Source organism: Terrihabitans rhizophilus (assembly GCF_033898525.1).
Lineage (GTDB): Bacteria > Pseudomonadota > Alphaproteobacteria > Rhizobiales > Methylopilaceae > Flaviflagellibacter > Flaviflagellibacter rhizophilus.
Map to the genome: position 1 here is coordinate 1 of NZ_JAXAFJ010000011.1, position 54,726 is coordinate 54,726.

57 protein-coding genes and 1 pseudogene (1 of these 58 only partly in view) are annotated in these 54,726 nt (G+C 65.6%); 40 read left to right on the plus strand and 18 right to left on the minus strand.

Annotated elements, in window-relative coordinates; translation table 11 throughout:
• Positions 1-47: 47 nt before the first annotated feature.
• Positions 48-602 (plus strand): 16S rRNA (guanine(966)-N(2))-methyltransferase RsmD, encoded by a 555-nt coding sequence (gene rsmD, locus SCD90_RS14605; protein WP_319845441.1) that lies wholly within the window; start codon positions 48-50, stop codon positions 600-602.
• Positions 603-618: 16 nt separating this feature from the next.
• Here rsmD and SCD90_RS14610 read toward each other — a convergent pair whose 3' ends face one another.
• Positions 619-1,155, minus strand: coding sequence for an invasion associated locus B family protein (locus SCD90_RS14610; RefSeq protein WP_319845442.1), 537 nt, complete (start codon positions 1,153-1,155; stop codon positions 619-621).
• Between the two features lie 263 nt (positions 1,156-1,418).
• On the opposite strand from SCD90_RS14610, the gene coxB reads away from it, so the two are divergent.
• The 11 genes from coxB to SCD90_RS14665 all read left to right on the plus strand — a co-directional run bounded on the left by coxB (position 1,419) and on the right by SCD90_RS14665 (position 13,837).
• Positions 1,419-2,354 (plus strand): cytochrome c oxidase subunit II, encoded by a 936-nt coding sequence (gene coxB, locus SCD90_RS14615; RefSeq protein ID WP_425265702.1) that lies wholly within the window; start codon positions 1,419-1,421, stop codon positions 2,352-2,354.
• Positions 2,355-2,375: 21 nt separating this feature from the next.
• Positions 2,376-3,983 (plus strand): cytochrome c oxidase subunit I, encoded by a 1,608-nt coding sequence (gene ctaD, locus SCD90_RS14620; RefSeq protein WP_319845443.1) that lies wholly within the window; start codon positions 2,376-2,378, stop codon positions 3,981-3,983.
• Positions 3,984-4,061: 78 nt separating this feature from the next.
• On the plus strand, positions 4,062-4,997 hold the full coding sequence (locus SCD90_RS14625; protein WP_319845444.1) for a heme o synthase: 936 nt from the start codon (positions 4,062-4,064) through the stop codon (positions 4,995-4,997).
• Positions 4,997-5,158 (plus strand): hypothetical protein, encoded by a 162-nt coding sequence (locus SCD90_RS14630; RefSeq protein ID WP_319845445.1) that lies wholly within the window; start codon positions 4,997-4,999, stop codon positions 5,156-5,158. The genes SCD90_RS14625 and SCD90_RS14630 overlap by 1 nt, the downstream gene beginning before the upstream one ends.
• A 1-nt stretch (position 5,159) precedes the next feature.
• On the plus strand, positions 5,160-5,756 hold the full coding sequence (locus SCD90_RS14635) for a cytochrome c oxidase assembly protein (protein ID WP_319845446.1): 597 nt from the start codon (positions 5,160-5,162) through the stop codon (positions 5,754-5,756).
• A gap of 51 nt (positions 5,757-5,807) precedes the next feature.
• Positions 5,808-6,647: a cytochrome c oxidase subunit 3 gene (locus SCD90_RS14640; protein ID WP_319845447.1), complete on the plus strand. Its 840-nt coding sequence runs from the start codon at positions 5,808-5,810 to the stop codon at positions 6,645-6,647.
• 60 nt (positions 6,648-6,707) lie between these two features.
• A complete protein-coding gene (locus tag SCD90_RS14645) occupies positions 6,708-7,466 on the plus strand; it encodes an SURF1 family protein (RefSeq protein WP_319845448.1) in 759 nt (252 codons plus the stop codon).
• A gap of 61 nt (positions 7,467-7,527) precedes the next feature.
• Entirely contained in the window at positions 7,528-8,946 is a 1,419-nt protein-coding gene (gene thrC, locus SCD90_RS14650; protein ID WP_319845449.1) for a threonine synthase, read from the plus strand.
• Positions 8,943-10,217, plus strand: a complete 1,275-nt coding sequence (locus tag SCD90_RS14655) for a M16 family metallopeptidase (RefSeq protein WP_319845450.1) — start codon at positions 8,943-8,945, stop codon at positions 10,215-10,217. Before thrC ends, SCD90_RS14655 begins: the two co-directional genes overlap by 4 nt.
• 8 nt (positions 10,218-10,225) lie before the next feature.
• Positions 10,226-10,813 (plus strand): GNAT family N-acetyltransferase, encoded by a 588-nt coding sequence (locus SCD90_RS14660; RefSeq protein WP_319845451.1) that lies wholly within the window; start codon positions 10,226-10,228, stop codon positions 10,811-10,813.
• Between the two features lie 123 nt (positions 10,814-10,936).
• Entirely contained in the window at positions 10,937-13,837 is a 2,901-nt protein-coding gene (locus tag SCD90_RS14665) for a sensor domain-containing phosphodiesterase (RefSeq protein ID WP_319845533.1), read from the plus strand.
• A gap of 37 nt (positions 13,838-13,874) precedes the next feature.
• Here the strand turns inward: SCD90_RS14665 and SCD90_RS14670 are convergent, their stop codons facing one another.
• Positions 13,875-14,486 (minus strand): YqgE/AlgH family protein, encoded by a 612-nt coding sequence (locus tag SCD90_RS14670; RefSeq protein WP_319845452.1) that lies wholly within the window; start codon positions 14,484-14,486, stop codon positions 13,875-13,877.
• Positions 14,487-14,634: 148 nt separating this feature from the next.
• Here SCD90_RS14670 and SCD90_RS14675 point away from each other — a divergent pair, with 148 nt between their 5' ends.
• Together SCD90_RS14675 and SCD90_RS14680 are read left to right on the plus strand one after the other, a co-directional pair.
• Complete coding sequence (locus SCD90_RS14675; protein ID WP_319845453.1) at positions 14,635-15,435, plus strand: protein-disulfide reductase DsbD domain-containing protein; 801 nt, start codon at positions 14,635-14,637, stop codon at positions 15,433-15,435.
• Positions 15,436-15,493: 58 nt separating this feature from the next.
• The gene (locus tag SCD90_RS14680) at positions 15,494-15,979 is read left to right on the plus strand and encodes a peroxiredoxin (protein WP_319845454.1); all 486 of its coding nucleotides are present in this window, start codon (positions 15,494-15,496) and stop codon (positions 15,977-15,979) included.
• 34 nt (positions 15,980-16,013) lie between these two features.
• Here SCD90_RS14680 and rnhA read toward each other — a convergent pair whose 3' ends face one another.
• The 3 genes from rnhA to ispH all read right to left on the minus strand — a co-directional run bounded on the left by rnhA (position 16,014) and on the right by ispH (position 18,524).
• On the minus strand, positions 16,014-16,466 hold the full coding sequence (gene rnhA / locus SCD90_RS14685; RefSeq protein WP_319845455.1) for a ribonuclease HI: 453 nt from the start codon (positions 16,464-16,466) through the stop codon (positions 16,014-16,016).
• Positions 16,463-17,428 (minus strand): homoserine kinase, encoded by a 966-nt coding sequence (locus SCD90_RS14690; RefSeq protein ID WP_319845456.1) that lies wholly within the window; start codon positions 17,426-17,428, stop codon positions 16,463-16,465. The genes rnhA and SCD90_RS14690 overlap by 4 nt, the downstream gene beginning before the upstream one ends.
• Before the next feature lie 133 nt (positions 17,429-17,561).
• Positions 17,562-18,524: a 4-hydroxy-3-methylbut-2-enyl diphosphate reductase gene (gene ispH / locus SCD90_RS14695; RefSeq protein ID WP_319845457.1), complete on the minus strand. Its 963-nt coding sequence runs from the start codon at positions 18,522-18,524 to the stop codon at positions 17,562-17,564.
• A gap of 114 nt (positions 18,525-18,638) precedes the next feature.
• On the opposite strand from ispH, the gene SCD90_RS14700 reads away from it, so the two are divergent.
• The 3 genes from SCD90_RS14700 to SCD90_RS14710 all read left to right on the plus strand — a co-directional run bounded on the left by SCD90_RS14700 (position 18,639) and on the right by SCD90_RS14710 (position 21,468).
• Complete coding sequence (locus SCD90_RS14700; protein WP_319845458.1) at positions 18,639-19,241, plus strand: hypothetical protein; 603 nt, start codon at positions 18,639-18,641, stop codon at positions 19,239-19,241.
• A gap of 140 nt (positions 19,242-19,381) precedes the next feature.
• The gene (locus SCD90_RS14705) at positions 19,382-20,470 is read left to right on the plus strand and encodes a site-specific DNA-methyltransferase (RefSeq protein ID WP_319845534.1); all 1,089 of its coding nucleotides are present in this window, start codon (positions 19,382-19,384) and stop codon (positions 20,468-20,470) included.
• Between the two features lie 101 nt (positions 20,471-20,571).
• The gene (locus tag SCD90_RS14710; RefSeq protein WP_319845459.1) at positions 20,572-21,468 is read left to right on the plus strand and encodes a cation diffusion facilitator family transporter; all 897 of its coding nucleotides are present in this window, start codon (positions 20,572-20,574) and stop codon (positions 21,466-21,468) included.
• Here the strand turns inward: SCD90_RS14710 and mutY are convergent.
• On the minus strand, positions 21,465-22,526 hold the full coding sequence (gene mutY, locus SCD90_RS14715) for an A/G-specific adenine glycosylase (RefSeq protein ID WP_319845460.1): 1,062 nt from the start codon (positions 22,524-22,526) through the stop codon (positions 21,465-21,467). The genes SCD90_RS14710 and mutY overlap by 4 nt on opposite strands.
• Positions 22,527-22,586: 60 nt before the next feature.
• On the opposite strand from mutY, the gene SCD90_RS14720 reads away from it, so the two are divergent.
• From SCD90_RS14720 to SCD90_RS14755, 8 genes are all read left to right on the plus strand, one after another.
• Positions 22,587-23,105: a DUF721 domain-containing protein gene (locus SCD90_RS14720; RefSeq protein WP_319845461.1), complete on the plus strand. Its 519-nt coding sequence runs from the start codon at positions 22,587-22,589 to the stop codon at positions 23,103-23,105.
• An 80-nt stretch (positions 23,106-23,185) separates the two neighbouring features.
• Entirely contained in the window at positions 23,186-23,920 is a 735-nt protein-coding gene (locus SCD90_RS14725; protein WP_319845462.1) for a DsbA family protein, read from the plus strand.
• Positions 23,921-23,964: 44 nt separating this feature from the next.
• Positions 23,965-27,381 (plus strand): chromosome segregation protein SMC, encoded by a 3,417-nt coding sequence (smc, locus tag SCD90_RS14730; RefSeq protein WP_319845463.1) that lies wholly within the window; start codon positions 23,965-23,967, stop codon positions 27,379-27,381.
• Positions 27,382-27,530: 149 nt separating this feature from the next.
• A complete protein-coding gene (locus tag SCD90_RS14735) occupies positions 27,531-27,899 on the plus strand; it encodes an AtpZ/AtpI family protein (protein ID WP_319845464.1) in 369 nt (122 codons plus the stop codon).
• Between the two features lie 14 nt (positions 27,900-27,913).
• On the plus strand, positions 27,914-28,648 hold the full coding sequence (locus SCD90_RS14740; protein WP_319845465.1) for a F0F1 ATP synthase subunit A: 735 nt from the start codon (positions 27,914-27,916) through the stop codon (positions 28,646-28,648).
• Between the two features lie 50 nt (positions 28,649-28,698).
• Positions 28,699-28,926: a F0F1 ATP synthase subunit C gene (locus SCD90_RS14745; protein WP_319845466.1), complete on the plus strand. Its 228-nt coding sequence runs from the start codon at positions 28,699-28,701 to the stop codon at positions 28,924-28,926.
• 62 nt (positions 28,927-28,988) lie between these two features.
• Positions 28,989-29,585 carry a F0F1 ATP synthase subunit B family protein gene (locus SCD90_RS14750; RefSeq protein WP_319845467.1) on the plus strand — a complete coding sequence of 199 codons (597 nt, stop codon included), beginning with the start codon at positions 28,989-28,991 and terminating at the stop codon, positions 29,583-29,585.
• Between the two features lie 5 nt (positions 29,586-29,590).
• Positions 29,591-30,073 carry a F0F1 ATP synthase subunit B family protein gene (locus SCD90_RS14755; protein ID WP_319845468.1) on the plus strand — a complete coding sequence of 161 codons (483 nt, stop codon included), beginning with the start codon at positions 29,591-29,593 and terminating at the stop codon, positions 30,071-30,073.
• Between the two features lie 197 nt (positions 30,074-30,270).
• Here the strand turns inward: SCD90_RS14755 and SCD90_RS14760 are convergent, their stop codons facing one another.
• The 3 genes from SCD90_RS14760 to SCD90_RS14770 form a co-directional block, all read right to left on the minus strand.
• Positions 30,271-30,975 carry a ribonuclease HII gene (locus SCD90_RS14760; RefSeq protein WP_319845469.1) on the minus strand — a complete coding sequence of 235 codons (705 nt, stop codon included), beginning with the start codon at positions 30,973-30,975 and terminating at the stop codon, positions 30,271-30,273.
• A gap of 38 nt (positions 30,976-31,013) precedes the next feature.
• The gene (locus SCD90_RS14765) at positions 31,014-31,448 is read right to left on the minus strand and encodes a VOC family protein (RefSeq protein WP_319845470.1); all 435 of its coding nucleotides are present in this window, start codon (positions 31,446-31,448) and stop codon (positions 31,014-31,016) included.
• Between the two features lie 101 nt (positions 31,449-31,549).
• Complete coding sequence (locus tag SCD90_RS14770) at positions 31,550-32,689, minus strand: PA0069 family radical SAM protein (RefSeq protein ID WP_425265703.1); 1,140 nt, start codon at positions 32,687-32,689, stop codon at positions 31,550-31,552.
• Between the two features lie 101 nt (positions 32,690-32,790).
• Between SCD90_RS14770 and SCD90_RS14775 the strand changes: the two genes are divergently transcribed.
• Positions 32,791-33,462: a glycosyltransferase family protein gene (locus tag SCD90_RS14775; protein ID WP_319845471.1), complete on the plus strand. Its 672-nt coding sequence runs from the start codon at positions 32,791-32,793 to the stop codon at positions 33,460-33,462.
• Here SCD90_RS14775 and moaB read toward each other — a convergent pair.
• Complete coding sequence (gene moaB / locus SCD90_RS14780) at positions 33,459-33,995, minus strand: molybdenum cofactor biosynthesis protein B (RefSeq protein ID WP_425265704.1); 537 nt, start codon at positions 33,993-33,995, stop codon at positions 33,459-33,461. The two genes, SCD90_RS14775 and moaB, sit on opposite strands and share 4 nt — an antisense overlap.
• 80 nt (positions 33,996-34,075) lie before the next feature.
• On the opposite strand from moaB, the gene SCD90_RS14785 reads away from it, so the two are divergent.
• On the plus strand, positions 34,076-35,146 hold the full coding sequence (locus SCD90_RS14785) for a hypothetical protein (protein ID WP_319845472.1): 1,071 nt from the start codon (positions 34,076-34,078) through the stop codon (positions 35,144-35,146).
• A 3-nt stretch (positions 35,147-35,149) separates the two neighbouring features.
• Here the strand turns inward: SCD90_RS14785 and ypfJ are convergent, their stop codons facing one another.
• Positions 35,150-36,016: a KPN_02809 family neutral zinc metallopeptidase gene (gene ypfJ, locus SCD90_RS14790; RefSeq protein ID WP_319845473.1), complete on the minus strand. Its 867-nt coding sequence runs from the start codon at positions 36,014-36,016 to the stop codon at positions 35,150-35,152.
• 217 nt (positions 36,017-36,233) lie between these two features.
• Here ypfJ and SCD90_RS14795 point away from each other — a divergent pair, with 217 nt between their 5' ends.
• Positions 36,234-37,610, plus strand: a complete 1,377-nt coding sequence (locus SCD90_RS14795) for a tetratricopeptide repeat protein (RefSeq protein ID WP_319845474.1) — start codon at positions 36,234-36,236, stop codon at positions 37,608-37,610.
• Here the strand turns inward: SCD90_RS14795 and SCD90_RS14800 are convergent.
• Complete coding sequence (locus tag SCD90_RS14800; RefSeq protein ID WP_319845475.1) at positions 37,599-38,432, minus strand: uracil-DNA glycosylase; 834 nt, start codon at positions 38,430-38,432, stop codon at positions 37,599-37,601. The two genes, SCD90_RS14795 and SCD90_RS14800, sit on opposite strands and share 12 nt — an antisense overlap.
• A 198-nt stretch (positions 38,433-38,630) precedes the next feature.
• On the opposite strand from SCD90_RS14800, the gene SCD90_RS14805 reads away from it, so the two are divergent.
• Together SCD90_RS14805 and SCD90_RS14810 are read left to right on the plus strand one after the other, a co-directional pair.
• Complete coding sequence (locus SCD90_RS14805; protein WP_319845476.1) at positions 38,631-40,466, plus strand: tetratricopeptide repeat protein; 1,836 nt, start codon at positions 38,631-38,633, stop codon at positions 40,464-40,466.
• A 23-nt stretch (positions 40,467-40,489) separates the two neighbouring features.
• Positions 40,490-41,368 (plus strand): 4-(cytidine 5'-diphospho)-2-C-methyl-D-erythritol kinase, encoded by an 879-nt coding sequence (locus SCD90_RS14810; protein ID WP_319845477.1) that lies wholly within the window; start codon positions 40,490-40,492, stop codon positions 41,366-41,368.
• A 9-nt stretch (positions 41,369-41,377) separates the two neighbouring features.
• On the opposite strand, the gene SCD90_RS14815 is transcribed toward SCD90_RS14810, so the two are convergent.
• Positions 41,378-42,394, minus strand: a complete 1,017-nt coding sequence (locus SCD90_RS14815; protein ID WP_319845478.1) for a polyprenyl synthetase family protein — start codon at positions 42,392-42,394, stop codon at positions 41,378-41,380.
• A gap of 102 nt (positions 42,395-42,496) precedes the next feature.
• Here SCD90_RS14815 and SCD90_RS14820 point away from each other — a divergent pair, with 102 nt between their 5' ends.
• Positions 42,497-42,721 (plus strand): putative signal transducing protein, encoded by a 225-nt coding sequence (locus SCD90_RS14820; RefSeq protein WP_319845479.1) that lies wholly within the window; start codon positions 42,497-42,499, stop codon positions 42,719-42,721.
• Positions 42,718-43,464 (plus strand): tRNA1(Val) (adenine(37)-N6)-methyltransferase, encoded by a 747-nt coding sequence (locus SCD90_RS14825; RefSeq protein ID WP_319845480.1) that lies wholly within the window; start codon positions 42,718-42,720, stop codon positions 43,462-43,464. Before SCD90_RS14820 ends, SCD90_RS14825 begins: the two co-directional genes overlap by 4 nt.
• 34 nt (positions 43,465-43,498) lie before the next feature.
• On the opposite strand, the gene SCD90_RS14830 is transcribed toward SCD90_RS14825, so the two are convergent.
• Positions 43,499-43,792, minus strand: a complete 294-nt coding sequence (locus SCD90_RS14830) for a hypothetical protein (RefSeq protein ID WP_319845481.1) — start codon at positions 43,790-43,792, stop codon at positions 43,499-43,501.
• Between the two features lie 168 nt (positions 43,793-43,960).
• Between SCD90_RS14830 and SCD90_RS14835 the strand changes: the two genes are divergently transcribed.
• Both SCD90_RS14835 and SCD90_RS14840 read left to right on the plus strand, forming a co-directional pair.
• Entirely contained in the window at positions 43,961-44,140 is a 180-nt protein-coding gene (locus tag SCD90_RS14835; protein ID WP_319845482.1) for a hypothetical protein, read from the plus strand.
• Between the two features lie 68 nt (positions 44,141-44,208).
• Positions 44,209-45,138, plus strand: a complete 930-nt coding sequence (locus SCD90_RS14840; protein WP_319845483.1) for a glycine--tRNA ligase subunit alpha — start codon at positions 44,209-44,211, stop codon at positions 45,136-45,138.
• Here the strand turns inward: SCD90_RS14840 and SCD90_RS14845 are convergent.
• Positions 45,135-46,382, minus strand: a complete 1,248-nt coding sequence (locus SCD90_RS14845) for a putative bifunctional diguanylate cyclase/phosphodiesterase (RefSeq protein WP_319845537.1) — start codon at positions 46,380-46,382, stop codon at positions 45,135-45,137. The genes SCD90_RS14840 and SCD90_RS14845 overlap by 4 nt on opposite strands.
• Between SCD90_RS14845 and SCD90_RS14850 the strand changes: the two genes are divergently transcribed.
• The 6 genes and pseudogenes from SCD90_RS14850 to SCD90_RS14875 all read left to right on the plus strand — a co-directional run bounded on the left by SCD90_RS14850 (position 46,278) and on the right by SCD90_RS14875 (position 52,593).
• Positions 46,278-46,760, plus strand: a complete 483-nt coding sequence (locus SCD90_RS14850; RefSeq protein WP_319845541.1) for a hypothetical protein — start codon at positions 46,278-46,280, stop codon at positions 46,758-46,760. The two genes, SCD90_RS14845 and SCD90_RS14850, sit on opposite strands and share 105 nt — an antisense overlap.
• A gap of 186 nt (positions 46,761-46,946) precedes the next feature.
• On the plus strand, positions 46,947-48,977 hold the full coding sequence (gene glyS, locus SCD90_RS14855) for a glycine--tRNA ligase subunit beta (protein ID WP_319845484.1): 2,031 nt from the start codon (positions 46,947-46,949) through the stop codon (positions 48,975-48,977).
• Positions 48,978-49,156: 179 nt separating this feature from the next.
• Positions 49,157-49,297 (plus strand): DUF3096 domain-containing protein, encoded by a 141-nt coding sequence (locus SCD90_RS14860; protein WP_319845485.1) that lies wholly within the window; start codon positions 49,157-49,159, stop codon positions 49,295-49,297.
• A 55-nt stretch (positions 49,298-49,352) separates the two neighbouring features.
• Positions 49,353-49,700 (plus strand): hypothetical protein, encoded by a 348-nt coding sequence (locus tag SCD90_RS14865; protein WP_319845486.1) that lies wholly within the window; start codon positions 49,353-49,355, stop codon positions 49,698-49,700.
• 212 nt (positions 49,701-49,912) lie between these two features.
• Positions 49,913-51,514: pseudogene (locus SCD90_RS14870) on the plus strand (putative PEP-binding protein); the annotation flags it as partial.
• A gap of 83 nt (positions 51,515-51,597) precedes the next feature.
• On the plus strand, positions 51,598-52,593 hold the full coding sequence (locus SCD90_RS14875) for a cell wall hydrolase (RefSeq protein ID WP_319845487.1): 996 nt from the start codon (positions 51,598-51,600) through the stop codon (positions 52,591-52,593).
• Here SCD90_RS14875 and SCD90_RS14880 read toward each other — a convergent pair.
• From SCD90_RS14880 to SCD90_RS14890, 3 genes are all read right to left on the minus strand, one after another.
• Positions 52,590-53,474, minus strand: a complete 885-nt coding sequence (locus SCD90_RS14880; protein WP_319845488.1) for a LysR family transcriptional regulator — start codon at positions 53,472-53,474, stop codon at positions 52,590-52,592. The genes SCD90_RS14875 and SCD90_RS14880 overlap by 4 nt on opposite strands.
• A gap of 82 nt (positions 53,475-53,556) precedes the next feature.
• The gene (locus tag SCD90_RS14885; RefSeq protein WP_319845489.1) at positions 53,557-54,510 is read right to left on the minus strand and encodes an NUDIX hydrolase; all 954 of its coding nucleotides are present in this window, start codon (positions 54,508-54,510) and stop codon (positions 53,557-53,559) included.
• Positions 54,511-54,531: 21 nt separating this feature from the next.
• On the minus strand, positions 54,532-54,726 hold the 3' portion of the coding sequence (locus SCD90_RS14890) for an HD family hydrolase (RefSeq protein ID WP_319845490.1). The gene runs 405 nt beyond the window's last position; the window shows 195 of its 600 coding nt (coding positions 406-600); the start codon falls outside the window, past its right edge — the gene reads right to left on this strand; it ends in the stop codon at positions 54,532-54,534.

Sequence of the window (54,726 nt, forward strand, 5' to 3'; positions counted from 1 at the left end):
GCCCGCCCGCTGGTGGACGCCCGCCGCGCTCCAGGGGCTGACCCGCAATGCGCGTGGTTGCCGGCCGGTTGCGCGGCCGCGCGCTGCTGACGCCGAAGACGCAGGCGATCCGTCCGACATCGGACCGGCTGCGCGAGGCGCTCTTCAACGTGTTGTCCCATGCCTATGACGATCCGGTGCACGGTGCCCGGGTGCTGGACCTGTTCGCGGGGACAGGCGCGCTCGGCATAGAGGCGCTGTCGCGCGGGGCGGCCTATGTGCAGTTCGTGGATGAAGGCGTGGAAGCGCGCGGTCTTCTTCGCGGCAATGTCGAGGCCATGGGCATCGCCGGCGTGTCGCGCATCTTCCGGCGCGATGCCACGAAGCTTGGGCCGGCGCATCCGAACCTGCCGTTCCAGCTGGTCTTCGCAGACCCGCCCTATGGCAAGGGGCTCGGCGAGAGAGCCTTGGCCTCTGCGCGGGAAGGTGGCTGGCTCGCGCCGTCGGCGCTCGTGGTCCTGGAGGAAGCGACCGAGGCGGAGATCGTCTTGCCGGCCGGTTTCGATGAACTCGAGACCCGCACCTATGGCGAATCAAGGCTCATCTTCCTGCGGGCGGCCTGACCTTGGTGCGCCAGACCTATTTCAGCGTGTCGTAGCCGGGGCCGAAACCATTCAGCGAGACCGGCACGCCTATCCCTTCTTCCGGGGTCTGGAAGATAATGAACACGGCCGTCGTGCCGGTCCGCAGCTTGCCGATCAAGGCATCGTCCAGTACCACCTCGGCCACGCACCCGTCGGGCAGGCAGCGGACGAAGCCGGCGCGGCCGATCTCGGCATCGTCGATCCGCAGGCCGAGCCCTGCGGGCAGCAGCACGCCGAGAGGGGCGAGCACACGCAGCAGGCGGCTTTTGTTGTCCGCCGTCTTCAGCACGATGATGGAGAGCCCCACATTCGGGCGGTCCTCGGCCGTCACGCTCTGTACGAGGGCGCACTGCTCCGCCTGCGCACCCGGCGGCGTGTCGCAGCGCAGCTGCCAGTCGCCATGCGAAGCCCGAACCGTACCCTGCGCCACGACCGGTGTTGCCGCGAGCGACGCGGCGAGACCGCCGGCCAGCGCCAGTCGGACGAACCCGTTCCACAGCGGGCGGGCAGGAAGGGACAGCTTGGACAGCATCGAGGATCCAGTCGTGGGGAAGGGGTCTGCGTTGCGGGAATTTGGCCTAACACGCACTCGTGACGAGTCAAGGCCGGCAGCTAGGGTGTGGCAGCACCGTGGCGGGCTCGTGGCGATTGTTTCGCGCCCTTATGCCGCATACACTGGAACTAGCCCAAAGTTGCGGCTTCTCCGCCTTTGTGTTTGAACGGCAGCCTCCACCTTCGGCAGCCGTCCGGACGGTGGGTATCATAGATTTCGCCTCTGAGAGGTGCGTTCCGGACATGAATTCTGGCTTCGCCTCGCGTTTCACCGCAGCAATGCTGGTGACGCTCGCCGCATCCCCGGCTCTTGCCGGCACGGGACAACCCTCCCCCTGGCAGATAAACATGCAGGGCGCGGTGACGCCCATTGCCGAGCAGATGCACGGCTTCAACGACTTCATCAACGCGATCATGGTGGTGGTCGTGCTGTTCGTGCTGGCGCTGCTCATCGTGTGCGCCGTCCGGTTCAACGAGAAGAGCAATCCCACTCCCTCGCGTACCACGCACAACACCCTCATCGAGGTGGTGTGGACCGTCGCCCCGGTGCTGATCCTCGTGATCATCGCGGTGCCGTCGTTCCGCCTGCTGTTCGCGCAGTACGACATGCCCGTCGCGGACCTGACCATCAAGGCCACCGGGAAGCAGTGGTACTGGACCTATGACTATCAGGTCGCCGGCACGCCAGAGGGCGCGCAGGCCGCCACGGGCCAGCCCGCGGATGCGGCCCAGGCCGCGGTCGCCAAGGCGACGGAGCCGGAGGCCGGCGGCGTCGATTTCGCGTTCGATTCGGTGATGGTCGCGGAAAAGGACCTCAAGGAGGGCCAGCCCCGCCTTCTGGCCGTCGATAACGAGGTCGTGGTGCCCGTGGGCAAGGTGGTGCGCGTGCAGGTCACCGCCGCCGACGTCATCCACTCCTTCGCGGTGCCGTCCTTCGGCATCAAGGTCGACGGCGTCCCCGGGCGACTGAACGAGACCTGGTTCCGCGCCGATCGCGAAGGCGTCTATTACGGTCAGTGCTCGGAACTGTGCGGCCGCGACCATGCCTTCATGCCGATCACGGTGCGGGTTGTGAACGACGCCGAGTACCAGGCGTGGCTGGGAACGGCTCGCCAGAAATTTGCGATGAACCCGATGCCTCAGACGGTCGCCGCCGCGACCCTGACGGCCAGCCGCTGACCGGGCGGAGAGGAAACGATCATGGCGAACAGCACGGCTGTCGGTCACGAGCATGAGGCGCACGGTGCCCCGACCGGATGGCGCCGTTGGGTCTACTCGACCAACAACAAGGACATCGGGATCATGTACCTCATCTTCGCGATCTTCGCGGGGATGGTGGGTGGCCTTCTCTCGGTCGGCATCCGTGCCGAGCTGCAGAGCCCGGGCATGCAGATCTTCGGCGACCCCCACATGTTCAACGTCTTCGTGGCGGCGCATGCGCTGATCATGATCTTCTTCATGGTGATGCCGGCCCTCATGGGCGGCTTCGCCAACTATTTCGTGCCGCTGATGATCGGCGCGCCGGACACGGCGTTCCCGCGCATCAACAACATCGCCTTCTGGCTGCTGATCCCGTCCTTCATCCTGCTCGTGATGTCCATGTTCGTGCCCGGCCCCGCCGGCGCCAACGGAGCGGGCACGGGTTGGACGATCTACCCGCCGCTCTCGACCTCCGGCCATCCCGGTCCGGCGATGGATTTCGCGATCCTGTCGCTGCACATCGCGGGTGCGTCCTCGATCCTGGGCGCGATTAACCTGATCACGACCATCTTCAACATGCGCGCTCCCGGCATGACGCTGCACAAGATGCCGCTCTTCGCCTGGGCCGTGCTCGTGACCTCGTTCCTGCTGCTGCTCTCGCTTCCGGTTCTCGCCGGCGCGATCACCATGCTCCTGACGGACCGCAATTTCGGCACCACCTTCTTCGCCCCCGTCGGCGGCGGTGACCCGATCCTGTTCCAGCACCTGTTCTGGTTCTTCGGGCATCCCGAGGTGTACATCCTGATCCTGCCGGCCTTCGGCATCATCAGCCACATCATCGCAACCTTCTCGCGCAAGCCCGTCTTCGGCTATCTCGGCATGGCCTATGCCATGGTCGCGATCGGCGTGGTCGGCTTCGTGGTGTGGGCGCATCACATGTTCGTCTCGGGCATCTCTGTCCGTACGCAGGCCTATTTCGTGTTCGCGACGATGGTCATCGCGGTGCCGACGGGCGTGAAGATCTTCTCCTGGATCGCGACGATGTGGGGTGGATCGATTTCGTTCCGCACGCCGATGTACTGGGCGATGGGCTTCATCTTCCTGTTCACGGTTGGCGGCGTCACGGGCGTCGTGCTCTCGAACGCGGGCATCGACCGCTACCTTCACGACACCTATTACGTGGTGGCCCATTTCCACTACGTGTTGTCGCTCGGCGCCGTGTTCGCCATCTTCGCGGGCTGGTACTACTGGTTCCCGAAGATGTTCGGCTACATGTACTCCGAGAAGATCGCCAAGCTGCACTTCTGGATGACCTTCGTAGGCGTCAACCTGGTCTTCTTCCCGCAGCACTTCCTGGGCCTCGCCGGCATGCCGCGTCGCTATGCGGATTATCCGGATGCCTTCGCGGGCTGGAACTTCGTCTCGTCGATCGGCTCCTACATTTCGGGCTTCGCCACCCTGGTCTTCCTGTACGGCGTCTTCCATGCATTCGCCCGCAAGGTGCCTGCCGGTGACAATCCGTGGGGCGAGGGTGCTACGACCCTGGAGTGGACGCTGACGTCGCCTCCGCCGTTCCACCCCTACGAGACCCTTCCGCAAATCCGCTGATAAGATGGCGGTGCGACCCGAACGGCCGGAGCGGTGCTCCGGCCTGACGGCTTAAAAAGAGTGATGGACCCGAGAGTAATGAGCGTAACCACCGAATCCACGCACATCGCGGATGCAGGCTTGCCCCAGCCCAGCACAGCGGAAGTGCGCGACTTCGTGGCCCTGCTGAAGCCGCGGGTGATGTCGCTCGTCATCTTCACGGCTCTCGTGGGGATGGTGCTGGCGCCGCAGAGCATCCATCCGGTGCTGGCCGCGATTTCCCTGCTCTGCATCGCTGTCGGCGCAGGCGCGGCAGGTGCGCTGAATATGTGGTGGGACGCCGACATCGATGCCGTGATGTCGCGCACCCGCTCCCGTCCGGTTCCGGCCGGGCGTATGCAGGCCGGCGAGGCCCTGGTCTTCGGCAGCGTTCTCGCGGCCTTCTCCGTCGTGATCCTTTATCTCGTGGCGAACTGGCAGGCCGCAGCGCTGCTGGCTTTCACCATCTTCTTCTATGTCGTGGTCTACACGATGTGGCTGAAGCGCTGGACGGTGCAGAACATCGTAATCGGTGGGGCCGCCGGGGCCTTTCCGCCCATGGTGGGTTGGGCGGCCGCGACGGGCAGCGTAAGCTTCGAGAGCATCGTCCTCTTCCTGATCATCTTCTTCTGGACGCCCCCCCATTTCTGGGCGCTCGCGCTGCTGAAGTCCGGCGATTATGCCAAGGCCGGCGTCCCGATGCTGCCGGTCGTCTCCGGAGAGGACGAGACGCGCCGTCAGATCCTGCTGTACTCGCTGGTCCTCGTGCCGACCGGCGTGCTTCCGTTCGTCATGGGCTTCGGAGGTATCGCCTACGGCATCGCGTCCGTGGCTCTCGGCGGTTACTTCCTGCTGCTGGCATGGCGCGTGTTCAGCCGCCGTTCGGCTGAGGATGCAGCGCCAGCGGCACGCAAGCTGTTCCTGTTCTCGATCTTCTATCTGTTTGCGCTGTTCGCTGTGCTCCTGCTGGAAGCATGCATTGCGAGGCTGCTGTGATGCGGCCGGAGGACAAGGGTCTCGTCCTCACGGAGGAGCAGGTGCGGCGCCGTCGGCAGCGCAACATCGCGGTGGCGCTGTCGCTTCTGGCCCTGATCGTGCTGTTCTACGTCATCACAATCTTCAAGCTTGGCGGCGCCGTCGCCCAGCGCGGGCTCTGAGATGACCCTTGATCCGGCAACGCTGACCGACAAGGACGTGCTGGCGCGACGGCATCGCCGCACCGCCGTGTTCTGCGGCGCGTTCGTGGCATCAATGGTTGGCGCGGCCTATGCCGCCGTGCCGCTCTACGATCTGTTCTGCCGCACCACGGGGTTTGGTGGCACCACGCAAGTGGCATCCAGCGCGCCGGCGAAGACCGGCACCCGCACGGTGAATGTGCGGTTCGACGGCAATGTCGCTCCGGGCCTGAACTGGGAGTTCAGGCCACTGGAGCGGCAGATGACAGTTCGCGTCGGCGAAACCAATCTTGCCTTCTTCGAGGCCAGCAACCTGTCGTCCAGCGAAAGCTGGGGTACGGCCACCTACAACGTGTCGCCGAACCAGACTGGGGCCTATTTCAACAAGATCCACTGCTTCTGCTTCGACGAGCAGCGGCTCGCGGCCGGCGAGCGCATCGAGATGCCGGTGCAGTTCTTCGTCGATCCGGATTTTGCCAAGGACGACGAGATGAAGGGTGTGAACACGATCACCCTGTCCTACACCTTCTTTGCGACCAAGCCGCCGGCCAAGCAGGCCGGGCTTCAGCCGCGTGACTAAAGGCCGACTTCAGAGCGGCCGTGCCGCCCAAGGGATGTGACGGAGAGGGACATGGCGCAGGCCCATATCAAACACCACGAATATCACATCGTACCGCCGAGCCCATGGCCGGTGCTTGCCTCGATCGCGGTCTTCGTCCTCGCGATCGGCGCGATCTACGCGATGCACGGCGGCACCGCATGGATGCTGGCGCCTGGCCTCCTGGCCACGCTCTACGTCATGGCCATGTGGTGGCGGGACGTGCGCAACGAGGCCGAGGCCGGCGAGCACACCCGGGTCGTGCAGATCCATCACCGCTACGGCATGATGCTGTTCATCGCCTCCGAGGTGATGTTCTTCGTGGCCTGGTTCTGGGCCTATTTCGACCCGGCGCTTTATCCCAACGAGATCCACCAGTTCCAGCGCGCCGACGTGCTGGGCGGCGTGTGGCCCCCGCAGGGCATCGCCACCTTCGATCCGTGGCACCTGCCGCTGCTAAACACGCTGATCCTTCTGACGTCCGGCACGACGGTCACCTGGGCTCATCACGCCATCGTCGAGGGTGATCGCAAGGGTGCGAAGCAGGCGTTGTGGATCACCGTCGGGCTCGGCTTCCTTTTCAGCCTTCTGCAGGCTTACGAGTACAGCCACGCTGCGTTCGGTTTCTCCGGCAACATCTACGGCGCCGCCTTCTTCATGGCGACGGGCTTCCACGGCTTCCACGTCATCGTGGGCACCATCTTCCTGGCCGTGTGCCTGTTCCGTCTCTATCAGGGCGACTTCACGCCAAAGCAGCATTTCGGCTTCGAGGCCGCTGCCTGGTACTGGCACTTCGTCGACGTGGTGTGGCTGTTCCTGTTCGTCTCCATCTACGTATGGGGCTATGGCGGCCCGGTTGCTGGCGCCCACTGACGATGTTCAGACGCTCCGGAGGCCAAGCTGCGTCCGGAGCCGTAATCTCGGGGTGAGCTCTTGAGCGAAGTCGGGAGCGGCCGGCCCGGCCGCCCGGCGGTCCGCACCATTCTGGCGGTCGCCCTGGGGCTGATCGGTCTGGCCATCCTGCTGGGGCTGGGAACCTGGCAGGTGCAGCGCCTGCACTGGAAAGAGGGCATCATGGCCCGCGCGGCCGACCGCGTGGCGCAGCCTGCTGTTCCGGCGGGAGCGGTTCTCGCCCAGCAGCCGATCGAGTTCGATGCCTGGGAGTACCGGCCTGTTTCGGCGCGGGGCACGTTTCGTCATGACCTCGAAAGCCGCGTCTACACCCTGCTGGGTGAGCCGCGCGGCCCGCTGGAGGGGCCGGGCTACTGGATCCTGACGCCGCTCGAGCGGGTGGGGGGCGGTTTCATCATCGTCAACCGCGGCTTCGTGCCGCTCGACAGGGCAGGGCCGGAGTTCAGGCCTGAGGCTCAGGTGCAGGGCGATCTCACGGTGCAGGGCCTGCTTCGTGCGCCCGAAGCTCGCAACCCGTTCACCCCGGACGACAAGCCGCAGCAGCGGCTGTTCTACGCCCGCGATGCCGGTGCCATCGGCGCAGGGCTCGGGCTGGACGCTGTCGCGCCTTTCACGCTCGATGCGCGCGAGAGCGGGCCAGCCGGTCTGCCGCAAGGAGGCGAGACACGCCTGACCTTCACCAACCGGCATATGGAATATGCACTTACCTGGTACGGCCTTGCAGCCTCGCTTGCCGCTGTCATGGTGGCGGCGTTCTGGCGGCGCAGGCGGGCGATCTGAGCACCTTCTTGCCGCAGCACCGGGCAGCGCCTAGATTGCGCACCCATTTCCTGGATGCACGATGACCTTTACCTACGTCTCGACACGGGGCCAGGCGCCGGCCCTTGGCTTCTCCGACGTGCTGCTCACCGGCCTTGCACGCGATGGCGGGCTGTACGTTCCAAGCGAGTGGCCCGTGCTCGACGCCGAGACCATCGCCGGCTTTGCAGGCCGCTCCTATGCCGACGTGGCGGAAGAGGTGATTGCGCCCTTCACCGGAGATGCGTTTGCGCCCGGCGAATTGCGCGCCATGGTGGACGAGGCCTATGCGACCTTCAGGCATCCGGCGGTCGCGCCCCTCGTGCAGACGGGCACGAACGGGTTCATCCTCGAGCTGTTTCACGGGCCCACGCTCGCCTTCAAGGACGTGGCCATGCAGCTTCTTGCCCGCATGATGGATCATGCGCTCGCCAAACGCGGCGAGAGGGCGACCATCGTGGCGGCCACGTCGGGAGACACAGGCGGCGCCGCGATCGAGGCGTTCCGCTCCAGCGAGCGCGTGGATGTGGTGGTGCTGTTTCCGCATGGCCGCGTCAGCGACGTCCAGCGGCGGCAGATGACGACGGTGGACGCGCCGAACGTGCACGCCGTGGCCGTGGAGGGGAACTTCGACGATTGCCAGGCCCATGTGAAGGCTCTGTTCAACGACCACCGATTCCGCGACGGCATGAAACTCGCGGCGGTGAATTCGATCAACTGGGCCCGCATCGTCGCTCAGGTCGTCTACTACTTCACGGCGGCCGTTGCCTTGGGCGCTCCGCATCGCCCCGTTTCGTTCGTCGTGCCGACTGGCAATTTCGGTGACGTGTTCGCCGGCTGGGTTGCGAAGCGGATGGGGCTGCCGATCGAGCGCCTCATCGTAGCGACCAACAGCAATGACATCCTTGCCCGCACCATCGAGACGGGCCGCTACGAGGTGCAGGGCGTGCACCCGACCTCGTCGCCCAGCATGGACATTCAGGTCTCCTCGAACTTCGAACGCCTGCTGTTCGAAGCCGAGGGTCGGGATGCGGACGCCGTGAGGCGTCACATGGATTCGCTGCGCCAGTCCGGGGCCTTCACGCTCTCGGGACCGGTTCTGGCCACGATACGTGGTGAGTTCGATGCCGGCTGCACCGACGAGGAGGCCACCGCCCGCACGCTGCGGGAAACCTTGGCGGATGCCGGCTACCTTGCCGATCCGCACACCGCAGTGGCCTTGGCGCAGGCGGGCCGCGCGTCATCCGACCCGCAGGTGCCGATCGTGGTCCTGGCGACCGCGCATCCCGCGAAATTCCCCGATGCGGTCGTTGCGGCAACGGGGCGCCATCCGCCATTGCCACAGCATCTGGCGCATCTCCTGAGCGGACAAGAGCGCATGACCGTGGTGCCGAACGATGTCGAGGCTATCAAGTCCTTCATCCAGCAGCATTCGCGCGCCAGCGGAGAGGTGTTCGCATGAGCGTGGAGGTCACGGTTCTCTCGAATGGCCTTACGGTTGCGACCGACCGCATGGAGCATGTCGGGACGGCTTCGGTCAGCGTGACGTTCGGCGCCGGCTCGCGCAGCGAGGCGGAGAGCGAGCATGGACTGGCGCATCTTCTTGAGCACATGGCCTTCAAGGGAACCACGCGTCGCACGGCGCTCCGGATTGCCGAAGAGATCGAGGAGGTCGGTGGAGACCTGAACGCGGCGACTGGCGTCGAGCAGACCAGCTACGATGCGCGCGTGCTGGCCGGAGACGTGCCGCTGGCGCTGGACATCCTGTCCGACATCCTGACCTCGCCGCTATTTCCCGAGGATGAGCTGGAGCGCGAGAAGGGCGTGATCCTTCAGGAGATCGGCGCGGTGGAGGATACGCCCGACGATCTTGTCTACGATCTGGCGCAGAGTGCCGCCTTCGCCGGGCAGGCGATCGGGCGCCCTATCCTCGGCACGCCGGAATCCGTCGGGTCGCTGGACCGCGCGGCCATATCCGGCTTCCTCGGGCGTCATTATCAGGCCGGTCGGGCGATCGTGGCTGCGGCCGGCGATGTCCGTCACTCGGACGTGGTAGCGCTGGCGCAGGACCATCTTGGCGGTCTCGCCAATGGCGGCGGCGAAGGCACGTCGCAGGCTCGCTGGTCGGGCGGCGAAATGCGCGATGTCCGCGATCTCGAGCAGGCCCACATCGTGATGGCCTTTCCCGGTCTTGCCCTGAGCCACGACGACACCATCGCGCTGCAGGTCTATGCGAACCTTCTGGGCGGGGGCATGTCGTCGCGCCTGTTCCAGGAAGTTCGGGAGAAGCGTGGCCTCGTCTACACGATCCAGGCGTTCCACTGGTCCTTCGCGGACACCGGCATGCTGGGCGTGTATGCGGGAACCGGCGAGGACGACATCCGTGAGCTCATGCCTGTGATGATGGATGAAATGGCGGACGCGGCGCACACCGCCAGCGAACGCGAGATTGCCCGGGCGAAGGCGCAGATGCGCATGAGCCTCGAACTGGCCCGCGAGCAGCCGGTTGCCCGCGCCGAACGCCTGTCACGCCAGATCCTGACCTTGGGGCGCGTGGTCACTGCCGAGGAAATACTGGCCCGCCTTGAGGCTGTGACGGTCGAAGATGTCAGGCGGGCTGCTCTCGCTTCCTTGTCCGGCCCTCCCGCTCTGGCTGCTATCGGGCCGGTGCGGCCCCTGCCGCAGCTCGATCGTCTCACGGGCCGGTTGGGCGCGCGGCCGGCAGCAGCGTGAGGCAGAGGGTGTTTCTGCCCACGCGCTCCTTCGATGAGCCGGAGATCGTGGTCGAAGGCACCGGCGGCATCCGGCTGCGAACACCTTTGCTTGCGCAATACGAAGAATGGGCCGCATTGCGCGAGGGCTCCCGCTCCTTCCTGCAGAAGTGGGAGCCGAGCTGGCCGGTCGATGACCTCGGGCGTGCATCCTACCAGCGGCGCTTGCGCCGCTATGCCGGGGACCGTCGTTTCGGCCAGTCCTACACCTTCTTCCTCTGTTCCTCGGACGACGATCGCCTGCTTGGCGGACTGACCCTCTCCAACATACGGCGCGGTGTCGCCCAGAGCTGCACGCTCGGCTACTGGATGGGAGAGGCCTTCGCCGGCAAGGGCTATATGACCGCTGGCGTGCGCGCGCTGTTTCCCTTCGTCTATCAGCAGCTGACGCTTCGCCGCATCGAAGCGGCCTGCCTGCCGATAAACGAACCGTCCATCCGCCTGCTGGAAAAGACTGGCTTCCAGCGCGAGGGTTATGCACGCCAATATCTGTGCATCAATGGACGATGGGAGGATCACCTTCTTTTCGCCCATCTCAGGGGTGATGGGTTCGCCTGATTTCGTACTGGCGACGGTTGCGGCGCTTCAATGCCCGGTCTAGGCATTGATGAGCTGTGCTGCGCCGTGGAGGAATGAGTATTGCGTCTCGTTCGGGCTGCGATCAGTGCCTTGCTCGTGCTCATGGCGATGGTGGCGATCAGCCATCCTGCCCTGGCTCTGGAGCCCATCATCGTTCAGCCTGACCGTGCGGCCCTGGACCTCACCCGGGTGGTCGAGCGCTTTTCAAGCGACACCGACCGCGTCCAGGTGACGACCGCGCCCGGCGCCGACGGCATCGTGCGCCGCATCGAGGTGCGGGCTCATCGTCCGGGACCGGTGAACTGGGCGGTGTTCGCGCTGACCAACCAGTCGGACGAGCAGATCGACCGCCTGATCGTCGCTCCCCATTACCGGCTCGCGGGCTCGGGCCTGATCTGGCCGGACCTCGGATCCCAGCGCGTGGCGGACGTCACCGCGAGCCAAGGCTTCCGGCCCGACCGGGAGGAGGCGAACGACACCGATCTCTTCCTCGTGACGCTCGACCCGGGAGCCACCGTCACCTTCGTGGCGGAGCTTGCCTCGCCAAACCTGCCGCTGCTGCATCTCTGGGATCCGGATGCCTACAAGGACAGCGTCAACGACCTGACGCTCTACAAAGGCATCATCCTCGGCATTGCCGGGCTTCTGGCCATGATCCTGACGATCGTCTTCGTGGTGAAGGGCTCCGCCATGTTCCCTGCCGCGGGCGCGCTGGCATGGGCGGTGCTGGCGTTTCTCGCCATCGATTTCGGCTTCTGGCACAAGATCTTCGGGCTCGGGCCGGGCGAGGACCACGTCTACCGCGCCGGCGCGGAGGCAGCGCTCGCCGGGACGCTCATCGTGTTCCTGCTCGCTTATCTCAACCTCAACCGATGGCATGCGCGCTTCACCCATATCTCGGGTGTCTGGCTGGCCGGGCTTGTCGCGCTGGTCGGCATCGCACTTGTGGATGCACCCGTCGCTGCCGGCATTGCGCGCATCTCGTTGCTGCTCGTGGCGGTGCTCGGCTTCGGTGTCGTCGTCTGGCTTGCCTTGCACCATTTCGACCGCGCGGTGATGCTTATCCCCACCTGGCTGCTGCTGGTCATCTGGTCGGCAGCCGCGGGCCTGACGGTTTCCGGCGTACTGGTGAACGATCTCGTGGCACCGGCGCTGATCGGCGGGCTGGTGCTGATCGTGCTGCTGATAGCCCTGACGGTCATGCAATATGCGTTCGCGGGAGCGGGGCTTGCACATGGCCTGGGCACCGTGGACCTCGAGCGCCGGGCGCTTGCGATCACCGGTTCCGGCGACATTGTCTGGGATTGGGACGTGTCTGCCGACAAGATACATGTGGGGCAGGAGTTCGAGCACCTGCTGGGCCTGAAGAAGGGCGATCTGCACGGTCCGGCCGCTGGCTGGCTGGACGTGCTGCATCCGTCCGACCGCGATCGCTTTCGCATGGCGCTGGACATGATCGTGACGGAACGGCGCGGCCGTGTGTCCGAGCAGTTCCGCTTCCGTGCGCAGGACGGTCATTTCGTATGGATGCTGCTGCGCATCCGGCCCGTCATCGCGCCGCATGGCGAGGTGACACGCTGCGTCGGCACCTTGATCGACATGACCGAGACGCGTGCCGCCGAGGAGCGGCTTCTCGTCAATGCCGTGCAGGACAGCCTCACCGGCTTGCCGAACCGGCAGCTGTTCCTTGATCGCGTCGGCTCGGCGCTGGGTTTCGCCGCGCAGGACGAACGCTTGCGCCCAAGCGTGATCGTGATCGATCTCGATCAGTTCCGCACCCTCAACGAGCAGGTCGGCATCACGGTCGGCGATACCCTGATCCTCACGCTCGTGCGCCGCATGACCCGCAACCTGAAGAACCTGGACGTGCTGGCACGTCTCGGCGGCGACAGGTTCGGCATATTGCTGATGTCGGAGGCGGAAGGCGCACGCATCACCGCCTTCGCCGAGGGGCTGCGCAAGACGCTCTCATCGCCGGTGGCCTTCTCCGGGCGCGAGATCGTCATGACCGGCTCCATAGGGCTCGCAATGGCGTATCCGATGGCTGAGATCGAGCCCGAGGACCTGCTCAAGGATGCCGAAGTGGCCATGTTCCAGGCCAAGAGGGCCGGGGGCGACCGCATCGAGATCTATCGTCCGGGCATGCGCACCGCGCGCACGGACCGCTCGATGATGGAGAGCGAGCTGAGGCGCGCGCTCGAGCGTGAGGAACTGCGGGTGCTCTACCAGCCCATCGTGCGGCTGGAAGACCGGACCATCGTCGGCTTCGAGGCGGTGCTGCGTTGGGAGCATCTGCGTTACCGAAGCCGCCCGCGCGCCGAGTTCCTGGCCATTGCCGAGGAAACCGGGCTGATGGTGGACTTCAGCCTGTTCGCGATGGACCGGGCGTCACGCCAGCTCGGGCAGTGGCAGAGACGCGTGCCGGTCGATCCGCCGCTCTTCGTCACCGTCGCGCTGCCGGCCACGCAGTTCGAGCGTCAGGACCTGATCCAGGACATGAAGACGGTGCTGTCGCGCGCCATCGTGGTGCGCGGATCGCTGAAGCTGGAGCTTACTGAAAGCGCCGTGCTGCAGAACCCGGAGCGTGCCGCTTATATGCTGGAGCGTCTGCGTGAACTCGGCGTCGGCCTGGCGCTCGATAATTTCGGCACCGGTCATGCCAGCCTGGCCTATCTCCAGCGCTTTGCCTTCGACGCCGTGAAGATGGACCGGAGCTTCCTGCGCCAGCAAAGCAAGACGCACAGGACCGCCGTGCTGCGCTCGATGATCGCGCTTGGTCGCGAGCTTGGACTGGATGTGATCGCGGAAGGTGCGGAAACCGATTCCGATGCCGTCGAGCTTTACCAGATGGGCTGCCAGTATGCCGAAGGTGCGGCTTTCGGCGATCCGATGACGGTGGAGGCGGTGGAAAAGCTGCTCGGGATTGAGCCCGACAGGTCGTCGCCGATCTCCAGCGCGCGACGGGCCGTCATGGGCGCTCTCCGCACCAACTCACCAGCGTGATGCAGAAAGGGGCGCCCCTGATGCGTATCCGGTGATCTCAGGCGTGTCCGGCGCTGGTAGAGAGCATCGCGGGATCTACCCCGATCTTGCGCAGAGCCATGTCGTACTTGGCCTCCACCGGGGCGTCGAAGATCAGCCCCTTGTCGGCGGGGCAGTTCAGCCAGCCATTCGCCTGAATCTCGACCTCGAGCTGGCCCGGAGCCCAGCCGGCATATCCAAGCGCCAGAACCGCCGATTGAGGCCCTCCGCCTTCGGCGATGGCCTTCAGGATGTCCAGCGTGGCCGTCAGGGAGATCCCGTTGTCGATGGGCAGCGTCGAGTTCTCGATGAAGAAGTCCGCGCTGTGCAGCACGAAACCGCGTCCGCTTTCGACCGGACCGCCGCGAAGGACCGACATCTGCTCGGCCAGCGCGGGCAGGCGGATGTTCTCGTCGTCTGGGATGATGTTCAACTGAACCAGCAGTTCCGGGAGGTGGATGTTCGCCGCCGGCTGGTTGACGATGATGCCCATCGCGCCTTCTTGCGAGTGGGCACACAGATAGATCACCGTTCGCGCAAAGCGCTCGTCCGCCATGCCGGGCATGGCGACGATCAGTTGCCCGTCCAGATAACCCGTGCCCGATCCTGTCTTCACTGCGGAAACGTTCATACCCGGAAGTGTAGGCACGCGCCCCGTGGATTGAAAGATGCTGCTCCCGCCCATGCCTGCACACTCACGCTCTTTTCACTGGCCAGCCGGCTGTCGCGGGCCTAGCGAGAACGCCATGCGAACCCCCGGTCTCAAGCTAATGGCTTTCATGGCCACCCTGTTCCTTGGGTACGCTCCGTTAGCGCAGGCGGACGAGGGCTGGGTACGGGAAGGCGCCGTGAGGATGCGCATCCTGCCGGGCGGAGGAGATGGCGACGGCCTCAAGGCCGGTCTCGAGATCGCGCTCGACCCGGGCTGGAAGACCTATTGGGTCTCGCCCGGCCCGCTCGGTCTGGCCCCGCGGCTGGATTGGAGCGGATCGACCAATCTCGCAAACGTGGACGTGCTTTGGCCTGCCCCGCAAAGGTTCAGCGATGGCGATGCACAATCAGCGGGCTATGTCGGGCAGGTCATCCTGCCGCTCAAGATCCGGGCTGAAGACCCGGTGAAACCGGTGGACTTGGCCCTCAAGCTCGATGCTGGAATCTGCAGCACGCAATGTGTCCCGATCCAGATTCGACTGTCTTTGTCGCTCATGCCGGGACAGGGCGCCGACGCGCTTGCGCTCGCCCGGCTCGACGGGTTTCGGGCCCGGGTGCCTGCACCGTCCGCGCTTGGCTCCAGTGCCCTGTTGGCGATCATTTCAGCCGTTCGTGCAGCGCCGGAAACAGCCGAGGTGACGGTGCGAGCGCCTGCGGACACACAGAACGTGGATCTCTTTGTCGAAGGAGGTGACGAGGTGCTGGTCGGACTTCCCGTGCCGATGGGCGCCGGCGACGACGGCACCCATGTTTTCCGGCTGAAACTGCGCCGCAATGCACCGGCCGCGGAGGTCCGCCTCGTCGCTGTGGCAGGCGGAAAGGCAATTGCGGTGCCGCTTGCCCTCGACGGGAACCCTGCCACACCATAGATGGGACGGGACGCGGCACACGCTGCGACGCCATCACCATCACCAAAGCGAGAGCCACATGACCATTCAGATCGGCGACAAGATCCCCGAGGCAACCTTCACCGTGATGGGCCCGGACGGACCGGCCAAGAAGACCACGGCCGACGTGTTCGGCACGGGCAAGGTCGTGCTGTTCGCAGTCCCGGGCGCTTTCACCCCCACCTGCCACAAGAACCACATGCCGAGCTACATCGAGAAGTTCGACGAGCTGAAGGCGAAGGGCGTGGACAAGGTCGTCGTGACCAGCGTCAACGACGTGTTCGTACAGGACGCATGGATGAAGGCCTCCGGTGCCGAGGGCAAGGTCGAGGCCATCGCAGACGGCTCTGGCGACTTCGCCAAGGCGCTCGGCCTCGACATCGATCTTGGCGCCGCTGGCCTTGGCGTGCGCTCCAAGCGCTATGCCATGATCGTGGAGAACGGCGTCGTGAAGTGGTTCGACGTCGAGGACGCGCCGCCGAAGGCCGACAAGACCAAGGCCGAGCACGTTCTGGCACAGCTCTGATTTAAAGGCGGGCGCCCATGCGGCGCCCGTTTTTTCAGGCGCGCTTTGCCGGCTTGAACGGTTTCATGCCCTCGCGGGCAAGCTCGTCGGCACGCTCGTTGTTCTCGTTGCCGGCATGTCCCTTGACCCAGAGCCATGCGATGTCGTGCACCGTCATCAGGCGGTCGAGTTCTTCCCAGAGATCCTGGTTCTTCACGGGCTTGCGGTCGGCCGTTTTCCAGCCGTTCTTTTTCCAGCCCTTGATCCAGCCCATCACGCCGCCGCGCAGATACTGGCTGTCCGTATGAAGATCGACGGCGCTCGGGCGCTTCAGGGCCTCGAGCGCACTGATCGCAGCCTTGAGCTCCATGCGGTTGTTGGTGGTCAGGGCTTCGCCGCCGGCAAGCTCCTTGCGCACCTCGCCGAGTTCCAGCACCGCGCCCCAGCCGCCGGGGCCGGGATTGCCGGAGCAGGCGCCGTCCGTCCAGATCTGGATACGTTCGGTCATCGGCTCCATCCGTAATCGGCGGTGTTGCTGACGCCCCGGTGGAATTCCAGCTTGCGGCTGTATTCCCGAGGGTCCTTGGGCTGCACGAGCGCGCCTTCCGGCACGGAGAGCCAGTCCACCAACCGTGTGAGAAGAAAACGAAGTGCCGCGCCACGGCACAGCACCGGCAGCGCCGCGATCTCGTCGGCTTCGAGCGGCCGTGCGCGGTCATAGGCCGAGATCAGGGCCTGGCCGCGCTCGGCGTCGTAGCGGTGCTCCGCATCGAAGCACCACGCGTTGATGCAGATGGCGAGGTCGTAGGCCAGCATGTCCGTGCAGGCGAAATAGAAGTCGATGATGCCGGGCGTGCGGCCGCTCAGGAACAGCACATTGTCCGGGAAGAGATCGGCGTGGATAACACCGCGCGGCAGACTGTCTGGCCAGGTGCCTCGAAGGTCATCGAGGGTAGTGCTGATCAAGGCTGAGAGGCCGGCCTCCACGCTGTCCGCGCGCGTTCCCGCCTGTGCGGCAAGGCTGTCCCATCCCGAAAAGCTCAAGGCGTTGGGACGCGGCACGGGAAAGTCCCGCGCTGCCACATGCAGCCGCGCGAGCGCCTCACCAGCCTCGGCGCAATGCTCCGCATCCAGACGGCTGCCGGACATGCCATCGAGAAAGGTCACGATGGCGGCAGGCCTCCCGCACAGCATGCCGAGCGCCTCGCCCGTGCGGTCCCGCACGGGAAGCGGGCAGCGGATGCCGTTACGCGCACAGTGCTCCATCAGGCCGAGGAAGAAGGGCAGGTCGCCCCGGTCCACGCGCTTCTCGTAGAGCGTCAGGATGAACGGGCCGGTTTCGGTGCGGAGCAGGAAATTGGAATTCTCGACGCCTTCCGCGATGCCCTTACAGGCCAGCGCCTGACCGATGTCATAGCCGGCGAGGAAGTGGGCGAGGTCGTCCTCGGGCACACTGGTGTAGACGGCCATCGTGGTCGCACATCGGATCGTATGAGGATAGGACCCAACCGGGCCCGCGCACCCGCTGTTAGACGCTGGGATGATGTGCGTCAAACCGTACAAAAAGGCGCGGTGACTTCCGCGCCCGCCGACGGGATGTGCGCTAGGCGGCTGCGCCGCGAAGCGGGCGGGGCAGGGGGAAGAACATGTTTTCTTCCACGGTCGCCACCGTCTCGACCTCGACCTCGAAACGCTCCGCGAAGGCGTCGATGATCTGCTCGACCAGGATCTCCGGTGCGGAGGCGCCAGCCGAGACACCTATGGTGCGGATGTTCTCGAGGTTCGACCAGTCGAGCTGGTCCTTGCTGTCGACAAGCTGCGAATAGGGGCAGCCCATCCGCTCGGCCACTTCGCGAAGGCGCTGCGAGTTGGACGAGTTCGGAGACCCGACGGTGATGAAGGCATCGCACAGATGCGCAATGGACTTCACGGCTTCCTGGCGGTTCGTCGTGGCGTAGCAGATGTCTTCCTTGTGAGGGCCGACGATCATAGGGAATCGGCGCTTCAGCGCCTCCACGATCTCGGATGTCTCCTCGACGGAAAGAGTGGTCTGCGTGACGAAGGCAAGCGCGGACGGATCGTTCGGCACGAAGGCTTCCACGTCCTCGACAGTCTGGACGAGGCGCACCGCGCCGTCCGGCAGCTGGCCGATCGTGCCCACGACCTCGGGATGGCCGGCATGGCCGACGAGGACGATCTCGCGACCGCGCTTGTGATGGATCTCGGCCTCGCGGTGGACCTTGGTCACCAGCGGGCAGGTGGCGTCCAGAACCGTGAAGTTGCGGCGCTGTGCCTCGGCAGGGATGGTCTTCGCCACGCCATGCGCGGAGAAGATGACCGGGGCGTCGCCGTCCGGCACTTCGTCCAGCTCTTCCACGAACACCGCGCCCTTACGGCGCAGGCTCTCGACCACGTATTTGTTGTGGACGATCTCGTGGCGCACATAGACGGGCGCTCCGAACAGCTTCAATGCGTGCTCGACAACGTCGATGGCCCGGACGACGCCGGCGCAGAAACCGCGCGGCGCGCACAGAAGTACCTTCAGGGGGGGCTTTTGTGGCGTCATGACAGGACGGGAAATGGGGCGTTCCCACCGCTCTTGTCAAGCCACGCCCTCGACAGGCTATAAGGACGCCCCGGAACGGGACTGCCGCGATGGCGGGACAGGGAGGATCTGGGCATGATGATTGGTGCTGGCGCTGTGTCTTCGCGAGCGGTGCAATTTGGCATCCTGGCCATCTCGGGTCTGCTCGTAGCCGGCTGCTCCAGCCCATCGAGCGATACCGGCGGCGGAAGCCGTCTTGGTAACCTGCTCGCGTTCAACACCTCGACGCCAAAGGAAGTCGTAGTGGGGCAGGCGGCGGTCTACTGCCCGCCGGTGTCCGTGCAGCCCGGCACGGCCGCCTTCACGCTCTACGAGCGCGGCCAGGAGGGCAACATCATGGCCGTCACCAATCAGGCGAATTTCGGCGAGTTGGCCCGCGAATGCGCCGATGTCGGCGGGCAGAACGCCATCCGGGTGGGCATTTCGGGCCGCCTGATCCAGGGGCCGAAGGGGACGGTCGGAAACACCGTGCCGATCCCGGTCCGCTTCGTCGTGCTCGACCCCGACGACAAGCCCGTCGCCACACGCGTCACCCGCCTGCAGACCGCGATCCCGCCCGGCCAATCGGGCGTCAGCTTCACGCATGTGGAGGAATTCGGCGGTCTTCCCGGTGGGCCGCAGGGCATGCGCGGCTACAGCGTGCGCGTGGGGTTCGAGACCGCAGCCAGCAGCCGCTGAGCTGCTAAGGTTCCATTAACCGTAAAGCTTAGCCTCCGCTTAAGGTTGATAGATCAAATTGTCGGCGTCAGGTCACGCGTCGAGAACCCCAGATGTCCTATCCGGTATTGCGTACCCAGGCGCGCCATGTCGCGCCTGGGATGGACATCCCCCTCAGCCACGAGATCATCGTGGGCGATTGCGTGGCCGAGATGGCCAGGATGCCGGCGGCGTCCGTCGACCTCATCTTTGCCGATCCGCCGTACAATCTTCAGCTCAGCGGCGCCCTTCATCGGCCGGACGACAGCCTCGTCGACGCCGTTGACGACGACTGGGATCGCTTTGCCAGCTTCGAAGCCTATGACGCCTTCACCCGCGCCTGGCTGCTGGCCGCGCGCCGGGTGCTGAAGCCGAATGGGGCGATGTGGGTCATCGGCTCCTACCACAACATCTTCCGCGTCGGTGCCATCCTCCAGGACCTCGGATTCTGGATCCTGAACGATGTGGTGTGGCGCAAGAACAATCCGATGCCGAACTTCCGCGGCCGGCGCTTCACCAATGCGCACGAGACCATGATCTGGGCCGCGCGCTCTGCAGATGCGAAATACACGTTCAACTATGAGGCCATGAAGGCCGGCAATGATGATCTGCAGATGCGCTCCGACTGGCTGCTGCCGATCTGCACAGGCGGTGAGCGGCTGAAGGACGCGGATGGCCGCAAGGTGCATCCCACCCAGAAGCCGGAAGCCCTGCTGGCCCGCGTGCTCATGTCCAGCACGCGCCGCGGCGACGTGATCCTCGATCCGTTCTCGGGCTCGGGCACGACGGCGGCTGTCGCCAAGAGGTTCGGGCGTTCGGCCATCGGCATCGAGCGGGACCGGACCTACGCGGCGGCTGCACGTGAGCGCATCGCCGGCATCGAGACATTGAGCGACGAGGTGCTGTCGGAAAGCCCGACCAAGCGGGAAGCTCCGCGCGTGGCCTTCGGCGTTCTGGTGGAACAGGGCCTGATCGCTCCCGGCGCAAGGCTGACCGACCACAAGGGTAACCTGGAAGCCGTCGTCCGTGCCGATGGCACGGTCGCCGCCGGCAATGTTGTGGGCTCCATCCACAAGATCGGCGCTCTCGTGCAGAATGCCACGGCCTGCAATGGCTGGACGTTCTGGCATTACGACAAGGCCGGCCGGCGCGTGCCCATCGATGAACTGCGGACGCAGGTCCGCAGCCAGATGGCTGCCGACGGCGCCTGAACTCGCGAACGCTTCGCACCTGCAAACATAGAGGTTGCGCGGCTCCGGAGCCCGGGTCTATGCGCCTGCCTTCCCGCACATCGCGGGCGGCGAGGCGTCGGGTGACAACGAACAGGCTTCTTCTCCGCGTCGCTGTCGCCAATGTGGGCGTGAGCGTGCTGGTGCTTGCGCTGAAGGCCGTGTCGTACAAGGTCACCGGATCGGTGGCGCTCTACTCCGACGCGCTCGAGAGCATCATCAATGTCGTGACCTCCCTCGCGGCATTGTGGGCGCTGTGGTTCAGTTTCCAGCCTGCCGACCAGAACCACCCCTACGGGCACCACAAGGCGGAATATCTCTCGGCCGTGCTGGCCGGCGTGCTCATCGTCGTCGCCGCGATATCCATCCTGCGCGAAGCCTATTTCGGCTATCTCGAACCGCGCCCGCTTGAGGCGCCGACGCTCGGCCTCGCCATCAACCTCGCGGCGACCGTCATCAATCTTGGCTGGGCGCTGCTTCTCATCAGGCTGGGAACACGCCACAAATCGCCGGCTCTGGCCGGTGATGGCCGCCACCTCATGACCGATGTGGTCACTTCAGTCGGTGTGCTCATCGGCCTCGTGGCCGCGGTCGTCCTCGACCAGCCGCTGCTGGACCCGATCCTTGCCGCGGCGGTTGCCCTGAACATCATCTGGACCGGCATTCGGCTGGTGCGGGAATCCATGGGCGGGCTGCTCGACGAGGCGGTGCCGGCGGATGTTCTCGACCGTATCCGCACGACAATCGCGAAAGGTGCGGCGGGCGCCATCGAGGCGCACGACATCCGCACGCGGCAGGCGGGACGTGCGGTCTTCGTGGACTTCCACCTTGTCGTACACGGCACGATGAGCGTGTCCGATGCACACGACATCTGCGACTGTCTCGAACGAGAGCTGAAGAACGCGGTGGAGGGCGCCATCGTCACCATCCATGTGGAGCCGGACGATAAGGCGAAGCATCAGGGCATCGTGGTGCTCTAGCCAGCGCTGCGGGCAACCTTCTCGACCTTCCGCATCACGCCGGGCAGCGCTTCCTTCTCCACCTCCAGCGACCACCAGCAGCCTTCGGGCGGGGGCGTGTCGTTGGTGAAGGTTGCTCGGAACACCGACAACTCCAGCGCGAAATGCGAGAAGACGTGACGGGCGGTGCCCATCGGCTGCCAGTTCGAGGGGAGCGGCGGGTTCTCGGGCAGGCCGCCGAGTGACGTCTCGGCCCAGGCTGATCCGGGCACTTCGACCATGCCCCCCAGCAGCCCTGTCGCCGCCCGGCGCCGCAGCAGAACGGCTCCATCCGTCCGCTCTGCCCAGAAGGCATGTCCGAATCGCGTCGGCCTGTCGACCTTCGCAGCCTTGCGGGGGAAGCTTTCCTGCAGGCCTTCGGCACGCGCCTCGCAGTTCTCGTTCCACGGGCACAGTGAGCAGGCGGGCCGGCGGGGCGTGCAGATGGTGGCGCCGAGATCCATCATGGCTTGCGCGAAATCACCGGGTCGGCGCGCCGGCGTCAAAGTCGCGGCCAGTTTCCGGATGCGGGGCCTGGCGCGGGGCAGTTCCTCCTCGACCGCGAAGAGGCGCGAGACCACGCGCTCGACATTGCCGTCGACGACGGTAGCGGGTTCGTCGAAGGCGATCGCCGCCACGGCTGCCGCGGTGTAGGGGCCGATCCCCGGCAAGGCGAGAAGCTCGGCCTCCGTCCCGGGGAAGACGCCGCCATGCTCGCGCGCCACCACCACCGCGCAGGCGTGCAGATTGCGCGCCCGTGCGTAGTAACCAAGCCCCGCCCACCGGCGGAGAACATCGTCCAGAGGCGCGTCGGCCAGAGCGAACACGTCCGGAAATCGCTGAAGGAAGGCTAGGAAGTAGGGGCCGGCGGCTGCGACCGTTGTCTGCTGCAGCATGATTTCGGACAGCCAGACGCGGTAGGGATCCGCGATCTCGCCGGGCAGCGCCCGCCAAGGCAGCCGCCGCCGGTGACAATCATACCAGGCCAGGAGGTCTGAAGATCCGGGCTCGGACAGCGCGGCTGTGGAGGGTGAGGACATCGTGGCTCTATAGCAGGTCGGCCGCTTGACGGCTGGCCCTTGCCGTGACGCCTTGGTGCGATGTCCAGTGCACCCAAGCGCCGCCCCAATGCCCGCCCCCTCGGACAGTTCGTCCCGGGCGCGATGAACGAGGTACTGGCGAAGCAGGGATTCGCCAGTGGCGAGATCGTGCTGCGTTGGCAGGACATCGCCGGCGCCGAACTTGCGCGCCGCTCCCGACCGCTGAAGCTGACATTTCCGCGAGGACGCAAGGAGCCGGAGGCGGCGCGGGAGCCCGCAACCCTTCTCGTCCAGGTGGAGGGTGCGTTTGCGCTCGAACTGCAGATGCAGGCCTCTACGCTGATCGAGCGCATCAACCGCTATTTCGGCTGGCGGTGCGTCGGCTCGCTGAAGATCCGGCAGGGACCCGTCGGGACCCGGAAGACCGAGCGCCCGGCGCCGGTGCTGACGGGCGATGAAAAAGCCCGCATTCGGAGCCAGGTGGATGGCATCGAAGAGGATCGGCTTGCGGAAGCCTTGCTGCGCCTGGGCGAGGCCGTGACCCTCGACGCTCGCCGCGGAAAAACGGGGCGTGCGTAAACTCGCCACATTTCCATCGTTGGCAAGGCCACCCCGCCGATCTATCCAGTGTCGGCAAACCCTCCGTTGAAGGTGACCTTATGAAGAGTTCCGCCCTGACGACGCTGTTCGCCGCCTGCGTCATCGCGGTTGGCTTGGCCGGCTGCTCGGAAGAACAGTCGTCCACGCCTGTGAGCGACAATGCCGCGCAGACTTCGTCATCGTCCGAGGAAGGTGCAGAACGCAGCACGCCTGCCCCTGCGACACAGGCGACGCCCGGGCAGAGCGTCGATCTGAAGGAATTGCTCGAACCCGGCCCGCTTCCTGATATCGCGCTCGGCCGCGAGGATGCGCCGATAACGGTCGTGGAATACGCGTCCCTGACCTGTCCGCACTGCGCCACCTTCCACAACGGCACCTATCCGGCGCTGAAGCAGAAATACGTGGACAGCGGCAAGGTGCGTTTCATCTTTCGCGAATTCCCGCTCGATAACTACGCGACCGCCGGCTTCATGATGGCGCGCTGCGCCGAGCCGTCGAAGTATCATCCCATCATCGACGCCTTCTTCGCCCAGCAGCGTGCGTTCCTCGACGCGTCGGACCCGTTCGCATGGCTGCAGGACTTCGGGAAGCAGGTCGGCTTTACCCAGGAGTCGCTGGACGCCTGCTTGTCGAATCAGCAGCTGCTGGACAGCGTCATGGCCGTGCGGCAGCGCGCCTCGGAGAAGTTCGGAGTCAGTTCCACGCCGTCCTTCTTCATCAACGGCAAGATCTATCGCGGCGCGATGAGCATCGAGGACCTTTCGAAGGACATCGACCCTCTCCTGAAGGGCTGAGGCACGTCCGGTAAAGCCCGGCCGCGCCGCCAGCACGGTGCTGCATGAAGCTGACGCGGCTGCGCCTGATCGGGTTCAAATCCTTCGTTGAGCCGTCCGAGCTCGTGATCGAGCCGGGCCTGACCGGTGTTGTCGGGCCCAATGGCTGCGGCAAGTCCAATCTTGTCGAAGCCCTGCGCTGGGCCATGGGCGAAAGCTCCTACAAGGCCCTGCGTGCCTCGGAGATGAACGACGTCATCTTCGCCGGTTCCGGCAACAGGCCGTCGCGCAACAGCGCGGAAGTGGTCGTTGTGCTGGACAACCGCTCCCGCTTGGCGCCATCGCCTTTCACGGATGTCGAGGACCTGGAGATTTCGCGGCGCATCGACCGCGACAAGGGCTCCACCTATCGCGTCAATGGCCGAGAGGTGCGGGCGAAGGATGTGCAACTCCTCTTCGCGGATGCATCCACCGGCGCGCGTTCCCCCGCTCTGGTGCGGCAGGGGCAGATCGGCGAGATCATCAATGCGCGCCCGGAAGCGCGACGGCGCGTGCTGGAGGAGGCGGCAGGCATTGCGGGCCTGCACGCACGACGCCACGAGGCCGAGCTGAAGCTACGGGCCGCCGAGCAGAACCTGCTGCGCGTCGAGGATGTCCTGAGCCGTATCGGCGGCCAGATCGATGGCTTGCGGCGCCAGGCCCGGCAGGCCGTCCGATACAGGCAGCTTTCCGCCGAGATTCGCGCGCTGGAAGCCGCTCTGCTGCGCCGGGCGCACGCGGCAGCCCTGGAGGAACAGCGGCTCACCGAAAAGGCAGCGGAAGAGGCGGAGCGGGTGGTTGCCGCCCGCACGCTGGAGCAGGCGGACGCCGCGCGCCATGAAGCCCTCTGCGCGGCTGAACTCCCGAAGCTGCAGGATGCGGCGGCAGCCGCAGGATCCGCCGTCGCGCGTCTCCGGCGAGCTGGTGACGACCTCGACCGCGAAGAGCGCCTCGCGCGCGAAAAGCTGGCGGAACTCGAACGCCGCATTGCCCAGATCCACGCGGACCATGCGCGCGAGGAGGCTTTAGCGGCCGATGCCGAACAAACGCTTGCCCAGTTCGAGAAGGATCTCGCCGCGCTGGCAGCCGAGGAGGCTGGTGCGGCGGCTCGGGAGGACACTGCGAATCAGCGCGTCGCGGAAACATCCGCCGTGCTGGAGCGTGCGGAAGCGCTTTATGCACATGCGAGCGCGGCCTTCGCTGCCCATGATTCGGAGCGCCAGAGGTTGGCTGGCCTCCGCAGAGACGCAAGCGTGCGCCTGGAGCGCCTGACATCCGAAGCCCAGCGGCTCGACGCGGAAGCCCACCAGTTGAGCGGTGCCGAATCGCTGCGACGGCTCCCCGCGATGGCGGTCGAGGCCGAAGAGGCGGCCCGTGCGGAACGTGAGGCAGATGAGGAGGCGGCAGCCGCGGAAGCCGATCTGGCACGCCTCAGGGACGAGGAACAGCGCCTGCAGCGAGCGGCCCAGGAGAGCACCACCGACTTCAGGCGCCTGGATGTGGAAGCACGCACACTGGTGAAGCTGCTGGAACCGGGACAGGCGGCGCCATGGCCGCCGCTGATCGAGAGCCTTGTGGTTGACCCCGGCTACGAGGCCGCACTTGTGGCGGCTCTCGGCGAAGATGTGTCGGTGCCGCTCGATACCCGCGCGCCCGTGCACTGGGCCGGCTCGGAGCCGATGGCGGCAGACGCGCCGCTGCCTGAGGGCGCCGTTCCTCTTTCGCGGCATGTCGAAGCGCCTCCCGAACTCTCCCGGCGCCTCGCGCAGATCGGGGTGGTCGCGCGAAGCGAGGGGGAGGCGCTGCGGCACGCGTTGGCGAGCGGACAATGCCTCGTGTCGCTGACCGGCGACCTTTGGCGCTGGGACGGCTTCACAGCCACCGCCGGGGCGGAAACGCCGGAGGCGCGGCGGCTCGCCGGGCGCAACAGGCTGAAGGAACTGCAGCGCGGGCTTGAGGCGATGTCACTTCAGGCCGCCGCGGCAGCGGATGCCGCGAAGCGCGCTGCGGCTTCGACAGCGGCGGCGCAGAAACGCGACCAGACGGCGAAAGAGAACGTCCGCAGCGCCCGCAAGACAGCCGAGCGGCTTCGGGCCGAGCGCCAGGACATCGAGCGGCAGGCGATGCGGGACGAGGCGCGGCGCACGGCTCTCCGCGAGACGCAGGCGCGGCTATCCCGCGATGTCGACGAAGCGCGCCAGACGCTGGCGGCGGCTGAAAGCGCCTTGGCAGGACTGGCCGACGGCATGGACCTCGCGCAGAGTCGCGATCTCGCCCGCGCCGACGCTGAACGCGAACGCGCCTCCGCAGCCGATGCAAGGGCGGCGCTCTCCGCACTTGGCCGTGAGCGCGACAGGCGTCTGCGCGCGCGTGAAGCGGTTCAGCGGGACAGGGGGGCCTGGAGCACGCGCAGCGCCGGAGCATCGGAACGGCTGGCGGAGCTCGTGCAGCGAGGCGAGGACGCCCAGGCCGAGCGCCGTTCGCTGCTCGGCGTGCCGGACCGGGTGGCAACCAGCCGGCGCGGGCTACTGGAGCAATTGTCCGCCGCCCGTGGGGCCGAAGGCGAGGCCCGCGACCGGCTGGCGCTCGCCGAAACCCGCAAAAGGGCAGCCGATGACACGGCACGGGACGCCCTGCGCCGCCTGGGCGAGGCGAGAGAGCGACGGGCAGGTGAGGAGGCGCGCCGGCAAGCGGCGCGCGACAAGTCCGGCGCTGCGTGGGAGCGGCTGCTTGAAGCCGGCATCGCTGCGGCCTCTGGCGATCAGCACCCCGGAACCCCCGCTGATCTGGAACGGCTGAAAGCTGACCGTGAACGGCTGGGCGGGGTCAACCTTCGTGCCGAGGAGGAGCTTGCCGAGGTGCAGGCCGGCCATGAGCAGCTTGGCGGGGAGCGTGACGATCTCACCGAGGCGATTCGCCAGTTGCGGCATGCGATCCAATCCCTCAACCGCGAGGGCCGTGCGCGGCTCGCCACAGCCTTCGAAGCTGTCAACGCGCACTTCGAGCGGCTGTACGCCCAGCTCTTCGGAGGGGGTGAGGCGCGTCTCCACCTGATCGAATCAGAGGACCCTCTGGAAGCCGGACTGGAGGTCATCGCCCGCCCCCCGGGCAAGAAGCCGCAGACGCTCTCGCTTCTTTCAGGCGGGGAACAGGCGCTGACCGCGATGGCGCTGATCTTCGCGATCTTCCTGACGAATCCCGCGCCTCTCTGCGTGCTCGACGAGGTCGATGCACCCTTGGACGACGCCAATGTCGAGCGGTTCTGCGACCTCCTGGACGCCATGTCGTCGGAGACCGACACACGCTTTCTGGTGGTTACCCACAACCCTGTCACGATGAGCCGCATGAATCGGCTTTTCGGGGTTACTATGGCCGAGCGTGGCGTGAGCCAGCTTGTCTCTGTGGACCTCGAGGCAGCGGAGGTGCTGCGTGAGGCGGTCTGACGCAGCTGGGCGTTCCGGAAGGTCAAGTAAGTTCAACGACTTAGCTTGTATGCCAGCTTTCTTGACTTGAGAATGAGGCATCACTATGGTGCCGCCGAAATTCAGAGGTGGCGCGGGCTTGCCGCCGAGGATACGGGTCGAACGCAAAAATGAGCGGCAGTGACCCCGAAACTCGGGACGAAGGTAAGGACGTGTCCGCCGAGGGGCGGGATCTGCAGGAACGGTTGTCCAAACTGGACGCGGCGCTGAAGAAGGCGAAGCGACCGGGGAAGGACGATGCGAGATCGCAGAGCAGCATGGCGGCGGGAGCGCAGGGTATGGCGCTGGCGCTGCGGCTGGGCAGTGAGTTCGCTGCCGCCGTACTGGTTGGTGCTGCCCTTGGCTGGTTTCTGGATCAGTTCGCGGGCACCCGGCCCTGGGGCATGATCGTTTTTCTGATGCTTGGCTTCGCGGCCGGTGTGCTCAACATCCTGAGGTCCTCCGCCCTGAACAAGGGCACGGGATCCACTGGCGGATAGGTGCGGAAGTAGACATGGATCCGATCCACCAGTTTGAAATCAGGAGCCTCATCGGCGAAGGGCCGCTGTCCTTCACGAACTCCTCGCTGTTCATGGTTCTGACCGTGGTGGCCATCATCGGCTTCCTCATGATCGGAATGCAGAGCCGTTCGCTAATTCCCGGCCGCTGGCAGTCGCTGGCCGAGCTGTCCTATGAGTTCGTCGCATCCACCGTGCGCCAGTCCGCTGGCAATGACGGCATGCGGTTCTTCCCGCTGGTGTTTTCGCTGTTCATGTTCGTGCTGTTCGCGAACCTTTTCGGCATGCTGCCCTACGCCTTCACCGTTACCAGCCACATCATCGTGACCTTCGGCTTGGCGATGATCGTCATCAGCACGATCATCATCTACGGCTTCGTCCAGCACGGCACCAAGTTCCTCCGGATCTTCGTTCCGGCGGGTATTCCGGGCTTCCTGCTCCCGCTTGTGGTCGCCATCGAAATCGTCTCGTTCCTGTCGCGTCCCATCAGCCTCTCGGTTCGTCTGTTCGCCAACATGCTGGCCGGACACATCACGCTGAAGGTGTTCGCCGGCTTCGTGGTCGGCCTCTGGGGCGCTCTCGGCGCCGGCGGCCTTGCCCTCGGCATCCTGCCGCTCGCCATGACCGTCGCCCTGACCGGCTTCGAGTTCTTCGTGGCCTTCGTTCAGGCCTACGTCTTCACCCTTCTTACCTGCCTCTATCTCAGTGATGCCCTTCATCCCGGGCACTGAGTTGGAAGCACAACCGATCAGCGCGATCACAAAATCTAGGAGTACACATCATGGACGCTGAAGCCGCAAAGTACCTCGCCGCCGGTATCGCAACCCTCGGCATGGCAGGCGCCGCCATCGGCGTTGCCAACATCTTCGTCAGCTACCTGACGGGCGCACTGCGCAATCCTTCCGCTGCCGACGCGCAGTTCCCGCGCCTGATCTTCGGCTTCGCCGTGACGGAAGCGCTCGGCATCTTCTCGCTGCTGATCGCTCTTCTGCTCCTGTTCGCCGTCTGAGTTCGCTTTAACGGGCGCCGGATCGTCCGGCGCCCGGCGTCTCAACGACCGGGAAAGTCACGATGGCACAGAACGTCCTGCTCCTTGCGCAGGCCCAAACGGAATTTCGGCAGGACCTGCGTGAAGGGGTCGAAGCCGATGCCGAATTGCACGACGAAGCTCATGGAGGCGCGTTCCCGCCCTTCGAGTCGACGTTCTTCGTATCGCAGCTGATCTGGCTCGCGATCACCTTCGGACTGCTCTACTTCCTTCTGAGCCGTTTCGTCATTCCCCGGATCTCATCGGTCCTGGAAGTGCGCGGCGACCGGATCAAGTCCGATCTGGCCGAGGCGCAACGCCTACGCTCGGAAACGGATGCCGCGATTGCCTCACACGAGGCGGCGCTGGCGGCAGCACGTGCCAGCTCGCAGAAGATCGCCAGTGAAACCCGCGCCAAGGTGGACGCCGACGCGGCCGTCCAGCGCAAGGCTGTGGAAGCAGACCTCGCGGAACGTCTTGCCGCTGCAGAGCGGCAGATCGCGGCGAGCAAGGCCGAGGCCATGCTTAACGTCCGCACCATTGCCATCAGCGCGACCGCCGCCATCGTGGCGCAGCTCTCGGGCCAGGAGCCATCCGCTTCTGAAGTCGAGCCGGCCGTCGATGCGAGCCTGAAAGGCTGAACCCGATGATGACTCCTGATTTCTGGGTACTCGTTGCCTTCGTCATCTTCATCGGCCTGGCTGTTTATCTCGGCTTGACCAAGAAGATTGTCGCAGGGCTCGACGCGCGCTCGCAGCGCATCTCGGACGATCTCGACGAGGCTCGCCGCCTTCGCGAGGAAGCGCAGCGCGTGCTGGGTGAGTACGAGCGCAAGCGCCGCGAAGCGGAAGGCGAAGCGGAGGCCATCATCGCCTCCGCAAAAGCCGAGGCGGAGCGGCTTGCAGCCGATGCCAAGATCAAGGCCGAGGAATTCGTCGCGCGTCGCACCCGTACCGCGGAGACGAAGATCCAGCAGGCCGAGGCACAGGCCATTGCCGACGTCCGGGCTGCCGCTGCCGATGCGGCTGTGTCGGCCGCAGGCAAGATCCTCAAGTCGCGCGCCAGTGGCGAGATCGGCGATGCACTGATCGGCCATGGCCTTCAGGAAGTCCGCACGAAGCTGCACTAGGGGACCGCACGAAAAGAAAAGACGAAGCCGCCCTCGGGCGGCTTTTTTCGTTGTTCAGGAACAAGCAGGTTCCCGCGGCATTCTTTTCTTGTGCAAGGTTTCAGGAGGCAAACATGCTCAAGGGCGGACTTCTTTGGATGATCGGAATTCCGATCCCGATCATCATCATCCTGTGGCTGACCGGCTTCCTCAGCTGATCAGGCAAGTTGCGCGAGATCGCTGGCCTCAGCCGCATCGTGCGCTTCTGCCGGGACCGGCCCGGCCAATGCAAGACGCACCGGCGCGAAGCTGTGCCGGTGGTGAGATGTCGGGCCGAAGGCCGCCAAGGCTTTGCGGTGCTCGGCCGTGCCATAGCCGACATGGCGCTCGAAACCCCAGCCGACATGTGACGAGGCGAGCCTTCTCATCAACCGGTCACGCGTGACCTTGGCGATGATCGATGCTGCCGCGATGGAGACAAGCTTGGCGTCCCCGTCCACCACAGCTTCTGCGGGGCAGGGCAGCCCATCGGGAAATTCCCGGCCATCGATAAAGACCCGGTCGGGAGCATGGGGCAGAGCCTTCACAGCGGCGCACATGGCCCAGAGCGTTGCTTTCCTGATGTCGATGCGGTCGATGCGGGCAGGAGAGGCCTGAACGAAGGCCACCTCCGAGGTGGCCATTATCTCCAGGTAGAGCTCTTCGCGCCGCTCGGACGTGAGCATCTTCGAATCATTCAGCCCCTTGGGAATCCTGCGTGGGTCGAGCATCACGGCGGCCGCGACGACCGGACCGGCAAGCGGTCCACGACCGGCTTCGTCCACTCCGGCAACGCGCATGCAGCCGTCCTTCAGCCAGCGCCGTTCCTGCCGGAAATCAGGTGCCTTGATCCTGGTCGTGCTGCGCTTGGATGAGTCGGCCATCCGGTTTCTATGCCATCCGGACGCCGCCCCGTCAGCCTTCATTCCGGAATGATCAGCCGTCCGTCCTCATCGAGCAGCCAATGGGGGTTGTAAACGATCTCCCAGATGTGGCCGTCGGGATCCGCGACATAGCCCCCATAGCCTCCCCAGAACGTCTTTTCCGGTTCCTTGACCAGGCGTCCTCCGGCGGCGACGAATGCCGCGACCAGCTTGTCGGTCTCCAAAGCGGAACGGGTGTTGTAGCCGATGGACATGCTGGCGCCGCTCGCCTTGTGCTCCGGCAAAGAGGCATCCCGTGCAAGATCGCCGCGGCCGAACAAGGCCAGGACGAGGCCGCCGCCAAGCTGGAAGAAGGCGACGCTGCCATCGCTCTCACGCGACTTCTTCAAGCCGACGCGCGTGTAGAAATCGGCCGAGGCCGCAACGTCTTCGACGCCCAGGGTGATGACGCTTATTCTTGGTTCAAGGCTCATGTGGCGGCGTTCCTTGGACAGCGGACGGACAGGCAGGCCGGCTCGCCAGGATGTGGAATAGGATCTCGGCTGATGCGAGGCGGGGACGGCGGGTGAGCAGATCATGAGAAGAGCCTCAACTGCTCTCCGGGCTGCGTGGGTGCGGCGAACAGATCCTTCCGGAGCGGCTTCCGCTCTCCGTTGAGGCCAAGGCGCCGCGTCGCAAGTTCGAACCGACGGCCGATGGTCCAGGCATAGACGCCGTCGCCGATCATCCTCTTTCCCCACTCGGCCTCGTAATCCTTGCCGCCACGTGTGGAGCGCACAAGGCTCATCACGTGCTTGAGGCGTTGCGGGCGATGCTCGGCCAGCCATTCCTGAAACAGGTCCTTGATCTCGTAAGGCAACCGCAACAGCACATAACCGGCACTGACCGCTCCGGCGGCTTTCGCCGCGTCCAGCACACGTTCGATCTCTTCATCGTTCAGCGCCGGAATGATGGGTGCCACCATCACGGTGACGGGGATGCCGGCTTCGCTGAGCTGCCGCACCGCTTCCAGCCGCTTCGCCGGCGTCGGCGCGCGGGGTTCAAGGTCGCGGGCGAGCTTGGGGTCGAGCGTCGTGATGGACAGCGCCACGCGGGCGAGCCCCTTCGCGGCCATGGGCGCGAGAATGTCGATATCGCGGGTCACCAGGGCGGACTTCGTGACGATGCCGACCGGATGATTGCTGCGTGCCAGCACTTCCAGCACCGACCGGGTGACACGGTATTGCCGCTCGATGGGCTGGTAAGGATCGGTGTTGGTTCCCAGCGCCATGGTGCGGACCTCGTAGCCCGGCTGCGCCAGCTCCTTTTCGAGGAGCGCGGCAGCGTTGGACTTCACCGTCAGCTTGCTCTCGAAATCCAGCCCCGGAGAAAGGCCGAGATAGGAATGCGAGGGGCGGGCGAAGCAGTAGACACAGCCGTGCTCGCATCCGCGATATGGGTTGATGGAGCGGTCGAAGGAGATATCCGGCGACTGGTTCCTGGTGATGATCTTCCTTGCGGTCTCGTAGGAGATCTCCGTCTTGAACGGAGGAAGGTCGGCGAGGCTGTCCCAGCCGTCGTCCTCCGCCGCCCGCGCATAGGGCTCGAAGCGGCCGGCTGCATTGGTACGCGCTCCACGTCCGCGACGCCTCTCCGGCGCGATGTCGGGAGCGGCCTCGTGAACCACTGGATCGTCGGTGTAGGTAAGCAGCGAGGCGGTGGAAGCCATCGTCATGTTCTCCTTGTTTCGAGAAGAACATAAAGAGAACATATGCGCAAGCGCGGTGCTGCACGCATGGGTCGCGGCACTGACCGGACGTGCTATAAACTCCCCCGATGATCAGCGTGGTGATCCAGACATCCGGTGACGAGGAAGCGCTGCTCGCAACGCTCGCCTCTCTCGTTCCGGCGGCGGCGGACGGCACGGTGCGGGACGTCATCGTGGTCGACGGATCCGGGGGATCCAGCGTCCACGCCATCGCGGATGGTTGCGGCTGCCTCTACGTGCGGGGAGCCTCCGAAAGATCGTTGCGCCTGGCGGCCGGCGCCCGGCTGGCCAAGGCGCCGTGGCTTCTCTTCATGGAGCCCGGCTGCGAGCCCGAGGAAGGGTGGACCCGTGATGTGCGCGGCTTCATGGAACGGGCGGAGCGGCAGGGCACGGCCTCGCGGCGCGCCGCCAGGTTCCAGGTTTTGGAAGATGGAGCCGACGACGGTTTGGCGCAGGCTGTTCGTCGGGCCGGACAGAGCATGGCCGGCAGCGAAGCCCTTCCCGCTCTGCTGATCCACAAGGCGTTCTACGAGGAACTGGGCGGTTTTCGCGCTCTTCCGGTTGTCGAATATGTGGACCTCGCCCGGCGTATCGGACGAAGCAGAATGGTTCGCCTGCGCGCCCGCCTCTACGTCCCCGCGGACCAGCGCCCGCATGCGGCAGGCTTGCGGCGGCTGCTCGGCGCGGGCCTGCTTGCCGTGCGCGCGCCGACGCGCCTCGTCGCCCGGCTCTACCGCTAGGGCTTGCGGCGCAGATGTTCGTCGAGCCGGGGAGCGATCTCGACGAAGTTGCAGGGTTTCGTCCGGTAGTCGAGCTGGCTTTTCAGGATGCCGTCCCAGGCGTCGCGACAGGCGCCGGGTGAGCCGGGCAGGGCGAAGATGAAGGTGCTGCCGGCCACGCCCGCCGTGGCGCGGGATTGCACGGTCGAGACGCCGATTTTCCCGAACGAGATCTGGTGGAAGATGGTGGAGAAGCCGTCCATCCGCTTTTCGAAGAGGGGCTCCAGCGCCTCGGGCGTCACGTCGCGGCCGGTGAAGCCGGTGCCCCCCGTGGTGATCACGACGTCCACGCCGGGATCGCCGATCCAGCGCGAGACCTGCGCGCGAATGGCCTCGATGCTGTCAGGCACGATGGAGCGGTCGGCCAGCTGGTGCCCGGCTTCCCCCAGCCTTTCCACCAATGTGTCGCCGGAGCGGTCATCGGCGAGAACGCGGGTGTCCGAGACTGTCAGGACCGCTATGCTCAGCGGAATGAAGGTGCGGGTGCTTTCCATGCTGTCCATCTCATGCGTGCCGGCCACGGCCTGTGCGGCGGAACTTGGCGGCGCATGTGCGCCGGGGCAAGGGCGATGACATGACGCGAGGCACCGGACGCATCCTGTGGAGCGCGCTCCTCGTCAGCGCGGTGCTGCTGCTGGCCCTGCTGCTGATTGATATCGAGGTGCCGCAGGATGACGAGGAAGCCCTTGCGCGCGTGATGCGCGAGGAGATCACGACCCCTGCAGTCGAGGGGAAACTGGAAGACGCACTGAGTCGAGGCGATGTCGAGGATGCGCGGATGTATGCGGACCTCGCCGCGCAGCGCGAACTCCCTCTGCGACCGGAGCTGACCCAGCGCCTGACGGACGCGGAGCAGCCGGGCCCGACGGCGCAGCGCAACGCGCTGGACTTCGGCAGCGGCTTCGTGACGGGACAGGGGCAGACCATTGCCGGGCTTGCCGGTGCGGTCACGTCCGACCTCACGGTGGTCGGCGACATCCGTGACGTCGTGCACGAGGGCGGGCTGATGATCGCCGGGCAGCCCTATGATGAGCTGATGCTTGGGCTTGCGACGGTGGGCCTCGCGGCGACCGGCGCGACGGTGGCGACCGGTGGCGCCGGCCTTCCGGCAAAATTGGGTGTCGCTGTGCTGAAGGTGGCGCGAAGGGCGGGCAACCTGACCGCCGATCTTGGCCGGGCGCTTGGACGTGCCGTGCGCGCAAGCGTGGACTTCGGTGAGTTGCGGGGCGTGGTGACGGCTGCGGCGAGGATGGATTCGACTGCGGCCCGTGATGCAGCTTCCGCGGCAGTGCGACGTGCTTCGACGGGAGACCTGTCGCGGATGCTGGGCGATGCCCGCCATATTGCAGACGTGGCCGGTCCCGGCGAGAGCGTGCGCCTGCTGCGCTACGCCCGCTCGCCGCAGGAGCTTGCGGACCTGTCCACGATGTCGACCCGCTTCGGGCGAACGACGCGCGGCGTGGTGGAACTCACGGGACGCACCAGTCTCCGTGCCTTCAAGGGCGGGGTGCGCATCGTGCGGGTGCTGGCCGAGAACTTCCTGGCCTTCATGGCCTGGTTCGGCGGGCTGATCGCGATGATCACCACGCGCGGCATCGCCCGCTTCGGCTGGCGGCGCATCAGGGCCAAGCGCCGCACAGCCTGAGGATCAGAGGTTCTGCACCGCGAAGGTGTTGCAGCCGCGCACGGTGCCTTGTTCCAGCCCGGTCCGGAACCAGCGCACGCGCTGGGCCGAGGAGCCGTGGGTGAAGCTGTCCGGCACGACCTGCCCCTGCGTCTGCTTCTGGATGCGGTCGTCGCCGATGGCGGTGGCGGCGGCAAGGGCCTCCTCCACATCGCCGGCTTCCAGCAGGCCCTGCTGGTTTGCCCGCGCCGCCCACACACCGGCAAGGCAATCGGCCTGCAGTTCCAGCCTCACGGAGAGCGCATTGGCCTGGCTGCGGGAGCCACGTTCGCGCTGCTCGTTCACTTTGTCCATAATGCCGAGAAGGTTCTGCACGTGGTGGCCGATCTCGTGGGCCACCACATAGGCCGAGGCGAAATCGCCCGGAGCGCGGAAGCGCTGCTCCATCTCGCGGAAGAAGGAGGTGTCGAGGTAGACGCGCTTGTCCGGCGGGCAATAGAACGGGCCCATCGCCGACTGACCCTGGCCGCACGCGGTCTGGGTTGCGCCGGTGAACAGGACGAGGCGCGGCTTCTGGTAGGTCTGGCCGTTCTGCTGGAAGATGTCCGTCCAGACATCCTCGGTGCTGCCGAGGACCGAGGACACGAAGCGGCCGACCTCATCGGTGGGCGTGCCCTCGCGTCCCGCCTGCTGCTGTTGCTGCTGGCCGCCGCCCTGGACCATGTCCAGACCGCCCATGATGAGGCGGGGGTCGATGCCCGTCGCCCAGGACAGCAGGCCAACGATGAGGAGGCCACCGATACCGAGGCCACCCATGCGCATGCCGCCGCCGCCGCCCATGCCGCGGCGGTCTTCGACATTGCTGCTCCCGCGAAGATCACCCCAGCGCATTGTGTCCCCTCCAAGTCTTACCCGTGCCGGAAGGAACGCGGCCGGACCGCGTCGGGTTCAATGAAGATGGAGATGATCAGGAGAGGATTTGCGGGAGCCGTTGCCTCTAAGGTGGGCGAACACTGCCTTCCGAGGCTAATTCATCAGCAGGTCAAATTGTTGTGGCCCATCGTCATCGTACCCATAATGCGTGGCGCGGAAAGGTCGAGGCGGCGGCATGATCCTGCACAGGTGCGATCAAGTTGAGGTCCTGTTTCATCAGGGGAATTCCGAGCATCTCCTGATCACCTTCGGGACCATGCATGATCGTGCCGACGGCGTGAGCTTCTGGGCCAAGCCGGTCGCCGAGAAAGGCAACATCACGACCATCGGCTTCATGGCGACCCATCCAAACTGGTTCCCGCGCATGTCGATGGAAGCGGCGATCCGCACCATCGAACCGATCCTGGCAAAATATGAGCGTGTGCTGCTCTACGGCCAGAGCATGGGGGCTTATGCGGCGTTGAAATACGGCCGACGGCTCAGGGCCACGCACGTCATAGCCTTCTCTCCTCAGTACACGATCAATCCAGCTGAAATGCTGGTGGATGACGTCCGCTATCGAGGGTCATTCCAGCCGCGCCTGCACGAACGGATGGCGATCACGGATGCAGAAAGCTCCGGGCATATCTTCGTCGTTCACGATCCTTATTATCCTGAAGACAAGGCAAATGTTGAGGCTATCGGACGTGCCATTCCGCGTGCGCGGGTGATCCGGGTTCCGTGGACGCAGCATTTCCCTATCAAGCTGCAGCGCGGAACGGCACGTGCGCTGTCGATACTCGATGCCGTTCTGGACTGTGACGGAGACAGGGTCGAACGGCTCGCCGGCGACGGCAGGCGCGGATCGGCCATTCGCCTGTCCACGGTGTGCGAGGCCTGGTCGTTCCGTGACTTCGATGGTGCATTGTCGCTGTTTGCGAAGCGGTCCACCGATGTTCCTACCGCCGAGCGTCGGGCCTTCTTTGTGGACCTTGCCCGTGCGTGCATGAGGCGAAAGGCCTACGACCAAGCCGCACGCGCGGCCGTCGAAGCAACTGCACTGGACGGCGAGCACGAAGAGGTTGTCCATCTGCGGTTTGACCTCGCCTGTCGGCGAGGCGACATCGCGACGGCTGCGGAGCTTGGCAAGCAACTGGCAGCGAGAATGCCGGCAGATGCCGCAATGCTGGACCGCGTTGGCGGTCTCATGCTGCAAGCCGACCGGCTGGACGAAGCGCAGAGGCTTCTTGAGGCAGCCATATGTATGAAGCCGGGCAACTCGATCACGTATCGGCGTCTGGCGCGGTTGTGGGCACGTCGCAAGGAGCCGGACCGCGCGGTTGAGTTCGCCGAGGTTGCACGAACCTTGAAGCCTCTGGACCCTGCAACGCACACCACCTTGTCGGCGATCCTGTTGAGCTTTGGCCGGCTGACGGAGGCTCTTGAAGCTGCAGAAGCCGCCCTTCGCGTGGATCCCGGCAATGCCGAGGCCTTGATGCGCTCGAGCAGGGCGCAGGAAGCTATCGCGAAGAAGGCCGGCAGGAAACCGCCGCCGATGGCCTCAGCCGCCTGAACCGCCGCCGTCCAAACGTGCCTTCAGTGCCCTGAAGTCGCGCCAGGCCAGCCGCTTCTGCAACGGCGTACGAAGGAGGTAGGCCGGATGAAGGGTCGCAACCGCAGGGATGGTGCGGGCTCCGGCCCCGTACTCCGTCCAGCGGCCACGGGCTTTCAGGATGCCGTCCTTCGTGCCGGTCAGTGCTGCGGCAGCCGATCCGCCCAGCATCACCAATATGTCGGGAGAGGCCAGTTCGATCTGTCGGCGGATGAAGGGCAGGCAGAGTTCCATTTCCTGCACGGTCGGCGTGCGATTGCCGGGCGGACGCCATGGCACGACATTCGCGATGTAGACGCCCGAGCGGTCGAGCCCGATGGCCGCCAGCATGCGGTCGAGCAATTGTCCGGCCGGGCCGACGAAGGGGACCCCTTCGCGGTCCTCTTCCCGCCCCGGTGCCTCGCCCACCATCATCACGCGTGCCGCCGGATTGCCATCGGCGAAAACAAGCCGCGTCGCCGTGCGGCGCAGGCCGATCCCCTCATAACTTTCGAGAAGTGCCCGCAATTCCTCGAGCGTGGAAGCGGATGCGGCGGCGCTTCGGGCATCGCCCAGCAATTGCTCGTGCGGAAGCGCCAGCATCGAGGGAACCGGGGCGGGCGCGACTTCCCGCGCGCGTGGTTCCGGCAAATCCTGCACCAGACGTGCGGCGGCGGGCGCGGGTGGCGCCTCCGCGAACCTGTCACGCGGCTCGTCATCCAGCGCGATGTCGACACCCATCTCGGCGTACCAGGCGAGGAGCTGTGCCGCAGCGTCAGGAGAAAGTGTTTGGGCGTAGGCCATGGCCTTCTGTAGCGCTCTTTGACACAAGGTTCACGCCGGATTGAGCGACCCGGCACAGCATCTGGTCTAAGAATGCTGAGGCGCCGATTCGGCACATAGCGCTTGGAGGCAGGTGGTCCGGTCGATAAAAAGCCGGAATGGCCGCCTTATGCTCGACGCTGGCGCCTGTACGCCGCTCAACCGATCAGAGGGCCGCTGGTGAAGATCCTGAATTGTCTGGCTTTGACCGCGGCGCTCCTGGCGGGCGTGGCTCCTGTTGCCGCCCGCGAGAGCGACATGCCCGCTCAGGAAGCGGGAAATTCGATCCTTGGAAATTACCTGGCCGGGCGGGCTGCCGCCTCCGCGAACGATGTCTCCGCGGCGGCCACTTATCTTCTGGCCACGCTGAAGACCACGCCGCGCGATCCCGAGCTTCTCGACCGCACGATGCGGCTCGTCATCGCCAGCGGCGATGTCGATGGTGCCTTCCCTCTGGCCGAGCGGCTGGTCGCGCTCGATCCCACGAATCGCTGGGCTCGACTTGCGCTGGCTGTGCGTTCAATCAACCGCAAGCACTTCATCACCGCCCGCACCCAGTTGGGGCAGGCTCCGCGTGGTCCCGTGCCGGACGTGATCGGCATCATCACGACGGCCTGGTCCTGGCAGGGTTCCGGCGAGACGGCGCGTGCGCTCAAGACGCTCGATGCGCTCTCCGGGAATGAACTCGCCCACCTCTTCCGTGATCTGCACGCAGGCCTCATCGCCGACGTGGCCGGCAATGGCACGGAAGCGCAGCGCCGGCTAGGCGCCGCCTACAAGGTGGACCAGCCGATGTTCATCGTGGTCGATGCCTATGCCCGCTCGCTCGCAAAGGCCGGCAAGCGCACGGAGGCCCTGACAGCCTATCGCGAACTGGCTGAACGCACGCCGCGCAATGCCCTTCTGCAGGCCAGCATCAAGACGCTGGAAGACGGCGGCCAGCTGCCCCTGGCGGCTGACGGGCCGGCGCAAGGTGTCGCGGAAGCGCTGTTCACGTTCGGCCAACTGGCGAACCGCGATGCGGCCGAACTGGCCCTGATCTACCTGAACCTCGCGCTGTACCTCGCGCCCAGCCATGAACTGGCGCTGCTGACCCTTGCCGATGTGCAGGAGAATATCGGCCAGCACCAGACCGCCATCAGCCTCTACGAGAAGCTGCCGCCTGAATCCGGCTTCTCGGAGGATGCCGGCCTGAAGATCGCGGCCAACCTTGCGCAGGACGAGCGGCAGGACGAGGCGGAAGCCAAGCTCCGCGACCTGATCGGCAAGGATGCGTCCGACCGTAACGCCGTGGTCGCCCTTGGGCACCTGCTGCACCGCAAGAAGGATTATGCAGGCGCGGCCGAGATGTTCGGGAAGGCGATCGCGCTGATCGATGGGGAGCCGAAGAAGAGCGACTGGCCGCTCTTCTTCGCACGCGGCGTGGCCTATGACGGCTCAAAGGAGTTCCCGAAAGCCGAGGCCGACCTGAAGAGGGCGAACGAGCTCGATCCGAACCAGCCTGCCGTGCTGAACTATCTCGGCTATTCCTGGGTGGACCGGGGACTGAACGTCGAGCAGGGTCTCGAACTCATCAAGAAGGCCGTCGAGCTTCGCCCCAATGACGGGGACATCATCGACAGCCTGGGCTGGGCTTATTTCAAGCTCGGCAAATATGCTGAGGCCACCGCGGAGCTCGAGCGCGCGGTGGAGCAGAAGCCGCAATCCTGGGAGATCAACGATCATCTCGGCGATGTGTACTGGAAGACGGACCGCAAGCTTGAAGCGGGCTTCCAATGGCTCCACGCATTGTCGCTCGACATCGACCCCGAGAAGCGTCCGGCGATAGAGCGGAAGATCAAGGAAGGACTGGAGCCGGAAAAGCCGGCTGCCGAGGCCCGAAAGGTGGATCCGGTGACGCCTGCCGAACCCGCTGCACCGGCGGACGCTCCGGCCGTCTCGGCCCCTGCTCCTTCCGAGGCAGCGCCAGCCGCTCCGGCACCGGAAAGCCCGGCTCCGGCTGAAGGCCAGAACTAGACGCGCCCCGACGCAAGATAGGAATGGCCGGCGTGATCCTGACCGCGCGCGCACCCGCGAAGATCAATCTCACCTTGCGCGTACTGGGCAGGCGGTTGGACGGCTTCCACGAGTTGGAGAGCCTTGTCGCGTTCTCCGGCACTGCGGATCTGCTGACGCTCGACACTGAAGGCCGGTTCGGCCTTGATGTGGATGGGCCGACCGCCGCAGCCGCAGGCCCGGAGAGCGACAACCTCGTCATCAGGGCCGCGCGCGCGCTGCAGGCGCGTGTGCCGGAACTGCGCTTGGGGCGCTTCCATCTGAAGAAGCGCTTGCCCGTGGCTGCGGGGGTGGGTGGCGGTTCATCCGACGCCGCTGCGGCGCTGCGCCTGCTCGCGCAGGCAAACGGCATCCGTCTGGACGATGTTCGGGTGTTCGAAGCGGCTGCCGAGACGGGGTCGGATATCCCGGTTTGCCTGACGCCGACCTCGCGCATTTTCCGGGGAAGGGGCGAACGTGTCAGCGCCGGGGTGGGGCTCGCTCCGTTGAGTGCGGTGCTGGTCAATCCGGGCGTGCACCTGTCTACGGCCGACGTGTTCCGCGCGCTCGCCCTTCAGCCGGGCGCGACAGGCCCGTCGACGGCGGCGCTGGAAGAAGGTTTCGGCGGTGACTTCCGGCGCCTGGTGTCGGTCCTTGAGAGCGACGTCAACGATCTGGAGCCTGCCGCGCGCTCGCTTTCGCCGGAGATCAGCGCGGCGCTTCTCGCCGTGCAGCAGACGGGGGGATGCCGCTTCTCCCGTATGTCCGGATCGGGGGCGACCGTCTTCGGGCTGTACGATCACTGCCATGCGGCTGCGGCCGCCGCCCGCGTACTGAAGGCTCGTCACCCCGGATACTGGGTCAAGCCGACGCTTCTGCGCTGAACCCGAGCCTCAGTGGGCGCGAGCGGTCACGAAGTCGATCACGTCCAGCAAGGCACGCTTGGCCTGGCTGTCCGGGAAGACGTCAAGAGCCTCGCACGCGGTGGCGCCGTAATGACGCGCCCGCGCAAGGGTCTCCTCGATTGCGCCATGCCGCTGCAGCAGTTCGATCGCCGTTTCGAGCGCCGAATCGTCAGCATGCCCCTGTTCCAGCGTGCGCTTCCAGAACTCGCGCTCGCCGGGTGAGCCGCGACGCACCGCGAAGATGACGGGAAGGGTGATCTTGCCCTCACGGAAGTCATCGCCGACCTTCTTGCCGAGCTTGGCTTCGCGCCCGCCATAGTCCAGCGCATCATCGACCAGCTGGAAGGCGATGCCGAGATTGGCGCCGTAGGAGCGGGCGGCATCCTGCTCTTCCGTCGCTCCCATGAGAGCCGGTCCGACTTCACAGGCGGCGGCGAACAAAGCGGCCGTCTTGGCGCTGATCACGGCCAGATATTCGTCTTCCGTGGTGGCGATGTTCTTGGCGGCGGCGAGCTGCATAACCTCGCCTTCGGCGATCACCGTTGCGGCGGTGGACAGGATGTCGAGGCCGGGCAGCGAGCCCACTTCCACCATCATCCGGAAAGCCTGGCCGAGCAGGAAATCCCCGACGAGAACACTGGCCTGGTTTCCCCAGACCATACGGGCAGACGCCTTGCCACGGCGCATCTCGCTTTCATCCACCACATCGTCGTGGAGCAGCGTCGCCGTGTGCATGAACTCCACGGCCGCTGCCAGGCGGATATGGCCGTCGCCGGGATAGCGCGCGAGTTTCGCCGCCGCGAGCGTGAGCAGCGGGCGTAGCCTTTTGCCTCCGGATTCGATCAGATGGTTCGCCACCTCGGGAATCATCTGCACGTCGGAGCCTGTGCGGGACAGGATCAAGGAATTAACAAGGCTGAGATCGGATGCGACAAGCGCCGAAAGTGCCTCAAGCTCAGAACCGCCATCGTGGCGCGGCTCTTCCACCGGTATCACAACTCCCACGATGATCCTTCCCTGGCGCAAGTGCTGCGGACCATATGCATCGCAACGCGCTGCGGGCAAGGCTTGATTGGGCCCTCGCACCCCATATGAGGAAGGCCGGTAATGAAGGAACTGCTGCGGGCCAACGACATGGTGCTCATCTCCTTCGCCTGCTCGCTGCTGGAGGGCGAAGGCGTGGAGCATGTTCTCCTCGACACGAATATGAGCGTGCTGGACGGTTCGATCGGAGCCATTCCCCGGCGCCTGCTCGTGGGCGACGAGGACCATGACAGGGCGCGGCGCATCCTGTCCGAACACGGGCTGCGGCACGAACTGCGCCCGGCATGAGCGAGATGGGCGACCTGACGGACGATGCGGTGCTTGGCGGGAGGCTCAGGCTGCTGCAGCCGGCACGCGGCCATCGCGCGGGCAGTGATGCCGTTCTGCTGGCGTCCGCCGTGCCGGCAGGGGATGGCGAGCACGTGCTGGATTTCGGTGCCGGAGTAGGCACTGCAGGTCTCGCGGTTCTGGAGCGGGTTGGCGGAACTTGCGCGACGTTGGTCGAGATCGCGCCTGACCTCGCCGAACTGGCACGCAGCAATGCCGAGCGCAACGGCATGGCGGAACGAGTGCGGGTTCTCACCTCCGATGTCGGCCGTCTCGTTGCCGATGGAGTCGTGCCGCCGGATAGGGCCGATCACGTCTTGATGAACCCACCATTCCACGACCCTCATGGCCGCCGTTCGCCCGACCCCGCGACGGCGCGTGCACGCATGGCCGAAGTCGGACTTCTCGACCTGTGGTGCCGCAGCGCGGCCGGCGTGCTGAAGCCCGGCGGAACGCTGACATTGATTCATCGTCCTGACGCTCTGGACGAGATATTGCAGGCGACAGCCCGGCGGTTCGGTGGCGTGTGGCTGCGCTTCGTGCATCCCGATCCAGGCCGGCCAGCAGTCCGGGTGCTTCTGGCCGGCATCAAGGGGAGCAAGGCACCGCTTCGCGTTCTGCCGCCCCTGATGTTGCAGGGTGGGGAAGGGCGCTTCAGCGAGGAAGCCGAGGCCCTCCATCGCGGCGCCGGCATGCAGATATAAGAAGAAGGGGCGCCGGAGCGCCCCTTAGACATGATCAATACCGGTAGCGGCGCGGATAGCAGCGGCGCTCGACCACGCGGCGCCATTCGCCATAGACCCGCTTGCGAACCACGACACGCTCGCAATGACGGCGCGGCGGCGGAGCGTAGTAGCGGCGCGGACGGTACTCGTCGCGATAGTAGCGGCGGGGCGGACCGTATCCGTACCCATATCCCGGCCCGACATGGATGCCGAAACCGACCTGAGCCGCGGCGGGGGCCGGGGCCGAGGCGACGCCAAAGCCAAGAGCCATGATGGCTCCGAAAACAAGAGCAAGCTTGCGGAACATAGCCATTCCTCCTTTGACGCTCCCCCTTTGGGATCGCGTCCATGATCGCTTTGTAACGCGCAGCGTCTGAACTCGTTCTGATCTGGCCGTTCATCGGGCATTCACCCAGCGGAACGCCTTGCGGGGGCGGGGTTTGACCCGCATGATCCGGCTAAGAGAGAGGTATACATGCCGCCCCTGATCCCACTTGCCGCATTGGCTGCCTTGTCCGTTTATGGAGCCCGCTGGGCGCGCAAGGAATGGCGCCGGATCAATGCCGAACTCGATGCGGTGCGGCCTCCGGAGGATGACCGCGCGCATCCCGTGCTGCGGCGTGATCCCGCGACTGGAGAATGGCGCCCGCACTAGAGGGTGTGCTTGCCCCATGGTGGAGCGGTGTCTAGGGTGCCGCACCTTTCGTCAGCCGCAGCAGATCCATGTCCGAGAACCTTCAGGGGCCGCTGAGCCCGACCCGCTCCTTCCAGGGGCTGATCCTCACGCTGCAGACCTTCTGGGCGGAACGCGGCTGCGTGATCCTGCAGCCCTACGACATGGAGGTTGGAGCCGGCACCTTCCATCCCGCCACCACTCTTCGCGCTCTGGGGCCGAAGCGCTGGAACGCCGCGTATGTGCAGCCCTCGCGCCGCCCCAAGGATGGCCGCTATGGCGAAAATCCCAACCGCTTCCAGCACTATTACCAGTTCCAGGTGATCCTGAAGCCGAACCCGCCGAACCTGCAGGAGCTCTACCTGGAGTCCCTCAAAGCCATCGGCATCGATTCGGCGCTGCACGACATCCGCTTCGTCGAGGACGACTGGGAAAGCCCGACCCTCGGCGCCTGGGGGCTGGGCTGGGAGTGCTGGTGCGACGGCATGGAGGTGTCGCAGTTCACCTATTTCCAGCAGGTCGCCGGCATCGAGTGCAATCCCGTGGCAGGCGAACTGACCTACGGGCTCGAGCGGCTGGCCATGTACCTTCAGGGCGTCGACAATGGCTTCGACCTCAACTTCAATGGCGGCGAGGGCGAGAACCGCGTCACCTATGGCGATGTGTTCAAGCAGGCTGAGGAGGAGTACTCCCGGCACAATTTCGAACATGCCGACACTGAAATGCTGTTTCGCCACTTCCGAGACGCGGAAGCGGAATGCCGCTCTTTGCTGGCGAAGGGCGAGGGTGAGCGGCACCTGATGGTGATGCCGGCCTACGACCAGTGCATCAAGGCCAGCCACGTCTTCAACCTGCTGGACGCGCGCGGCGTGATCTCCGTGACGGAACGCCAGAGCTACATCCTGCGCGTGCGCGAGCTGGCGAAAGCTTGCGGCGCGGCCTGGCTGAAGACCGCCGGCGGCGGCGTACTGGCGGCCTAGAGCGACGCGATTTTCCGCAGGGGATCGGCGTCGGCAAGCAGCGTTGCCACATCCTTGGCCGAAAGGGCTTTCCCGAAAAGGAAGCCTTGTCCCTGCTCGCAGCCTTTCCGGATCAGGCAGTCGCGCTGCTCCGCGTTCTCGACGCCCTCGGCGATGATGGTGAGGCCGAGCCCCTGGCCCAGCCCCAGCATCGCCCGCACGATGGCGTCGTTCTCCGGATCCTCGCCCCCCAGGGCATCGACATAGCTCCTGTCGATCTTGATCTTGTCGAAGCGGAAGTTGCGCAAGTGGTAGATGCTTGAGTAGCCGGTGCCGAAATCGTCCAGCGCGATCTGCACGCCTGCGTCGCGCAGACGACTGAGCACCACTTGCGCCAGTTCAAGATCGCTCACGAGCGAGCTTTCGGTGATCTCGATGGCAAGGCGTGCTGGGTTCAGCCCGGTTTCCGCCAGGATGGCGAGAACCCTGAGACCCATGGTGCGATCCCGCAGCAGGACGGCGGACAGGTTCACCGAAAGCACGATGTGATCCGGCCATTCCAGCGCATCGCGGCAGGCGCGCCTCAACAGGCTTTCCGTGAGGTCGCGGATAAGCGCGGTGTCCTCGGCGATGGGAATGAACCTGTCGGGCGGCATGTTGCCCTTGGTGGGATGCGTCCAGCGCGCCAGTGCCTCGAAGCCCACGATCTGCTGAGTCTTGAGGTTCACGATGGGCTGGTAATGCGAGAGCACATCGCCGCTGACGATGGCGTGCCTGAGGTCCCGCTCCATCGTGATGCGCTGCAGCACGAGGTCGTCCATGCTCTCCTCGAAGAAGCATGACGAGGAGCCTCCTGACTCCTTGGAGCGATAGAGCGCTATATCCGCGCGCCTGAGGAGATCTGCGCCCAAAGTGCCGTCCTGAGGCGCCAGCGCGATCCCGATGCTGGCCCCGATAATGTGTTCGCTGCCCGCGGCAAAGAACGGCTCTTCGAACGCCATCGCAACCTTGCGGACAACAGCGGTAGCGGCATCGAGGCCGCTGAGATCGAAGGCGATCAGCGCGAACTCATCACCGCCTAGCCGTGCGAGGAAAGTGCCTTCTTTGAACAGGCCCGAAAGGCGCTTGGAAAGAGAAACGAGCAGCTCATCCCCGGCGGGATGGCCGAAGCCATCATTGACGCGCTTGAAGCCGTTGAGGTCGATCAACAGAACGGCATGGCATCGTCCGTCCGCAGGACCCTGCAGCATGGCGTTGTCGAGCACCTCACCGAGGTGGCGGCGGTTCGGCAGGCCCGTGAGGGGGTCAAGCAAAGCAAGGTTGCGCGCGGCGCTTTCCGCCTCGTTGCGAAGGCGGATTTCAACCCGCTGATCCTGAATGCGGCGGAACGCGAAGATCAGCGTGGCAAGGCTCAGGAAGCCGGCCAGGAGGAATATCTCGTCCAGCTGCCACGACTCGTGATCCTGAATGAAGTCTTCCAGGCGCTCCGCAAAGTCGAAGTGCGCAGCCAGCGCGAAAAGACACGTCGTCGATGCCAGGAGAATAATGCCGTCCAGCACGGATCTGCGATGCGCCCAGGGGCGGACCGGGGCCTTTCGATTGGTGCGGCGTTCTTCCATCTCGATGATCGATCCACAGTTTGATCGATCATTGTGGATCCGAAGTCCTGATTTAACGTGAACCCCACGTTGCAGCCCGTGACGGTCTGCACGTCTGGTCGAAGCCTTCGCTGGGCTCCGACCCCGCAGCTGGACAATACTCTCGCCGCGCCGCTGCCGGACAGCGCGGCAGGTGACTTTTCACCCGCGCCTTGCTAAGCGGCAACGGCCATGCCCGATCTTCTGCTTGAACTCCTCTCCGAGGAAATCCCCGCCCGCATGCAGGCCCGCGCCGCGGAAGACCTGCGCAAGCTCGTGACGAATGCGCTGGTGGATGCGGGGCTGACCTATGAGGGCGCCAAGGCCTTCGCCACACCGCGCCGCCTCGCTCTGACCGTGCAGGGTCTCCCGGGCCGTCAGCCCGATCGCCGGGAGGAGCGCAAGGGACCGCGTGTCGGTGCACCGGAAGGCGCGCTGGCCGGCTTCCTGAAGGCCGCGGGCCTGTCGTCGATCGAGCAGGCAAAGGTGCAGCACGATCCGAAGGGCGACTTCTACATCGCGGTAACCGAGAAGCCCGGTCGTCCTGCGGCTGAGCTCATTGCCGAGATCATGCCCGGCATCATCCGTTCTTTCCCCTGGCCGAAGAGCATGCGCTGGGGCACGGGCACGCTGCGCTGGGTGCGGCCTCTGCAATCCATCCTGTGCACCTTCGGCACCGCCAACGAGGACCCGGAAATGGTGCCGTTCGAGGTGGACGGCATCGTCTCCGGCAATTTGACGCGCGGCCATCGCTTCCTTGCGCCGGGCGAGTTCACGGTGAAGCGCTTCGACGATTACGTGCCGGCGCTCGAGAAGGCGAGGGTGGTGCTGGATGCTGGCCGTCGCCGGGAAATCATTCTGAACGACGCGCGCGACCTAGCCTTCGCGCAGGGGCTGGACCTTGTCGAGGACGATGCCTTGCTCGACGAGGTGGCCGGGCTCGTGGAATGGCCGGTTGTGCTGATCGGGTCTTTCGACGAGAGCTTTCTGGACGTTCCGGACGAGGTGATCCGCACCACGATCCGCGTGAACCAGAAATGCTTTGTGCTGCGCAAGAACGGTGCGTTGACCAACAAGTTTGTGCTCGTCTCGAACATCGAGGCCAAAGATGGCGGTGTGGCCGTCGTGGCCGGTAACCAGCGCGTCGTGCGCGCCCGGTTGTCGGACGCGAAGTTCTTCTGGGACACCGATCGTGGCGTGAGGCTGGACAAGCGGGCGGAAAAGCTCGCGACCATCGTGTTCCACGAGAAGCTGGGAACACAGGCCGAGCGCGTGGATCGCATAGCTGCCCTGGCGCGCGAGATTGCGCCGCTGGTCGGAGCCGATGCCGACATGGCGGAACGTTCCGCGCGGCTGGCGAAGGCCGATCTCGTGACCGAGACCGTGGGCGAGTTCCCGGAAGTGCAGGGCCTTGCCGGCCACAGGCTGGCGCTGCTGCAGGGCGAGCCGCCGGAGGTCGCGGCCGCTATCGAGGAGCACTACAAGCCCCAAGGGCCGGGGGACCGCGTGCCGAGCGCGCCGGTCTCCATTGCCGTCGCCCTGGCGGACAAGCTGGACACGCTTGTCGGCTTCTGGGCCATCGACGAGAAGCCAACCGGATCGAAGGATCCTTATGCGTTGAGGCGCGCGGCGCTGGGCGTGATCCGGATTGTTCTGGATAACAGTCTGCGCCTGTCGATGCTGGAGCGGGTGAATGCGGATCTTCTGGCCTTCTTCGCGGATCGCCTGAAGGTCCAGCTCCGCGAGCAGGGCGCGCGTCATGATCTGGTAGACGCCGTCTTCGCCCTGGGAGGGCAGGACGACCTCGTCCTCGTCACCCGCCGCGTCGAGGCTCTCGGCGCCTTCCTCGGCACGGAAGACGGGAAGAACCTGCTCGCCGGTTTCCGCCGTGCGGCCAATATCCTGAAGGCCGAGGAGAAGCGGGACGGGGAAGGGGCCTTCGAAGGTGCTCCCGACGCGGCCCTGTTCCAGCAAGCCGAGGAGAACGACCTGTATGCGGCGCTCGACCATGCAGAGAGCGTGGCCCGCGAGGCCGTGCAGCGCGAAGCCTTCGGCGAAGCGATGGCGGCCTTCGCGCAGGTGCGCCGGCCGGTCGATGCCTTCTTCGATGGCGTCACGGTGAACCACGAGGACCCATTGCTTCGGGCAAACCGCCTGAAGCTGCTTGCGCGCCTTCGGGCCGCCACTCGGACGGTCGCGGACTTCACGCGCATCGAAGGTTGACGGCTCCCGATCCTCCCTTCGGTAGATCCACAGGCTTTCCCAAGGTTTCCACTTAACGGCACTCTTTGCGTTGAATCGTGGGAACCTGCCGCCTTGCTGGCACGTTCATCAGCCGGACCGTCACGTCTCAGGCGTGATTTGCACGCTTATCGCCAGTGGTCCGGAAGAGGAATGAAGACTTGGAGATCAATTTCGTCACTCTGCAGCCGATTATCGCGTTGCTCGCTGGCGTGTTGATCCTGATCATGCCGCGTTTGCTCAACTACATCGTGGCAATCTACCTGATCTTCATTGGTCTTTCGGGACTTCTCGGGCGTTAAGCAAACCAACTGGCGCGGCTGTGGCCGACGCCCGACTACAGGAAAGGGAAACCAAATGAGCTACAACGATCCCAACGATCCGGCCCGCCGCACCAGCACGGACCCGCTGCATCCTGCAACCGCGAGCTCCACGGTCGTCGACCGTCGTGAAGGCGGTGGCATGTCCTGGTTCATCGTTGGCGCGCTGATCATTGCCGCCGGCGTCCTGGCATTCCTCTATTTCGGCAATGACACGAACACCGCCAGCAACACGGCGCCGACCACGACCGAGGGCGCGGCTGACACCGGCCGTGCAGCCACCGATACGGCACCTGCTGAAACCGCTCCGGCACCCGCAGCTCCCGCGACCCCGGCCGCCCCGGCTCCTGCTGCTCCGGCGGCTCCGGCCAACGGCGCCCAGTAAGGCTCGCCTTTCTCGGGAATAAATCGACGGCCGGTGCTCATTGCGCCGGCCGTAGTTCTTTGTGTGTTCATCTGCGCCCTGTCATGATCCGGCTACAGATGGACAGTTCGGTGTTCCGGATGGGCAGTGTGGACAGCGCGGGCGAACCACAAGAAGGCGACGGCCTGCGGCGGCGAGCCGGCGGAAGCATGCCACCGGCGCTTCCCTCCCGGGCACGGGTTCTGCTGCGGCACGCGGTTTCGGGTGCCGAGAAAGGCTTGATCTCGCGGGAAGAGGCCCTGCTGAGTATCCCTCCGCTGCTGCTCGACGAACTGCTCCACCCCACCATCGACCCGGATTTCCAGCGCTGCGTCATCGCCCGCGGCCTGCCCGCCTCGCCGGGCGCGGCCTGGGGACACATCGTCTTCTCGCCTAGCGAAGCCGAGCGGCTGGCAGGCGATGGATTGCGCGTCATCCTCGTCAGGGTGGAGACCAGCCCGGAAGACATCCATGGCATGCACGCCTCGGCCGGCATTCTGACCGCGCGCGGCGGCCGCACCAGCCACGCCGCCGTGGTGGCGCGCGGCATGGGCAAGCCCTGCGTCACCGGCGCAGGCGAGATCCGTGTCGACGAGCGTGCGGGCGTCATGTTCGCCGGCGGCATGGAGCTGAAGGCCGGGGCCATCATCACCCTAGACGGCACTGCGGGCCAGGTGCTGGAAGGCGTGGCGCCGATGACGGAACCGGAACTGCCGCCGGACTTCACGACCATCCTGGAATGGGCCGACGACGCACGAACCATGGGCGTGCGTTCCAATTCCGACACGCCGGGCGATGTTGCCGTTGCGCGTAGGCTCGGCGCGGAAGGCATCGGGCTCTGCCGCACCGAGCACATGTTCTTCGACGCGCAGCGCATCAGGGCCGTGCGCGAAATGATCCTGGCCGAAACCGAGGAACACCGCCGCTCATCGCTCGCCACCCTGCTGTCCGTCCAGCGCGGCGATTTTGCCGAGATCTTCAAGATCATGGCCGGCCTGCCGGTTACGATCAGGCTGCTGGACCCGCCGCTGCACGAATTCCTGCCGAAAACGGACGAAGACACGGCCGAGATCGCCCAGGCGCTCGGGATGTCGCCTGAGAAGATGCGCCGGCGGGCGAGCGAGCTCGACGAATTCAACCCGATGCTCGGCTTCCGCGGGTGCCGGCTCGCCATCGCTTACCCAGAGATCGTGGAGATGCAGGCTCGCGCGATCTTCGAGGCTGCCGTGATGGTGGAGCGGGAGACGGGCACGGCCGTGAAGCTGGAGATCATGGTGCCGCTGGTGTCCATGCGCACCGAGCTTGACCTCGTAAAGTTGCACATCGACGCCACGGCCGGCGCCGTCGAGACCGAGATGCGCGCGAGGATAGGCTATCAGGTCGGCACCATGATCGAGTTGCCGCGTGCCGCGCTCTGCGCGGCCGACATCGCGCGCACGGCCGACTTCTTCTCGTTCGGCACCAACGACCTGACGCAGACGGTTTTTGGAATGTCACGCGACGATGCCGGCACGTTCCTGGGCGCCTACATCCTGAAGGGCATTCTGCCGAACGACCCATTCACCTCCATCGATGTGGAAGGCGTGGGAGAGCTGGTCGCCATTGCTGCCGAACGCGGGCGCCGCACGCGCCCCGACCTGAAGCTCGGCCTGTGCGGCGAACATGGCGGGGATCCCGCCTCCATCGCCTTCTGCCAGTCGATCGGCCTCTCCTACGTGTCGTGTTCTCCCTACCGGGTGCCGATTGCCCGGCTGGCCGCCGCGCAGGCGGCCCTGCGAGCAAAGCAGGCCGCTTAACCCGTTCCTAACCTTAAGCCGCGATAACCATCCGGGTGTTGCTGTTGCGCCGCTATCGAAGGCGGCGCGCCCGGAAGGACCGCATGACCGCTCGTCGCGCCACGATCCTCAAATTCGGCCTTGCCCTCGGCGCGGCCGTGCTGTTCCCCAGCATCATAGGGTTCGCAGACGCCGCGGCTCTCGGGAATGCGCAGGTCGACGCAGGCGACCGCTGGCGCAGCTATCTGACGGCCGCGCCGCCGCGCCATGCCGTCGAGGCTGTTGCGCTGGACGCCTTCGATTTCGGCCTTCCCGCAGCGTCGCTGAACGAGCCGGCCGGGTTTGTGGTGGCTTATGCGCCTCTGGAGGGCCACGACGAAGCCGCCGGCAAGGCCATTGCCGAACGCCACAACCTGCCAAAGGCTGTCGCATCGAGGTTCGCCTTTGCGCAACCGGCCATCGCGCCCGCCCGATCCGAACCGCCGGCACACGACCTGCCGGAGGCGGTGCGCGCCGGACGAGGGGCGACCATTGGCGGCGCGACGCCGGCGCCGCTCTTCCTTAACGCGTCGATCACGCCGAACGAAGCCTTTCCCTCCTCGATCGCCGCTCCGGCTCCTCTGGTGCTGGCGCCGAGCACGCGGCTCTCGGCTGCCACCATGCTGGGGCTGGACGAGAAGGAACTGGTGCGGTCCAAGAAGTGCCTGGCCGAGGCTGTCTATTTCGAGGCACGGGGTGAGCCGGAGCGCGGGCAATATGCCGTCGCGCAGGTGGTCATGAACCGCACCCGCTCGCCCTATTATCCCAACGATGTGTGCGGCGTCGTCTACGAGAACAAGAACAAGCGCAACGCTTGCCAGTTCTCCTTTGCGTGCGATGGAATTCCGGACCGCATCTTCGATCGCACAGCTTATGCATTGGCGCAGGACATCGCGGAAGATGTGCTGGTGAACGGGGCTTATCTGCCTGATATCGGCACCGCCACCCATTACCATGCGACCTATGTCCGGCCGCACTGGATCCGCGACATGATCAAGGAAGAGAAGCTGGGCAGCCACATCTTCTACCGTGTCCGCAACTGGTCCGAGGAAGGCGTTTAGTCTTCGCGGCACTCGAAGTGGCCGCGCATCTTCTGCAGATCGCTCCCGACCACGTCGAGGAAGGTCCGCACCCGGGCACTGCTGCGGATATCCGGATGGGTGAGGAGCCACAGGCCGGCCTCGATGTTGCGCTCGATGGGCAGCAGGCGCTTCAGCCCCAGTTGTGAGCCGATATAGCAGGGCAGGGGGCCGATCCCGATGCCGGCCTCGATGGCCTCGGCCAATCCAAGAACGCTGCTCAGCGCATAGACCTGATTTTCCTCCGGAACCGTGTCCCGGATGGTGCGCATGATGCGGATCGATGTCAGGTTCTCGCCCGGCAGCACCCACATGCGATCCCGCAAATCGGCGATTGTCTCGGCCTGCGCTTCTTCCGCACGGCCGTAGACGCTCCACACGATGTCGGCGATGCGCCGGCCGACGAGGGTTTCGGGCGGGGACGAGGTCGCGCGGATGGCGATGTCGGCGTCTCGCCGGGAGAGGTTCAGCGCCTCGTTGCTGCTGACGATGTCGAGCCGAATCTGGGGGTATGCCTGCCGAAAGCGGGCGAGGATCGGTGTCAGGGTGTAGTTGAGCAGCGCATCGTTGGTCGTGATGCGCAGGTCGCCCGAGGGCTTCAGATCCTGCCCCGCAATGCGCCGTTCGAACGCAACCACGTCATCGGCCATGCGGGTGGCGAGGCCCACCATTTCCTCGCCAGCCGCCGTGAGCGTATAGCCGCCGCGCTTCCTGTCGAACAGCCGCGCCCCGAGCCTCCCCTCAAGCGCGCCCAATCGGCGGAACACCGTGGACGTGTTCACACCGAGACGGTCTCCAGCCCCGGCGAGCGAGCGCATGTCGGCCACCGCTTTCACAAGCCTGAAGTCATCCCACGCCAGCAATGCCCGCCTCCGGATTGCGCCGATGCACGACCCTATCAGCGGCGGTGCACAATGTCGTGCAAGCTAACGTCGGCAGAAAGGATCAGGCGCGGGTGCCCAGCCGCAGCCCGGCCGGCCGCTCGGCCACCACTTCCCGGCGAAAGCGGAACAATTGAGCGGGACGGCCGCCGGTCTCCGTCGAACTGGCGCCTGTCGGCTCCACCAGTTCGCCGGCCTCGACCAGACGGTGGAAGTTCTGCTTGTGCAGATGGCGTCCCGATATCGCCTCCACCGTGCGCTGCAGCTCCGTGAGGGTGAAGGTCTCCGGCATCAGTTCGAACACGACCGGCCGGTATTTAAGCTTCGCCCGCAAGCGTCCCATGGCAGTCGCAAGGATACGGCGGTGGTCGAACCTCATCGAACGCCCAAGATGCCGGACGTCGTGCCGCGCCAAGGCGGCCTTGCGCCCATCGCGGCGGGACTCTTCCACAAGGCCGGCCTCGTACATCAGTTCGTATCGATCGAGCACCTTCTCCTCATCCCATTCCCCACCCCGGCCAAAAGCGAGCTGGAAGCGCGCGCGGCGATCCGTCGGTGAGGTGCCGCTCTCCTGGGACCAGGTGTTCAGCAGGGGCATCAGGTAATCGAGCAGCGCGGGCGGACCGTCGCGCCAGTCCTCCCATGGGAAGTGATCGTACCAGGGATGGAAGCCGGCCTTTGCGGACGTGCCCGCGGCGTCGGTTCGCCGCGTCAGCGCCAGATAACCGACCGAGACGATGTGCGGCCCGGCATCACCGGCGCGCATGTGCCGGCCACGGTCCCCGAAGGTGTACAATTGCTCGACATAACCGACATCCAGCGCCGTCTGCTCCCGTACCCAGGAGCGCAGTCCCATCTCAAAGGTCCTGTGCTGGCGCGGATCGAAGGGACCGGACGGCAGCCCGGCGTCGGTTTCCGGCGCCGCTGCCTCTGTTACGAGGACGCACGGCGCGCCAGCCTCCATCGCGACGATTGCTGCGGTGAGGTTGATCTCGAGGGAAGTCCCGGCACCGCTCATGGCATGCACCCTAACATGGCATCAGGGGCAGGCGGGGCCGCAGAGGACGCGAAAGCGGGCCAGGAAACGTGCGGACGCGACATCCGCCGTCCAAGGTTCCATGTCGGAATCCGCCGGTATGCCTTGGGGCCTGCCGAAGAAGCGCCGGGCCTCATCATGGCCGAAGCCGGCAAGCTGGGTCGCTTCCAGATAGGCCGCCGCCTGGTCGGCCCGCTT

Coding starts and splice junctions, on each gene's coding strand:
- rsmD (WP_319845441.1), top strand. CDS start 48: ATGCGCGTGGTTGCCGGCCGGTTGCGCGGCCGCGCGCTGCTGACGCCG.
- SCD90_RS14610 (WP_319845442.1), bottom strand. CDS start 1,155: ATGCTGTCCAAGCTGTCCCTTCCTGCCCGCCCGCTGTGGAACGGGTTC.
- coxB (WP_425265702.1), top strand. CDS start 1,419: ATGAATTCTGGCTTCGCCTCGCGTTTCACCGCAGCAATGCTGGTGACG.
- ctaD (WP_319845443.1), top strand. CDS start 2,376: ATGGCGAACAGCACGGCTGTCGGTCACGAGCATGAGGCGCACGGTGCC.
- SCD90_RS14625 (WP_319845444.1), top strand. CDS start 4,062: ATGAGCGTAACCACCGAATCCACGCACATCGCGGATGCAGGCTTGCCC.
- SCD90_RS14630 (WP_319845445.1), top strand. CDS start 4,997: ATGCGGCCGGAGGACAAGGGTCTCGTCCTCACGGAGGAGCAGGTGCGG.
- SCD90_RS14635 (WP_319845446.1), top strand. CDS start 5,160: ATGACCCTTGATCCGGCAACGCTGACCGACAAGGACGTGCTGGCGCGA.
- SCD90_RS14640 (WP_319845447.1), top strand. CDS start 5,808: ATGGCGCAGGCCCATATCAAACACCACGAATATCACATCGTACCGCCG.
- thrC (WP_319845449.1), top strand. CDS start 7,528: ATGACCTTTACCTACGTCTCGACACGGGGCCAGGCGCCGGCCCTTGGC.
- SCD90_RS14655 (WP_319845450.1), top strand. CDS start 8,943: ATGAGCGTGGAGGTCACGGTTCTCTCGAATGGCCTTACGGTTGCGACC.
- SCD90_RS14665 (WP_319845533.1), top strand. CDS start 10,937: ATGGCGATGGTGGCGATCAGCCATCCTGCCCTGGCTCTGGAGCCCATC.
- SCD90_RS14670 (WP_319845452.1), bottom strand. CDS start 14,486: ATGAACGTTTCCGCAGTGAAGACAGGATCGGGCACGGGTTATCTGGAC.
- SCD90_RS14675 (WP_319845453.1), top strand. CDS start 14,635: ATGGCCACCCTGTTCCTTGGGTACGCTCCGTTAGCGCAGGCGGACGAG.
- SCD90_RS14680 (WP_319845454.1), top strand. CDS start 15,494: ATGACCATTCAGATCGGCGACAAGATCCCCGAGGCAACCTTCACCGTG.
- rnhA (WP_319845455.1), bottom strand. CDS start 16,466: ATGACCGAACGTATCCAGATCTGGACGGACGGCGCCTGCTCCGGCAAT.
- SCD90_RS14690 (WP_319845456.1), bottom strand. CDS start 17,428: ATGGCCGTCTACACCAGTGTGCCCGAGGACGACCTCGCCCACTTCCTC.
- ispH (WP_319845457.1), bottom strand. CDS start 18,524: ATGACGCCACAAAAGCCCCCCCTGAAGGTACTTCTGTGCGCGCCGCGC.
- SCD90_RS14700 (WP_319845458.1), top strand. CDS start 18,639: ATGATGATTGGTGCTGGCGCTGTGTCTTCGCGAGCGGTGCAATTTGGC.
- SCD90_RS14705 (WP_319845534.1), top strand. CDS start 19,382: ATGGACATCCCCCTCAGCCACGAGATCATCGTGGGCGATTGCGTGGCC.
- mutY (WP_319845460.1), bottom strand. CDS start 22,526: ATGTCCTCACCCTCCACAGCCGCGCTGTCCGAGCCCGGATCTTCAGAC.
- SCD90_RS14720 (WP_319845461.1), top strand. CDS start 22,587: ATGTCCAGTGCACCCAAGCGCCGCCCCAATGCCCGCCCCCTCGGACAG.
- SCD90_RS14725 (WP_319845462.1), top strand. CDS start 23,186: ATGAAGAGTTCCGCCCTGACGACGCTGTTCGCCGCCTGCGTCATCGCG.
- smc (WP_319845463.1), top strand. CDS start 23,965: ATGAAGCTGACGCGGCTGCGCCTGATCGGGTTCAAATCCTTCGTTGAG.
- SCD90_RS14735 (WP_319845464.1), top strand. CDS start 27,531: ATGAGCGGCAGTGACCCCGAAACTCGGGACGAAGGTAAGGACGTGTCC.
- SCD90_RS14740 (WP_319845465.1), top strand. CDS start 27,914: ATGGATCCGATCCACCAGTTTGAAATCAGGAGCCTCATCGGCGAAGGG.
- SCD90_RS14745 (WP_319845466.1), top strand. CDS start 28,699: ATGGACGCTGAAGCCGCAAAGTACCTCGCCGCCGGTATCGCAACCCTC.
- SCD90_RS14750 (WP_319845467.1), top strand. CDS start 28,989: ATGGCACAGAACGTCCTGCTCCTTGCGCAGGCCCAAACGGAATTTCGG.
- SCD90_RS14755 (WP_319845468.1), top strand. CDS start 29,591: ATGATGACTCCTGATTTCTGGGTACTCGTTGCCTTCGTCATCTTCATC.
- SCD90_RS14760 (WP_319845469.1), bottom strand. CDS start 30,975: ATGGCCGACTCATCCAAGCGCAGCACGACCAGGATCAAGGCACCTGAT.
- SCD90_RS14765 (WP_319845470.1), bottom strand. CDS start 31,448: ATGAGCCTTGAACCAAGAATAAGCGTCATCACCCTGGGCGTCGAAGAC.
- SCD90_RS14770 (WP_425265703.1), bottom strand. CDS start 32,689: ATGACGATGGCTTCCACCGCCTCGCTGCTTACCTACACCGACGATCCA.
- SCD90_RS14775 (WP_319845471.1), top strand. CDS start 32,791: ATGATCAGCGTGGTGATCCAGACATCCGGTGACGAGGAAGCGCTGCTC.
- moaB (WP_425265704.1), bottom strand. CDS start 33,995: ATGGAAAGCACCCGCACCTTCATTCCGCTGAGCATAGCGGTCCTGACA.
- SCD90_RS14785 (WP_319845472.1), top strand. CDS start 34,076: ATGACGCGAGGCACCGGACGCATCCTGTGGAGCGCGCTCCTCGTCAGC.
- ypfJ (WP_319845473.1), bottom strand. CDS start 36,016: ATGCGCTGGGGTGATCTTCGCGGGAGCAGCAATGTCGAAGACCGCCGC.
- SCD90_RS14795 (WP_319845474.1), top strand. CDS start 36,234: ATGATCCTGCACAGGTGCGATCAAGTTGAGGTCCTGTTTCATCAGGGG.
- SCD90_RS14800 (WP_319845475.1), bottom strand. CDS start 38,432: ATGGCCTACGCCCAAACACTTTCTCCTGACGCTGCGGCACAGCTCCTC.
- SCD90_RS14810 (WP_319845477.1), top strand. CDS start 40,490: ATGGCCGGCGTGATCCTGACCGCGCGCGCACCCGCGAAGATCAATCTC.
- SCD90_RS14820 (WP_319845479.1), top strand. CDS start 42,497: ATGAAGGAACTGCTGCGGGCCAACGACATGGTGCTCATCTCCTTCGCC.
- SCD90_RS14825 (WP_319845480.1), top strand. CDS start 42,718: ATGAGCGAGATGGGCGACCTGACGGACGATGCGGTGCTTGGCGGGAGG.
- SCD90_RS14830 (WP_319845481.1), bottom strand. CDS start 43,792: ATGTTCCGCAAGCTTGCTCTTGTTTTCGGAGCCATCATGGCTCTTGGC.
- SCD90_RS14835 (WP_319845482.1), top strand. CDS start 43,961: ATGCCGCCCCTGATCCCACTTGCCGCATTGGCTGCCTTGTCCGTTTAT.
- SCD90_RS14840 (WP_319845483.1), top strand. CDS start 44,209: ATGTCCGAGAACCTTCAGGGGCCGCTGAGCCCGACCCGCTCCTTCCAG.
- SCD90_RS14850 (WP_319845541.1), top strand. CDS start 46,278: ATGGCCGAAGCCATCATTGACGCGCTTGAAGCCGTTGAGGTCGATCAA.
- glyS (WP_319845484.1), top strand. CDS start 46,947: ATGCCCGATCTTCTGCTTGAACTCCTCTCCGAGGAAATCCCCGCCCGC.
- SCD90_RS14865 (WP_319845486.1), top strand. CDS start 49,353: ATGAGCTACAACGATCCCAACGATCCGGCCCGCCGCACCAGCACGGAC.
- SCD90_RS14875 (WP_319845487.1), top strand. CDS start 51,598: ATGACCGCTCGTCGCGCCACGATCCTCAAATTCGGCCTTGCCCTCGGC.
- SCD90_RS14885 (WP_319845489.1), bottom strand. CDS start 54,510: ATGAGCGGTGCCGGGACTTCCCTCGAGATCAACCTCACCGCAGCAATC.